51 protein-coding genes (2 of these 51 running past the window's edge) are annotated in these 57,671 nt (G+C 69.2%); 21 read left to right on the forward strand and 30 right to left on the reverse strand.

The annotated features are described in order from the left end of the window. Window positions 1-504, reverse strand: the 5' portion of a protein-coding gene (locus QJS31_RS09550; protein ID WP_306356455.1) for an ATP-binding protein. 849 nt of this gene lie to the left of the window's left edge; the window shows 504 of its 1,353 coding nt (coding positions 1-504); the start codon lies at window positions 502-504; its stop codon lies beyond the left edge, outside the window. 245 nt (window positions 505-749) lie between these two features. Between QJS31_RS09550 and QJS31_RS09555 the strand changes: the two genes are divergently transcribed. The 4 genes from QJS31_RS09555 (at window position 750) to QJS31_RS09570 (ending at window position 5,586) form a co-directional block, all read left to right on the forward strand. Beyond that, window positions 750-2,048, forward strand: coding sequence for a lipase family protein (locus QJS31_RS09555; RefSeq protein ID WP_306356569.1), 1,299 nt, complete (start codon window positions 750-752; stop codon window positions 2,046-2,048). 81 nt (window positions 2,049-2,129) lie between these two features. Then, the gene (locus QJS31_RS09560; RefSeq protein WP_306356456.1) at window positions 2,130-3,962 is read left to right on the forward strand and encodes a PspC domain-containing protein; all 1,833 of its coding nucleotides are present in this window, start codon (window positions 2,130-2,132) and stop codon (window positions 3,960-3,962) included. After that, window positions 3,955-4,149, forward strand: coding sequence for a hypothetical protein (locus tag QJS31_RS09565; RefSeq protein WP_282784868.1), 195 nt, complete (start codon window positions 3,955-3,957; stop codon window positions 4,147-4,149). The genes QJS31_RS09560 and QJS31_RS09565 overlap by 8 nt, the downstream gene beginning before the upstream one ends. 135 nt (window positions 4,150-4,284) lie before the next feature. After that, window positions 4,285-5,586: a hypothetical protein gene (locus tag QJS31_RS09570; RefSeq protein WP_306356457.1), complete on the forward strand. Its 1,302-nt coding sequence runs from the start codon at window positions 4,285-4,287 to the stop codon at window positions 5,584-5,586. 59 nt (window positions 5,587-5,645) lie between these two features. On the opposite strand, the gene guaA is transcribed toward QJS31_RS09570, so the two are convergent. Continuing rightward, window positions 5,646-7,229, reverse strand: coding sequence for a glutamine-hydrolyzing GMP synthase (gene guaA / locus QJS31_RS09575; protein WP_306356458.1), 1,584 nt, complete (start codon window positions 7,227-7,229; stop codon window positions 5,646-5,648). A 175-nt stretch (window positions 7,230-7,404) separates the two neighbouring features. Between guaA and QJS31_RS09580 the strand changes: the two genes are divergently transcribed. Further along, a complete protein-coding gene (locus tag QJS31_RS09580) occupies window positions 7,405-8,220 on the forward strand; it encodes an alpha/beta fold hydrolase (protein ID WP_282784863.1) in 816 nt (271 codons plus the stop codon). Window positions 8,221-8,678: 458 nt separating this feature from the next. Here the strand turns inward: QJS31_RS09580 and QJS31_RS09585 are convergent, their stop codons facing one another. Further along, window positions 8,679-9,812 (reverse strand): GuaB3 family IMP dehydrogenase-related protein, encoded by a 1,134-nt coding sequence (locus QJS31_RS09585; protein WP_282784861.1) that lies wholly within the window; start codon window positions 9,810-9,812, stop codon window positions 8,679-8,681. Window positions 9,813-10,145: 333 nt separating this feature from the next. Further along, entirely contained in the window at window positions 10,146-11,660 is a 1,515-nt protein-coding gene (guaB, locus tag QJS31_RS09590; RefSeq protein ID WP_282784859.1) for an IMP dehydrogenase, read from the reverse strand. Window positions 11,661-11,931: 271 nt separating this feature from the next. Here guaB and QJS31_RS09595 point away from each other — a divergent pair, with 271 nt between their 5' ends. Continuing rightward, a complete protein-coding gene (locus QJS31_RS09595) occupies window positions 11,932-12,345 on the forward strand; it encodes a DUF5319 domain-containing protein (RefSeq protein WP_029923780.1) in 414 nt (137 codons plus the stop codon). Window positions 12,346-12,714: 369 nt separating this feature from the next. Here the strand turns inward: QJS31_RS09595 and QJS31_RS09600 are convergent, their stop codons facing one another. The 3 genes from QJS31_RS09600 to QJS31_RS09610 form a co-directional block, all read right to left on the reverse strand. Further along, the gene (locus tag QJS31_RS09600) at window positions 12,715-13,863 is read right to left on the reverse strand and encodes an anti-sigma-D factor RsdA (protein ID WP_306356459.1); all 1,149 of its coding nucleotides are present in this window, start codon (window positions 13,861-13,863) and stop codon (window positions 12,715-12,717) included. Next, window positions 13,856-14,437: a sigma-70 family RNA polymerase sigma factor gene (locus QJS31_RS09605; RefSeq protein ID WP_143982713.1), complete on the reverse strand. Its 582-nt coding sequence runs from the start codon at window positions 14,435-14,437 to the stop codon at window positions 13,856-13,858. The genes QJS31_RS09600 and QJS31_RS09605 overlap by 8 nt, the downstream gene beginning before the upstream one ends. Before the next feature lie 129 nt (window positions 14,438-14,566). Beyond that, window positions 14,567-15,850, reverse strand: a complete 1,284-nt coding sequence (locus QJS31_RS09610; RefSeq protein ID WP_306356460.1) for a hypothetical protein — start codon at window positions 15,848-15,850, stop codon at window positions 14,567-14,569. Between the two features lie 578 nt (window positions 15,851-16,428). Here QJS31_RS09610 and QJS31_RS09615 point away from each other — a divergent pair. The 3 genes from QJS31_RS09615 (at window position 16,429) to QJS31_RS09625 (ending at window position 17,949) form a co-directional block, all read left to right on the forward strand. Further along, entirely contained in the window at window positions 16,429-16,722 is a 294-nt protein-coding gene (locus tag QJS31_RS09615) for a WhiB family transcriptional regulator (RefSeq protein WP_029923776.1), read from the forward strand. 338 nt (window positions 16,723-17,060) lie between these two features. Continuing rightward, window positions 17,061-17,636, forward strand: coding sequence for a sigma-70 family RNA polymerase sigma factor (locus tag QJS31_RS09620; RefSeq protein ID WP_029923775.1), 576 nt, complete (start codon window positions 17,061-17,063; stop codon window positions 17,634-17,636). 1 nt (window position 17,637) lies between these two features. Beyond that, entirely contained in the window at window positions 17,638-17,949 is a 312-nt protein-coding gene (locus tag QJS31_RS09625; RefSeq protein ID WP_228808581.1) for a hypothetical protein, read from the forward strand. A 347-nt stretch (window positions 17,950-18,296) separates the two neighbouring features. On the opposite strand, the gene groL is transcribed toward QJS31_RS09625, so the two are convergent. Next, window positions 18,297-19,907: a chaperonin GroEL gene (gene groL / locus QJS31_RS09630; protein WP_306356461.1), complete on the reverse strand. Its 1,611-nt coding sequence runs from the start codon at window positions 19,905-19,907 to the stop codon at window positions 18,297-18,299. A gap of 266 nt (window positions 19,908-20,173) precedes the next feature. Continuing rightward, a complete protein-coding gene (gene groES / locus QJS31_RS09635; protein ID WP_029923772.1) occupies window positions 20,174-20,476 on the reverse strand; it encodes a co-chaperone GroES in 303 nt (100 codons plus the stop codon). 643 nt (window positions 20,477-21,119) lie between these two features. On the opposite strand from groES, the gene QJS31_RS09640 reads away from it, so the two are divergent. Further along, window positions 21,120-22,694: an Hsp70 family protein gene (locus QJS31_RS09640; protein ID WP_282785243.1), complete on the forward strand. Its 1,575-nt coding sequence runs from the start codon at window positions 21,120-21,122 to the stop codon at window positions 22,692-22,694. A 53-nt stretch (window positions 22,695-22,747) separates the two neighbouring features. On the opposite strand, the gene QJS31_RS09645 is transcribed toward QJS31_RS09640, so the two are convergent. The 7 genes from QJS31_RS09645 to QJS31_RS09675 all read right to left on the reverse strand — a co-directional run bounded on the left by QJS31_RS09645 (window position 22,748) and on the right by QJS31_RS09675 (window position 28,955). Continuing rightward, the gene (locus QJS31_RS09645; RefSeq protein WP_282785242.1) at window positions 22,748-22,879 is read right to left on the reverse strand and encodes a hypothetical protein; all 132 of its coding nucleotides are present in this window, start codon (window positions 22,877-22,879) and stop codon (window positions 22,748-22,750) included. A 108-nt stretch (window positions 22,880-22,987) separates the two neighbouring features. Next, a complete protein-coding gene (tsaD, locus tag QJS31_RS09650; RefSeq protein ID WP_143982717.1) occupies window positions 22,988-24,019 on the reverse strand; it encodes a tRNA (adenosine(37)-N6)-threonylcarbamoyltransferase complex transferase subunit TsaD in 1,032 nt (343 codons plus the stop codon). Then, entirely contained in the window at window positions 24,016-24,513 is a 498-nt protein-coding gene (gene rimI, locus QJS31_RS09655) for a ribosomal protein S18-alanine N-acetyltransferase (RefSeq protein WP_282785241.1), read from the reverse strand. Before rimI ends, tsaD begins: the two co-directional genes overlap by 4 nt. After that, window positions 24,510-25,217: a tRNA (adenosine(37)-N6)-threonylcarbamoyltransferase complex dimerization subunit type 1 TsaB gene (gene tsaB / locus QJS31_RS09660; RefSeq protein WP_039810066.1), complete on the reverse strand. Its 708-nt coding sequence runs from the start codon at window positions 25,215-25,217 to the stop codon at window positions 24,510-24,512. Before tsaB ends, rimI begins: the two co-directional genes overlap by 4 nt. A 224-nt stretch (window positions 25,218-25,441) precedes the next feature. Then, window positions 25,442-25,891 (reverse strand): tRNA (adenosine(37)-N6)-threonylcarbamoyltransferase complex ATPase subunit type 1 TsaE, encoded by a 450-nt coding sequence (tsaE, locus tag QJS31_RS09665; protein WP_282785240.1) that lies wholly within the window; start codon window positions 25,889-25,891, stop codon window positions 25,442-25,444. Continuing rightward, window positions 25,884-27,026 (reverse strand): alanine racemase, encoded by a 1,143-nt coding sequence (alr, locus tag QJS31_RS09670; protein WP_306356462.1) that lies wholly within the window; start codon window positions 27,024-27,026, stop codon window positions 25,884-25,886. Before alr ends, tsaE begins: the two co-directional genes overlap by 8 nt. 495 nt (window positions 27,027-27,521) lie before the next feature. Then, entirely contained in the window at window positions 27,522-28,955 is a 1,434-nt protein-coding gene (locus QJS31_RS09675) for an NAD(P)H-hydrate dehydratase (protein ID WP_306356463.1), read from the reverse strand. A 258-nt stretch (window positions 28,956-29,213) separates the two neighbouring features. On the opposite strand from QJS31_RS09675, the gene QJS31_RS09680 reads away from it, so the two are divergent. Continuing rightward, window positions 29,214-29,639 carry a plastocyanin/azurin family copper-binding protein gene (locus QJS31_RS09680; protein ID WP_143982720.1) on the forward strand — a complete coding sequence of 142 codons (426 nt, stop codon included), beginning with the start codon at window positions 29,214-29,216 and terminating at the stop codon, window positions 29,637-29,639. A 15-nt stretch (window positions 29,640-29,654) separates the two neighbouring features. Here QJS31_RS09680 and glmS read toward each other — a convergent pair whose 3' ends face one another. Continuing rightward, entirely contained in the window at window positions 29,655-31,523 is a 1,869-nt protein-coding gene (gene glmS, locus QJS31_RS09685; RefSeq protein WP_282783620.1) for a glutamine--fructose-6-phosphate transaminase (isomerizing), read from the reverse strand. A gap of 513 nt (window positions 31,524-32,036) precedes the next feature. Here glmS and QJS31_RS09690 point away from each other — a divergent pair. After that, window positions 32,037-32,903 carry a dienelactone hydrolase family protein gene (locus QJS31_RS09690; protein WP_306356464.1) on the forward strand — a complete coding sequence of 289 codons (867 nt, stop codon included), beginning with the start codon at window positions 32,037-32,039 and terminating at the stop codon, window positions 32,901-32,903. Window positions 32,904-32,970: 67 nt separating this feature from the next. Here the strand turns inward: QJS31_RS09690 and QJS31_RS09695 are convergent, their stop codons facing one another. Together QJS31_RS09695 and QJS31_RS09700 are read right to left on the reverse strand one after the other, a co-directional pair. Beyond that, window positions 32,971-33,273: an SDR family oxidoreductase gene (locus QJS31_RS09695; RefSeq protein WP_306356465.1), complete on the reverse strand. Its 303-nt coding sequence runs from the start codon at window positions 33,271-33,273 to the stop codon at window positions 32,971-32,973. Window positions 33,274-33,342: 69 nt separating this feature from the next. Then, window positions 33,343-33,846 carry a hypothetical protein gene (locus QJS31_RS09700; protein WP_306356466.1) on the reverse strand — a complete coding sequence of 168 codons (504 nt, stop codon included), beginning with the start codon at window positions 33,844-33,846 and terminating at the stop codon, window positions 33,343-33,345. Between the two features lie 226 nt (window positions 33,847-34,072). Here QJS31_RS09700 and QJS31_RS09705 point away from each other — a divergent pair, with 226 nt between their 5' ends. From QJS31_RS09705 to QJS31_RS09715, 3 genes are read left to right on the forward strand one after another with little or no spacing between them, the layout of a single operon-like run. Further along, the gene (locus tag QJS31_RS09705) at window positions 34,073-34,405 is read left to right on the forward strand and encodes a hypothetical protein (RefSeq protein WP_306356467.1); all 333 of its coding nucleotides are present in this window, start codon (window positions 34,073-34,075) and stop codon (window positions 34,403-34,405) included. Further along, window positions 34,386-34,916, forward strand: a complete 531-nt coding sequence (locus tag QJS31_RS09710) for a DUF6879 family protein (RefSeq protein ID WP_282783611.1) — start codon at window positions 34,386-34,388, stop codon at window positions 34,914-34,916. Before QJS31_RS09705 ends, QJS31_RS09710 begins: the two co-directional genes overlap by 20 nt. Continuing rightward, window positions 34,913-35,749 (forward strand): helix-turn-helix transcriptional regulator, encoded by an 837-nt coding sequence (locus QJS31_RS09715; protein WP_306356468.1) that lies wholly within the window; start codon window positions 34,913-34,915, stop codon window positions 35,747-35,749. The genes QJS31_RS09710 and QJS31_RS09715 overlap by 4 nt, the downstream gene beginning before the upstream one ends. Before the next feature lie 71 nt (window positions 35,750-35,820). Here the strand turns inward: QJS31_RS09715 and QJS31_RS09720 are convergent, their stop codons facing one another. From QJS31_RS09720 to QJS31_RS09735, 4 genes are all read right to left on the reverse strand, one after another. Next, on the reverse strand, window positions 35,821-38,124 hold the full coding sequence (locus QJS31_RS09720) for a hypothetical protein (protein ID WP_306356469.1): 2,304 nt from the start codon (window positions 38,122-38,124) through the stop codon (window positions 35,821-35,823). 255 nt (window positions 38,125-38,379) lie between these two features. After that, window positions 38,380-38,694, reverse strand: coding sequence for a hypothetical protein (locus QJS31_RS09725; protein ID WP_306356470.1), 315 nt, complete (start codon window positions 38,692-38,694; stop codon window positions 38,380-38,382). A 471-nt stretch (window positions 38,695-39,165) separates the two neighbouring features. Further along, window positions 39,166-39,474, reverse strand: coding sequence for a DUF6802 family protein (locus QJS31_RS09730; RefSeq protein WP_306356471.1), 309 nt, complete (start codon window positions 39,472-39,474; stop codon window positions 39,166-39,168). Window positions 39,475-39,585: 111 nt separating this feature from the next. After that, window positions 39,586-39,807, reverse strand: a complete 222-nt coding sequence (locus QJS31_RS09735) for a PspC domain-containing protein (RefSeq protein WP_143982728.1) — start codon at window positions 39,805-39,807, stop codon at window positions 39,586-39,588. 187 nt (window positions 39,808-39,994) lie between these two features. Here QJS31_RS09735 and QJS31_RS09740 point away from each other — a divergent pair, with 187 nt between their 5' ends. Further along, entirely contained in the window at window positions 39,995-41,650 is a 1,656-nt protein-coding gene (locus QJS31_RS09740; protein WP_306356472.1) for an ABC-F family ATP-binding cassette domain-containing protein, read from the forward strand. A 14-nt stretch (window positions 41,651-41,664) separates the two neighbouring features. Here the strand turns inward: QJS31_RS09740 and glmM are convergent, their stop codons facing one another. The 6 genes from glmM to QJS31_RS09770 all read right to left on the reverse strand — a co-directional run bounded on the left by glmM (window position 41,665) and on the right by QJS31_RS09770 (window position 50,016). Continuing rightward, window positions 41,665-43,041, reverse strand: coding sequence for a phosphoglucosamine mutase (gene glmM / locus QJS31_RS09745; protein WP_306356473.1), 1,377 nt, complete (start codon window positions 43,039-43,041; stop codon window positions 41,665-41,667). 212 nt (window positions 43,042-43,253) lie between these two features. Further along, window positions 43,254-43,763, reverse strand: coding sequence for a 30S ribosomal protein S9 (gene rpsI, locus QJS31_RS09750; RefSeq protein WP_282784391.1), 510 nt, complete (start codon window positions 43,761-43,763; stop codon window positions 43,254-43,256). Next, on the reverse strand, window positions 43,760-44,203 hold the full coding sequence (gene rplM / locus QJS31_RS09755) for a 50S ribosomal protein L13 (protein ID WP_029923748.1): 444 nt from the start codon (window positions 44,201-44,203) through the stop codon (window positions 43,760-43,762). The genes rpsI and rplM overlap by 4 nt, the downstream gene beginning before the upstream one ends. Before the next feature lie 311 nt (window positions 44,204-44,514). Further along, window positions 44,515-45,030 (reverse strand): hypothetical protein, encoded by a 516-nt coding sequence (locus QJS31_RS09760; protein WP_306356474.1) that lies wholly within the window; start codon window positions 45,028-45,030, stop codon window positions 44,515-44,517. Continuing rightward, window positions 45,030-47,192 (reverse strand): hypothetical protein, encoded by a 2,163-nt coding sequence (locus tag QJS31_RS09765; RefSeq protein ID WP_306356475.1) that lies wholly within the window; start codon window positions 47,190-47,192, stop codon window positions 45,030-45,032. Before QJS31_RS09765 ends, QJS31_RS09760 begins: the two co-directional genes overlap by 1 nt. A 46-nt stretch (window positions 47,193-47,238) precedes the next feature. Continuing rightward, window positions 47,239-50,016, reverse strand: a complete 2,778-nt coding sequence (locus tag QJS31_RS09770; protein WP_306356476.1) for an FHA domain-containing protein — start codon at window positions 50,014-50,016, stop codon at window positions 47,239-47,241. A gap of 104 nt (window positions 50,017-50,120) precedes the next feature. Between QJS31_RS09770 and QJS31_RS09775 the strand changes: the two genes are divergently transcribed. Next, window positions 50,121-51,599, forward strand: coding sequence for a metallopeptidase (locus tag QJS31_RS09775; protein ID WP_306356477.1), 1,479 nt, complete (start codon window positions 50,121-50,123; stop codon window positions 51,597-51,599). 33 nt (window positions 51,600-51,632) lie between these two features. Here the strand turns inward: QJS31_RS09775 and QJS31_RS09780 are convergent, their stop codons facing one another. Continuing rightward, window positions 51,633-53,126: an FHA domain-containing protein gene (locus tag QJS31_RS09780; protein WP_306356478.1), complete on the reverse strand. Its 1,494-nt coding sequence runs from the start codon at window positions 53,124-53,126 to the stop codon at window positions 51,633-51,635. Between the two features lie 176 nt (window positions 53,127-53,302). On the opposite strand from QJS31_RS09780, the gene QJS31_RS09785 reads away from it, so the two are divergent. From QJS31_RS09785 to QJS31_RS09800, 4 genes are all read left to right on the forward strand, one after another. Further along, window positions 53,303-54,877, forward strand: a complete 1,575-nt coding sequence (locus tag QJS31_RS09785) for a serine/threonine-protein kinase (protein ID WP_306356479.1) — start codon at window positions 53,303-53,305, stop codon at window positions 54,875-54,877. A 67-nt stretch (window positions 54,878-54,944) separates the two neighbouring features. Then, the gene (locus QJS31_RS09790) at window positions 54,945-56,174 is read left to right on the forward strand and encodes a hypothetical protein (RefSeq protein WP_282785653.1); all 1,230 of its coding nucleotides are present in this window, start codon (window positions 54,945-54,947) and stop codon (window positions 56,172-56,174) included. A gap of 35 nt (window positions 56,175-56,209) precedes the next feature. Continuing rightward, window positions 56,210-57,418, forward strand: coding sequence for a hypothetical protein (locus tag QJS31_RS09795; RefSeq protein WP_306356480.1), 1,209 nt, complete (start codon window positions 56,210-56,212; stop codon window positions 57,416-57,418). Between the two features lie 213 nt (window positions 57,419-57,631). Continuing rightward, window positions 57,632-57,671: the beginning of a WXG100 family type VII secretion target gene (locus QJS31_RS09800; protein WP_186000594.1), read on the forward strand. The gene runs 290 nt beyond the window's last position; 40 of the gene's 330 nt are visible here — the first part of the coding sequence; it begins with the start codon at window positions 57,632-57,634; its stop codon lies off the right edge, out of view.

Consider the following 57,671-nt stretch of genomic DNA (forward strand, 5'->3'; position numbering starts at 1 on the left):
GAGACCGACCACGATGAGGGTGGCCCCGCCGACGATGCGCGCCCAGGTCACCACCGACGCCTTGGCGGGCAGGCCGAGGACCGAGCGCGGCCCGTCCTCGTCGAACTCGCGCCACACCAGCGCCGCGCCGACGGCGACCACGATGATCGGCCCGATCACCTGGGCGGCGGTCCCGCTGAACACCCACGCCATGGCCACCGACAGCGCCAACCCGAGCAGCGCCAACCCGATGCCCTGCCGCCGCTCCCGCGCCGACGGCGGGGTGTCGTCCCCACCGCCCGGGGTGAAGATCCACAGCAGTCCGTACGCCAGGATCCCGGCCCCGGCCAGGGCGGACAACAGCACGAACGCCATCCGCACCTTGAACACGTCCACACCGAGGTGATCGGCGAGCCCACCGGCCACACCGCCGACGATCCGCCCACCGGAGCGCCGCATCAGCCGCGGCACATGCGCGACGGGCGGTCCCTGGGCAGGGTCGAAGAAGGGCACCGGTGGGTACATGCCTTCGATAGTGGCACGCACACCCGACACCGCGGCATCCGGAAACACCCGGATTCACACCCTGAGGCCGGGGGACTTGTGCATATGCACAGCCGGATCCGTCCACTCTCGGCGGTCTGCCGATAGCGCATTGCTGTCATGTGCTGTGAGCTGGCAACTGACCGCCGAGTAAGTGTGATCGGCGATACGAGCAACGACGCTGGAGGATCCAAGTGAGCAAGGCGCGCCTGCGCCGACTCGCCGTGATGGCGATGTCGGGGCTAGTGGCGGTGAGTGCGGCGGGGACGGCGGTCGCCGAACCCGGATATCCGACCTTCCCGCCCGACCAGAATCAGCTGCCGCGGCTGCCGTCCGAACCGGAGCTGTACGACCTGCTGCCGATTCCGGTGCCGGAGGAGGACCCCTGGTACGACGATCCGGCGGATATCGCCTCCTACCAGCCCGGACAGATCGTGCGCTCGCGCGAGGTGCAGACCCGGATCCTGGGGATTCCGTTCCCGGTCTACACCAAGCAGCTGCTGTACCGGTCCAACGACGTGCACGACAATCCGATCGTCACCGCCACCACCGTGATCGTCCCCGGCATTCCGTGGGTGGGCAGCCCGCGCCCGGTGGTGTCCTTCCAGGAGGCGATCGACTCCACCGACTCCTCCTGCAATCCGTCCTACACGCTGCGGACCGGGACCATGAAGGAAGCCGCGCTCGCCCAGTACTGGCTGGCGCAGGGCTTCGCCATCAACGTGCCCGACTTCGACGGCAAGTTCAACACCTTCAACACCTATGCCGAGGGCAAGATGGTGCTGGACAGCCTGCGTGCCATGAAGAACGATCCGGGCCTGGGCCTGACCGATTCCGGCATCGCGCTCTACGGCTACTCCGGTGGCGGTTCCGGTTCCATCCGCGCGGCGGAACTGCGCGCCACCTACGCACCGGATGTGCGGATTCTCGGCACCAGCATCGGCGGCACCCCGGGCGACCTGGTGGGCATCGCGCGCTACGCCACCCAGCCGCAGCCGGGCCTGACCGGCACCAGCAACTTCACCATGTGGCTCGGAATGGCGGCGCTGGCCCGCGAATACCCGGACGTCTTCGATCCGAAGGAACTGCTCACCGAGGAGGGGCAGCGGCTGCTCGCGGACTTCCAGGACCGCTGCTACGCCACCATCGCGCTGACCGGGTCGTACCGTCCGATCAGCGCCTACTACCAACCGGGCAAGTCGCTGGAGAATTCACCCGAGGTACTGAAGGTGCTGCGGGACAACAGCCTCGGCAAATACATCCCCGATACGCCGGTGCTGTGGTGGCACGGCCTGTGGGATGAGCTGATCCCGCCGTCGGTGGTGATCCCCACCGTGAACTCGTACTGGGAGCGCGGCGCGGACCTGCGCTTCTACACCGTGCCGGTGCCCGAGCACATCACCAACGCCGTGACCGGATGGATTCCCGCGGTCGCCTGGACCAGCGCACTGCTGCGCGGCCTGCCGCCGGGCCCGAAGTTCAAGGCCGACTTCCAGCCGCTGCCACCCGGCTTCCCCGGCAGCTGAGCGCGCTGCTCCGGGAGTTCAGGCCCTTTTTCAGGGTGAACCCCGATGCGGCTGAGCGGCGGGCGGCGCGACGATGGGACCATGAACTCAGCGAGCGACTGGTCCAGTGGCGCCGGACGGGGCAGCTTCAGCGATCAGCTTCATCATCTCTGGCAGACCCGGCCGGTGCGAATGCCGCGGCAGGGGCCGATCGCGGGCGTGGCCGCCGGATTCGGGCGGCGGTACAACGTCGATCCGGTACTGGTGCGGGTCGCCTTCGTGATCTCGGCCTTCTTCGGCGGCGCGGGCATCGTGCTGTACCTCGCGAGCTGGGTGCTCATGCGCCAGGAGGGGGACGAGGCGTCGGCCGCCGAATCGCTGTTCGGGAAGGGACGCAGTTCGCAGTCGCACACCAAGACCATCGTGTTGATGGTGGCGCTGGGTATCGCGATCATGACCGCCGGACCGGTCGGTACCGGGCTCGGCGGCTCCGGACTGATCAGCTTCGCGCTCATGCTGGGCGGTTGGTGGCTGCTCTACCAGCGGCAACCGGAACCACCGGTGGGGAGCCTGGATTCGGGATTCGCCGCTATGGGGTACCCGACGACCACCGGATACCCGGGGACCGCCTTCCCCGGCTCACCGCAGTGGACCGGCTACCCCGGCACCACCTCGCCGTACGGGCCGTACACCACCCTGCCCGACCACTACGAGCCCGATCCGGCGCGGCAGGCCGCCACCAGCGAGCTACGCGCGGAACCGCCGGTGCGCGAGGGCGATTCGAACGCCACCGCCCGCACCGAAGTGCTGCCGAAACCCGACGGGAGCACGGGGACCGGAGAGTCCGGGGACGGCACGGCCGCGGCATCCGACGACGCCCCGGCCCCGACCGTCGAACTGTCCAAGGGCGACCCCACCACCGCGAAACCACTCGCCTCGGATTCGACTGCCCCCGAGGGCGATCCGACGCCAACCGAGCAGTCACCCGAGAGAAGGACGCGTACCGAGGTGCTACGAGTCAAAGGCGATATCGTGAGAGGCGATATCGTGGAATCGGTCACCCTGCGCAAAGACCCGTCGGCGTCTACGGACGAACTCCCGAACGACGATGATGCGTCGTACGGCTCCGGAGCGGACGACACGCCGCCCTACTCGCCCGAACCCGGACGACACCCGGGCGAATCTCCCGACCCGCACCGGATTCCCTCCGCCTCGGAACCCGAGCGCCGCTCCTACGGCCCCGCCCCCATCTCACCGGACTTCCGCCCCACCCCGCCGGGCTGGGATCCGCTCGGCGTGGCCCCGCTCGCCTGGGATCTGCCGGAGCCCAGCGCATCCCACGTGATGCCGGTGCAGGCCCCGCCCAAGCGCCCCCGCTCCCGACTGACCCCCACCGTCATCGGACTGGCCATTCTCGCGGCGGCCGGCGCGGGTGCCGCCGCCGCGGCCGGGGTGGACTGGATGACCCCGGGCCGGATCGGCGCGGCCGCCCTGGCGGTGGTGGCGCTGGGCCTCATCGTCGGCGCGTTCGTCCGGCGCGGCTACGGACTCATGGTGGTGCTCGCCCCGCTGGCCGGATTCGTGCTGCTGGCCTCGCTGATCGGCCCGATCGAGTTCGACCGCGGCGGGATGGGCGATCGGGTCTGGGTGGTGCAGGACGCCGCCGAGTTGGCCCCGGAGTACTCGTGGGCGTTCGGCTCCGCCACCCTGGACCTGAACAATCTACGCCTCACCGAGGACCGCACGACCAAGATCGAGGGGGCGATGGGTGAGGTCCGTATCCTCGTCCCGAACGATCTGCGAGTGCGTTTCGACTGCTCGGTGGATATGGGTGAGCAGAACTGCCCCAGCGGCATCATCGGCCCCGCCGAGGGACCGATTCTCGACCTGGCCGTTGACATGAGCATGGGATCCGTGGAGGTGCAGCGTGGCTGACAACAAGACCCGCCGACCGTCGTTCTCACTCCTCGTCGCCGGAGTACTCGGCCTGCTGGTGAGCATCTGGGCCTTCATCGGCCCGCACTCCTGGCCCGAGGGACTGTCCTTCGGCTGGATCGTGGTGATCACCGCCATCGTGGTCGGCGTGCTGCTGGTGATCTCACCACGCAAACGCAAGGAGTAGTCGACCAGCGAGTACGGCCCCTGACCCGAATGGTTCAGGGGCCGTTCGCATTCCAGGCGACCACGGATGCGACACTGGGGCGGTCGACGCGGTACGGCCGGTCAACCGGCACTCGGGAAGATCGAGGACAGAACAATGGTGAGCGGCGAGACCACGACCGAGTACGAGGCCCCCACCCGGACCGCCGACTATGCCGACGAATCCGACTGTCCGTACCTCGGGCTCGCCCCCTACCAGCGCCGCGACCGCGATCTGTTCTTCGGACGCACCCACGCCACAGCGGAATTCGCCGATCTGGTGCGCGAGGCGGCCGGGGACGCGAGCGGGATGGTGATCCTCATCGGGGCCTCCGGAGCGGGGAAATCGTCGCTGCTGGCGGCCGGGCTGGTCCCCGCGGTAGGCGACTGGGACGTCACCACCATCACCCCCGGCGCCGACCCGATCGCCACCCTGGCCGCCGCCTACGGCATCGAGGGCGACACCGACCTCACCGCCGACGACATCATCACCGCCCTCACCGCCCAGCGGCTCGACCGGCAGCGCCTGCTCATCGTCGACCAGTTCGAGGAGTTCTTCACCGCCTGCGAAAGCGAAACCGCCCGTGCGGAATTCCTCGCGGCCCTGCACCGCTGCGCGACCGAGCACACCGCCGCCGTGGTGCTGGCCCTGCGCGCCGACTGCTACGCCCACTGCCTCGCCTATTCCAGTCTGCAAGGCGCGCTGGAGAAACGCAGCTACATACTCGGCCCGATGCGCCCCGACGAACTGGCCCAGGCCATCACCGGCCCTGCCCGCCTCGCCGGACTCGAGCTGGAACCCGGGCTCGACGAACTGATCATCACCGACCTGTGCGGCGTCCGCGACCACCACGACCGCCACGGCTACGACCCGGGCACGCTCCCGCTGCTCTCCCACGCCTTGGCCGCGACCTGGCGGCACCGCTCGGGCCACCGCCTCACCACCGCCGGATACCGCAGCACCGGCGGCATTTCGGGCGCGGTGGCCGCGACCGCCGAACACGCCTGGGACGCGCTCACCGCCGAGCAGCAGGCCGCCGCCACGGCGATGCTGCCGGAACTCGTGGCGGTCCACCGCGACGCCCACGCCACCCGCCGCCGCATCGCACGCCCGGACCTGTTGCGCCGCACCACCGATCCGGAGGCGGCCGCCGCCGCACTCGAGCTGCTCACCCGCGCCCGCCTGATCAGCCGGGACGGGGATACGGTCGGCTTCATCCACGAGATCGTGCTCGGCGCGTGGCCCCGGCTGCGCGGCTGGGTGGACGCGGCCCGCGTCGACCTGCTGACCCGCGACCTGTCGGAAACCCGCACCACACAACGGCATCCGACCGTGCCACGCGACCACCGGCACACCACCACGGCACTGCTGGTGCTGTTCGTCGTCCTGGTGGTCGTCGGCGTCGCCGCATACACGTAGCGGGCCCGCCGACCCTTCCGGATCGAGGGCCCGCCCACACCGCGCTCAGCGCCCGGCGCTCACTCCCATTCGATGGTCCCCGGCGGCTTCGAGGTCACATCCAGCACCACCCGGTTGACCTCCGCCACCTCATTGGTGATCCGGGTCGAAATGCGTTCCAGCACTTCATAGGGCAGGCGGGTCCAGTCGGCGGTCATGGCGTCCTCCGAGGACACCGGACGCAGCACGATCGGATGGCCGTAGGTGCGGCCGTCACCCTGCACGCCGACACTGCGCACATCGGCCAGCAGCACCACCGGGCACTGCCAGATCTGACCGTCCAGACCGGCGGCGGTCAACTCCTCGCGGGCGATGGCGTCGGCCTGGCGCAGCAGCTCCAGACGGTCCGCGGTCACCTCGCCGACAATGCGGATGGCCAGGCCGGGGCCCGGGAAGGGCTGGCGCGCGACGATGTCCTCGGGCAGGCCCAGTTCGCGGCCGACGGCGCGGACCTCATCCTTGAACAGCAGCCGCAACGGCTCCACCAGGGAGAACTCCAGGTCGTCGGGCAAGCCGCCGACATTGTGGTGGCTCTTGATATTCGCGGTGCCGGTACCGCCGCCGGACTCGACCACATCCGGGTAGAGCGTGCCCTGCACCAGGTACTCGACCGCGGGAGCGGAGCTCCCCGAGGACGCTGCCTCGCCTTCGGACTTCACCACCTCGGCGACGGCGTCCTCGAAGGAGCGGATGAACTCCCGGCCGATGATCTTGCGCTTCTCCTCCGGATCGGTGACGCCCTTCAGCTCGCCGAGGAACTTCTCCACCGCGTCCACGGTCACCAGCTTGGCGCCGGTCGCGGCGACGAAATCGCGCTGCACCTGCTCGCGCTCACCCGCGCGCAGCAGCCCGTGGTCGACGAACACACAGGTCAGCCGGTCGCCGATGGCACGCTGCACCAGGGCGGCGGCGACGGCCGAGTCCACGCCGCCGGACAGGCCGCAGATGGCGTGGCCGTCGCCGATCCGCTCACGCACATCCGCGATGAGCGCCTCGGCGATACTGGCGGGCGTCCACGCGGCCGGAATCCCGGCGATCTCGTGCAGGAAGCGGCTCAGCACCTGCTGACCGTGCGGCGAATGCAGCACCTCGGGGTGGTACTGCACACCGGCCAGCTTGCGGGCACGGTCCTCGAACGCGGCGACCGGCGCGCCCGGCGTGGTGCCGGTGACCTCGAAGCCCGCGGGGGCGTCGGTGACGGCGTCGCCGTGGCTCATCCACACCGGATGATGGGTCGGCAGGCCGCCGTGCAGCACACCACCGTCGATATTGATCTCGGTGCGGCCGTACTCACGGGTACCGGTGTGCGCGACCGTACCGCCCAGCGCCTGTGCCATGGCCTGGAAGCCGTAGCAGATACCGAAGACCGGCACGTCCAGGTCGAACAGCCGCGGATCCAGCTGCGGCGCGCCCTCGGCGTACACGCTCGACGGGCCGCCGGAAAGAATCACGGCGGCGGGCCGCTTCTCGGCGATCTCCTCGACGGTCGCGGTGTGCGGAACCACCTCGGAGTAGACACTGCACTCGCGCACCCGGCGCGCGATCAACTGCGCGTACTGCGCGCCGAAGTCGACGACAAGGACTGGTCGCTGGGTTTCTGCCACCGGCTCAGTCTAGTGAGCGATGCAGGACACACGTCCGTCGGGCGCACCGGTCCGGACCAAGATCGACGCATTCATCCCGAGACACACAAATCGGGTGGCGCGGCACGCCGTACGCGCACCCGGCACGGGGCAAAACTGTCGATCTCTGTCACCGGCCGTGACTATCCTCTTCCTCGTGCCATTCGCCCATGCGATCGATGCCGAAATCCATTACGAGGACAGCGGGGGCGATGGACCGGTAGTGCTGCTGGGGCACGAATTCCTCATGGACCGAACGATGTTCGCGTCGCAGCAGGCGGCGCTCACACCGGAGTACCGGATCGTCACCTGGGACGCGCGCGGACACGGACGCACACGCGACAAGGGCCTGCCCTTCACCTACTGGACCAGCGCCCGCGACGTGCTGACCGTACTGGACCAACTCGGCGTACGGCGATCCGTCATCGGCGGCACCTCACAGGGCGGATTCACCGCACTGCGCACCGCGCTGCTGGCCCCCGACCGCGTGGCGGCACTCATCCTCATCAGCACCGAGGCACACGAACCCTCCACGCTGGAACTCACCAATGCCCGTCGCTTCCTGGACAAATGGTATGAGAACGGCCCCCGCCGCGCCCTCGCCGAACACCTCGCGGAATGGCTCATCGGTGACGACGCCTGGTATCGCGCCGTCTGGGTGAAACGCTGGCTCGCCCGCGACCACCACGCCACCGAGGTCGCCGCCGGTTGCCTGCTCGGACGCGACTCGGTACTCGACCGACTATCCGAAATCACCTGTCCCGCATTGGTTATCCACCCCACCAACAGCGGGATCTCCCGCGCCAACGCCCGCGAACTCGCCGCCCGCCTGCCCGCCGCCCACTACCTGGAAATCGAAGGTGCCCGCCAAACCGTCAACATGACCCACCCCGGCGAGGTGAACACCGCCATCCTGAACTTCCTCCGCGCACTGCCGCTAGCCCGCCTCTCCGGGACTTCAGCGCGCGGCTGAGAGCCGTTGAGGCACATGCACGCGTGCCTGCGGTCGAGTGCCAATCCGATTCTGGACGTACCCGATGAGTTACCCCAATCGGTGCGAGATCAGTTGTTGGGTCCCCGGTCGAGGGTTCCGGAGTGAACACCGTTCGCGAGGGATGCCGCTGGGCGCTGGTCGAGAGTTCCGGTGAGTGCCCCGGCCGGAACGGGGACGACATCCGCTCGGCCGAACCGACTGCGCAGGCGGGCGTCCCGGCCGAAATCAGGACAGCATCCGCTCGGCCGAACCAACTGCGCAGGCGGGCGTCCCGACAGGAGCAAGGGCAGTTGTCACGAGCCGGTCAGTCCGCGCGGGTGGACGTTCCGGTCAGGGCGAGGGCAGTAGCGGACCAGCGGGTTGCGGGTTGCGGCGAAGATTCCGCCGGGGCGCAACGGGTGTTGCGCTCCCGGCGGTGCTGTGTGCGGGCGGCTGGGTCAGGCTCGGACGTTCAGGCCGACCTTCTGGAATTCCTTCAGGTCGCAGTAGCCGGTCTTGGCCATGGAGCGGCGGAGGCCGCCGACCAGGTTGAGGGAGCCGAAGGGGTCGTTGGAGGGGCCCTCCAGAACCTGGGCGAGCGGAACGCGTTCCTCGTCGATGGCGTAGGGCAGCAGGGCGCCGCGCGGGACCGACGGGTGGGCGGCGGCCGAGGGCCAGAACCAGCCCTTGCCGGGAGACTCCGCGGCCAGAGTGAGCGGCACACCGAGCATGACCGCGTCCGCCCCACAGGCGATGGCCTTGGCCACGTGCCCCGAGGTGAGAATGTCGCCGTCGGCGATGACATGCACGTAGCGGCCGCCGGTCTCGTCCAGGTAATCGCGGCGCGCGGCAGCGGCATCGGCGATGGCCGTGGCCATGGGCACGCCGATACCGAGCACCTCACCGGTCGACGTCGCGCCCTGCATGGAGCCGTAACCGACGATGACACCCGCCGCGCCGGTGCGCATCAGATGCAGCGCGGTGCGGTGATCGCTCACACCGCCCGCCACCACCGGCACATCCAGTTCGGCGATGAACGTCTTGAGATTCAGCGGCTCACCGTCGCCCACATGCTCGGCCGAGATGATGGTGCCGTGCACCACCAGCAGGTCGATGCCGGCCTGCACCAGGGCGGGGGTCAGCGTGCGCGCGTTCTGCGGGCTCACCCGCACCGCGGTCGTCACACCCGCGGCCCGCACCTGCGCCACCGCGGCCGCCAGCAGATCCGGCTGCATCGGGGCCGCGTGCAACTCCTGCAGCAACGCGACCGCGGCCTCCGTCCCCTCCTTCTCGGCCACCTCGGTGAGCTGCTGGATCTTGGCCTCCACATCGGCGTGCCGCGCCCACAGGCCCTCACCGTTGATGACGCCGAGACCACCGTGACGGCCGAGCTCGATGGCGAACTCCGGCGAGACCAACGCATCGGTCGGATGCGTCAGGAACGGGATCTCGAAACGGTAGGCATCGAGCTGCCACGCCAGCGACACCTGCTTCGACGAGCGGGTCCGCCGCGAGGGAACGATGTCGACATCGTCCAGTTCGTAAGTGCGCCGGGCAGTCCGGCCCATGCCGATCTCGACCATATCGCGCATCGGTTCCTCCTGTGCTTGATTGCCTCCGCTTCGCTCCGGCGGATGCTGTGTCTTATTTGCCCTCCGCTTCGCTCCGGGCGGATTCGCGGCTGTGTTTGTTTTGCCTCCGCTTCGCTCCGGCGGATTCGCGGCGCGTTCGGCTGGGGGCCGGGAGTGGAGTACTGCGGGGGTGGGAACTGGGGGGTGAAGTACCGAGGGTTGTCGATCTTTGAGTACTGCGGGGTGGAGCGCCGCGTGGTTGGTGTGCATCGCGAGGTCGTGCACCGCGGGTTGGAGCACGGGGGTTGCTGCACCGGGGGGTTGGAGCATTGCGGCGGGTGGGGTGGTTCCGCGTCAGGCGCGGGTGGTGTAGTTGGGGGCTTCGACGGTCATGGTGATGTCGTGCGGGTGCGATTCCTTGAGGCCGGCGGCGGTGATCTGCACGAACTGGGCGGCCTGCAGGTCCGGGATGGACTGCGAGCCGGTGTAGCCCATGGCGGCGCGCAGACCGCCCACCAGCTGGTGGATCACGGTGTCGAGCGGGCCCCGGAACGGCACCCGGCCCTCGATGCCCTCGGGCACCAGCTTCTTCTCCGACAGCACATCGTCCTGGAAGTAGCGGTCCTTGGAGTACGACTTGGCCTCGCCACGGCCCTGCATGGCGCCCAGCGAACCCATGCCGCGGTAGCTCTTGAACTGCTTGCCGCCCACCAGGATCAGATCACCCGGCGACTCGGCCGTACCGGCCAGCAGCGAGCCCAGCATCACCGTCGACGCGCCGGCCGCGATGGCCTTGGCGATATCACCGGAGTACTGCACGCCGCCGTCGGCGATGACCGGCACACCGTGCGGCTTGCACGCGGCGGTCGCCTCCAGAATGGCGGTGATCTGCGGCGCGCCGACACCGGCGACCACGCGGGTGGTGCAGATGGAACCGGGGCCCACGCCCACCTTCACCGCGTCCACACCGGCTTCGACCAGGGCCTTGGCACCGGCGCGGGTGGCGATATTGCCGCCGATGATCTGCACCCGGTCGCCGACCTCGGCCTTGACCTTCTGCACCATCTGCAGCACGCCCGACTGGTGGCCGTGCGCGGTGTCCACGACCAGCACGTCCACGCCCACGTCGGCCAGCGTCATGGCGCGCGACCAAGCGTCCTCGCCCACGCCCACCGCCGCGCCGACGAGCAGTCGCCCGTCGCGGTCCTTGGTGGCGTTCGGGTACTGCTCGGTCTTGACGAAGTCCTTGACGGTGATGAGTCCGCGCAGCTTGCCGTTGCCGTCCACGATCGGCAGCTTCTCCACCTTGTGGCGGCGCAGCAGACCCAGCGCGGCCTCCGCGGTCACGCCCTCCTGGGCGGTGATCAGCGGGGCCTTGGTCATCACCTCGGCGACCTCGCGGTTCTGGTCGACCTCGAAGCGCATATCCCGATTGGTGATAATGCCCACCAGGATTCCGGCGTCGTCGACCACCGGCAAACCGGAGATGCGGAACCGCGCGCACATGGCGTCCACGTCGGCGAGGGTGTCGGAGGGCCGACAGGTGACCGGATCGGTCACCATGCCCGCCTCGGACCGCTTCACGGTCTCGGCCTGGGCGGCCTGCGCCTCGACGGAGAGATTGCGGTGCAGCACGCCCATACCGCCCGCCCGCGCCATGGCGATGGCCATGCGCGCCTCGGTGACGGTGTCCATGGCCGAACTCACCAGCGGCGTGCGCAGCGAGATCTCCCGGGTCAACCGGCTGGAGGTATCGACGGAACTCGGAATGAGGTCGGACGCGGCAGGCAGCAGCAGCACATCGTCGAACGTCAGCCCGAGCATGGCGATCTTGTTCGGATCGTCGCCGCCTGTCACGGGACTGCTCATCGGATCGACCCCTCCTGGACCTCGGCAATGCCCACCGGAGCAGGACCCGGCGGACGAATGGATTGATTTCGATACCGAAGATCGCTACCCGGCATCTGCCCGTCCATGGTATCGGTCGCGCAAAGTTGTGTTCGATGTGCCCTCCGCCGCGCCGCGGGCGGCGGAGACGGGTACGTCGGTAGCGCCGGATTTGCGCTAAGGAACCAGTTATGTCAGGGCAAATGGGTGTCAGCGCTGGCGCGGAAGGGCCATCTCTGCGTACCGTGGACCTGTGCGTGACCATCTACCACCTGGCCTGCCGCCGGATCCATTCGCCGGAGATCCCTCCGACCCGTCGGCCGCGCTCGATGCCATCGAGCCGGGGGAACCGCTGGATCCTCACGAGCGCCTAGCGGTCGAGGAGGATCTCGCCGACCTCGCAGTGTACGAGGCGCTGCTGGCGCACCGCGGCATCCGCGGACTCGTGGTCAGCTGCGAGGACTGTCGGCAGGATCATTACCACGATTGGGATATGTTGCGCGCCAACCTGCTCCAGCTACTGGTGGACGGTACGGTGCGCCCGCACGAACCCGCGTACGACCCGACCCCGGAGGCCTACGTCACGTGGGACTACTGCCGCGGTTACGCCGATGCCTCGATGAACGAGGCGCTGCACGGCGACGGGTTCGACGGGTTCGACGTCTGACTCGGGGGTCGCCCCGGGTGACCCTCCCGATCGACGCGGGCACTCCGGCCGTATACGCGGGCACTCCGGCCGTACACCGGAACGACTGATACAGGTGTGGGCTCGCGCCTCCCACTCGGGAATGGCGCGGGCCCACATCGCTTCGTTCGAGCGGCGAGGCGCGGATACGAAAAGCCGACCGCCGGTCGGCGATCGGATGGTGCGTGATCGAACCGCCGGACGGGCGACCCGGCGTTATGAACCCCTGTGGATCCTCACCGCGAACGGCTCGGATTCCCCTATCGGCTCGGATCCCCTATCGGATTGTCAGCGGCCGGATCAGCAGCGGCCGGGTTGTCCAGCGGCCATCGCAGTGTCGGCAGCCACCACTCAGCGGATGCCGCCCGGGGCGGTGGGCAGCTGGGCGGGCGGGACGAGCCCGCCGCCCGTCGGCACCACCTCCGTGCCCGGCACCGACGGAAGCCCCGAGATCCCGCCACCGGTGGGCGGCAGTGTCGGCTGCTGCGGCAGGCCGGTGGGCACCACCACCGTGGTGGTGGGCTGTACGGTCGGGACCGTCGTCGGCGGCACCGTCGGCTCCGTCGCCGGGTCCGACGGCTCCGTGCTCGGCACCGTCGGATCGGTGGTCGGCTCGTCCGGAGTCGTCGCGGAATCGCTCGGCTCCGTCGTACCGCCGGTATTCGGCTGGGTGGACAGGATCCGGGGGTCCACCGACGGTTCGGTGGTCACCGAGGCATCCGGCGCGACCGGTGCCGTGGTGGCATTGCCACCCGGCTTGGTCGTCGGCTGCGATCCGCCGGGTTCGGCCGCCTTGGTGGTGCTGGGCAGCAGCGAGGCCGCGATTTCCGGGGCCCGCTCCTGCAGCTGCGCCACCAGCCGCTCCCACTGCTGCCGCAGATCGTCCTTCTTGCCGCTGTCGTCGACCTGGCTGACATTGCCCTCGGCGCGCTCGAGCAGTACCTTGGCCGCCTCGGGCTTGCCCTCGTCGATCAACTGCTGTGCCTGCGCCATATCGTTGCCGGCCCGGTTCACCACGGTGGTCTGCGCCTGTTCGGAGAACACGACCTCCTTGAAAGGCCACAGCGCGTCGCCCGGCTCGGCGCCGTAGGAGAACGCCGTCAGACCGCCCATGATCAGGGATACGGCGGCCGCCGCACCGGCGATGGGACGAACCAGCCGTAGTCGCCTGCTACCCGAGGCCCCGATCCGCGCCCCGCGGGCGCCGACCTCCTGGTTCACCGCGGCGACGATGGCATCCAGGTCCGGTCCGGCCGGCATCGGCTCGTTGACGATCTCGGCCCGCCAGTTGGCCAGCAACGCTGCGAGCTGATACTCGTCCGCGCTGCTGGTCTGGACCGCGCCGTCACCGGCAATGGCCTCGATCAGCTCGTCATCACGGCGTACCGCCGCGATATCCACCGGCCCGGTGTCACCGGACGCCTCGGCGTAGGGACCGCTGTTGTGCGATCCAGATCGCGCCTTCCAGTCGCCCCGACCGCGCTCGCCATCCCTAGCCATACATTTCACCTGCCCTCGCCACTTGTGACTTGAGTTTCGCGAGTGCCCGATGCTGGGCGACTCGTATAGCGCCCGCCGTACTGCCCACGGCGGTTGCGGTTTCTTCAGCTGACAAACCCATGACCAAGCGCAGGATCAGAATCTCTCGATGCTTCTCCGGAAGCGTCGCCAGCAGCTTGTTCATCTGGCGACTGGTTTCGGAATCGAGAGCTCGCTGCTCCGGCCCCTGGTCGGTGGATATGACATCCGGTACTTCGGCCATGGCGTCCGCCTTGTTACGGGCGGCGTTGCGATGGGCGTCGGCGACTTTGTGGGAGGCGATGCCGTACACGAACGCCATGAACGGTCTGCCCTGATCCTGATACCTGGGCAGGGCGGTCATGACGGCCAGACATACCTCCTGAGCCACGTCGTCCGCGGAAAGCTGACCGCGTTCGGCGGCTCCGATTCGCGCACGGCAGTACTTGACCACCAGTGGGCGGATGCTCTCCAGTACCTGGGAAAGGGCAGACCGGTCGCCCTGCGCTGCGGCAGCGACGACGGCGGGGTCCAACTCCTCACCCGTGTTCTTCATCGTCAGAGCTGTTCCTGGCGTTACGAAGTGGCACGTCAGCCTTGGGCACGTGCTTCCGCGAGGGGGCGGAACGGTCCAACAATAGCGGGCGGTGCGAGATCGGGGTCACTCGCGGGCGAGGTTCAGATGTCAGGCGGCCGTTCGCAATCGTCCGCCCCGGGCGGCCAGCAACACCGCGCACGCCGCCGCCTCATCCGCCCCGCCACCGGCCGAATCCAGCCCCGACAGCAGCATGGCGCAGGCCCATCGCAGCGGCAGCAACCCGAAAATCCGACTCTGCCCAGCGACATTTTCGGCCAACTCCCGAGCGCGATCGACATCACCCCCGGCGGCCGTCGCGGCGGCCACGAGCAGACCTGACTTCACCCGGTGCCGAACCGACGGCGACCGCTGCGCCCACGCCAGGGCCGCCTCCGCGTGTGCCAGCGCGGGATCGCCATGCACCAGCGCGGGGGCGGCGTGCGCAAGAACGGGGTCGGTATGCACCGACGAGGGATCGGTGTGTGCCGGGTGGACATGCTCGCCGCGCACATCCCCGCCGCGCACATCCCCGCCGCGCGCATCCCCGCCGCGCGCATCGGTGTACGGCACGCCGACCTCGGCCCGGTGGCCGGATCGCGTCGGGCTGGGGTGCGCATGCTCGGCGGCGGACTCGTATCCCGGACCACCGTGTGCCGCTCCCGAACCACCGTGAGCCGCGTCCATGCGGGATGCCATCACCGGCGGTCCAGCGGCGGCGCCCGACCGGGCCGCCGGGGTGCCGGCAACCGGTTCGGGAGGCACGACGAGACCCGCCCCGGGGGCGTACAGGGCGGTTTCCGCGCTGACCCAGTGCAGGCGGATCCGGGGCCGCCAGGCGGCCTCGTAGTCGACGGGCAGGGCGTCGAGGTGGCGGCGGCTACGTCGCAGCAGCCGGGCAGCGAGCTCGGGGCGGCCGGTGCCGAGGGCATCCGCGGCCAAACCGGTCAACGCGTCGCAAACCGCCTCGTGGCGGGCGGCGCCCGACAGCGCGCGGTCGCCGCCGCCCTCCGAGTGGCCCGGGCCGCGGTCGACCGGGGCACGGTCGGCCGAGTCACAGTCAGCGGAAACACGGTCGGCCGGGTCCGCATCGGGCAGGACGAGGTTGGCGGCGTGGCCGTCCAGTGCGGCGGCCAGGGCGTGCCAGCCGAGCTGGCGTAGGAACGAGGCTTCGGTACTGAGGCTGAGCGAACGCAGGATCGGGTCCGGGGTGAGCCGCCGGGTGCGGGCCAGTTCGGCGCGGGCGGCCGCGTAGTGCCCGACGCCGGAGAGCGCCACCGCACGCAACCAGGATTCGGTCGCGTTCGCGGGAACCGGCAACCCGGTGGCAGCGCGTTCCGGAGTACCGCCGAAAGCGGATTCGGCGAGTACGGAGTTCACTTCGAGCACAGGCACGGCCGCACTCTATCGATGCAGCCGAGCGGGTCCGCCGATGCCTGGCATAGCACATTCCTACAGCTAACTCTCAGCATTCGAAGCACCCGCTCTGTTTCCGTTGGGTAAATCTGTGCTCGCAATCCTCCAGCACGTTCGTATGGAATTCGTATGCGTATCGCATTATTAACCTGGCAGCCGCGAAGCGGCCATCTCGCCCCCACCCATAATGCGGCCCGCAATGGCTGAGATCACCCATAGCCACATGTGCACATGACACCGCAACGTTGCTCACCGTATCGAAAAACGGTCCGTGAGCTGCTGTTTTATTGCCCTCGGCATCATGTCGACACCCCATCCGACACCTGGGCAACCGATCAGTATCGCCGGAGACCGGCTCTTTGTAAATAGCAAGCACGTTAATTCTCGAATGTGCTGGTATTCCCAATAGAGCGAGTGAGGCTATTGACGCCATTTCATTGTTCGTCCTAACGTACGACATCGCCGCCATCGGCGCCGCGCGAAGAATTGTGATGCGGCCCTATGCCACACCAGCACCCGCTCGACAATGCCGACGAGCTCGCACCTGAGGAGTTCACATGCCTATGCCGACCCACCTCCCTGGTCCGAACGCGGACGTCTGGGACTGGCAGATGCGGGGATCCTGCCGCGGGCAGGATTCGTCGGTGTTCTTCCATCCCGACGGCGAGCGCGGCCGCGCCCGCGCCCAGCGCGAGATGCGGGCCAAGGAGATCTGCCGCGCCTGCCCGGTCCTCATGCAGTGCCGCTCGCACGCGCTGAAGGTCAGCGAGCCCTACGGCATCTGGGGCGGAATGTCGGAAACGGAACGAGAGATGCACGCGCGCCGCAATCGGCGACGTGTTGTCGCGTGAGGCGAACGCAGCGCCCTGTGACGGCTGTGCACACCGTGTGACTTCGGATTCTTTCCCATCCGCGCGCCGCGGTGCCTCGAATTCCTAGCAAACAACCGGCCACTGCCGAGCGCGGACGGGTTGGGCTCAACGCTCACGGCGTGTCATCGAAAGTCGAAGTGCGAGTTGGGCGAATTGTCCGAAAAACGCTGGGCGACAGCCATTTTGCCTCCACCCCCACCGAGAGGAGGTCATAGCGGCACGCTACGGTAGTGGCCGATGACACAGAACGGAGCGTTGTGACAACGCGGCCGCCGGCCGCAGAGGGCGACTCCTTCCAGAGCGCCATCCCACCCCGCGTGGACTCTGCGGTGACGGCTCGCGCAGCCGAAAGCCTTGAACTCGCCGCACTTCTCGAACGCTGCGGGCAGTCGGATCAGCAGGCGTTCGCCGAGCTGTACGACCGCACCAGCGCGCGGGTATTCGGACTCGTCCTACGGGTGCTGCACGATCCCGGCTACGCCGAGGAGACCACACAGGAGGTCTACCTCCAGATCTGGCGCACGGCGGCGAATTTCGATCCGGCGAAGGGTTCGGCCGTTACCTGGCTCATGACCCTCGCCCATCGTCGCGCGGTCGATCGCGTCCGCGCCGAGCAGGCCCACGCCCAGCGCGAGGTCGCCTATGGAACCAGCACCCTCGGTAACGAATTCGATGAGGTAACCGAAGAAGTAGGCCGACGGCTGGAACAGCAGGCGGTTCTGCAGGGGCTGGCCACACTGACGGAGACCCAGCGGGAGGCGATCTCCCTCGCCTACTTCGGCGGACGGACGTATGCCGAGGTAGCGGCCTATCTGGGCGTAGGGTTACCTACCGTTAAGTCCCGTATTCGGGACGGACTGACGAGACTCAAGAAAAGTTTGGGAGTGACGTGAGATGAACGAAAGCCAGATCGATCTCGCGCACACTGTCGCGCTCGGATCGATCGGCGACGAAGATCAGCGCGCAGTGCAGCGGCTATTGGATGCCGGTGACCCGGCGCTGCGCGCGGACTTCACCCTCGAAGTGCAGCAGACACGCGAGGCCCTGGCGCTGTTCGCAGCCGCCTCGGCCACCGCACCACCCGCCGCTCTCCGTGACCGCGTCCTGAACGCGATCGCCGCCGACCAGGCCCCCGCGACCGTCATCTCCCTCGCCCGCACCGCCGCCCGCAACGGCAACGGCCGCAACCACGCCGTCAACGACTGATCCGGCTGCCCGCCAACCAGGTCGCCCGCCCGGTCCGATCTCTGTGATTCGGTCGCGCTCCGGCGCCGGCAAGCGCTCCGGGGCGGCTCGGTTCCACAGCGCGACCGGTCTCGATCACCCGGCCGAATCGAATCGAGGCGATGTACCGGGCGGCCCGCTCGCCACGCACGCTCGCGCCCGTACGCTACCGACCTCTGCGCGGAACAATGCCTGCGGCCCGCACGGCCCACCACCGCGCGAGAACGGCCCTGTGCGACCCGCACGGCCCACGACGACGAGGCCCCCGAGACGGATATCCGTCTCGGGGGCCTCGGTCTGTCAGCGCACGCTCAGCGCGCGGGTCACGCTCAGTGCGCGTGGCCGTGGTGGCCGTTCGCGGACTCTTCCTCGGCCGGCTTGTCGACAACGGCGCTCTCGGTGGTGAGCACCATGCGCGCCACGGAGGTGGCGTTCTCGACGGCGGAACGGGTCACCTTGACCGGATCCACGACGCCCTCGGTCACCAGATCGCCGTAGGTCAGGGTGGCGGCGTTGAAGCCCTCCTTGCCCTCGGAGACCTTGGCGACCACGACCGCGCCGTCCACGCCCGCGTTGCTGGCGATCCAGTACAGCGGGGACAGCAGCGCCTGGCGCACGACCTCGACGCCGACCGCCTCGTCACCGGAGAGCGAGTCCTTCAGCTCGACCAGCTTGGTGGACGCCTGCACCAGCGCCGAACCGCCGCCGGAGACGATGCCCTCGGCGACCGCGGCCTTGGCGGAGGAGACCGCGTCCTCGACGCGGTACTTGCGCTCCTTGAGCTCGGTCTCGGTGGCCGCGCCGACCCGGATCACCGCGACGCCGCCGGCCAGCTTGGCCAGCCGCTCCTCGAGCTTCTCGCGGTCCCAGTCGGAGTCGGTGTGCTCGATCTCCTTGCGCAGCTGGGCGACGCGCGCGTCCACGGCGTCCTGGGTGCCCGCACCCTCGACGATGGTGGTGTCGTCCTTGGTGACGACCACGCGACGGGCCTTGCCCAGCACCTCGAGCCCGGCCTCACGCAGGTTGATGCCCAGCTCGGGGTTGACCACGGTGCCGCCGGTGACGATGGCCAGGTCGTCCAGGAACGCCTTGCGGCGGTCGCCGAAGAACGGCGCCTTGACCGCGACGGCCTTGAGGGTCTTGCGGATCGCGTTGACCACCAGGGTGGACAGCGCCTCGCCCTCGACGTCCTCGGCGATGATGACGAGCGGCTTGCCGGATTCGGCGATCTTCTCCAGCAGCGGCAGCAGATCCGGCAGCGAGCTGATCTTCTCGCGGTTCAGCAGGATCCAGGCGTCCTCGAAGACGGCCTGCTGGGTCTCCGGATCGGTGGCGAAGTACGGCGACAGGTAGCCCTTGTCGAACTGCACGCCCTCGGTGATGACGACCTCGGTCTGCAGCGAGGAGGACTCCTCGATGGTGACCACGCCGTCCTTGCCGACGGTGGTGAGCGCCTTGCCGACCAGCTCGCCGATCTCCTCGTCGCGCGAGGACACGGTGGCGACCTGCGCGATGGACTTCTCGTCGGTGACGGGGGTGGCGGCGGCCAGCAGCGCCTCGGAGACGACCGCGGCGGCCTTCTCCATGCCCTTGCCGAGCACCATCGGGTTCGCGCCCGCGGCGATGTTCTTCAGGCCGCCCTTGATGAGGGCCTGGGCCAGCACGGTGGCGGTGGTGGTGCCGTCGCCGGCGACATCGTTGGTCTTGGTGGCGACGCTCTTGACCAGCTGCGCGCCCAGATTCTCGAACGGGTCCTCGAGGTCGATGTCGCGGGCGATGGTCACGCCGTCGTTGGTGACGGTCGGGCCGCCGAACGCCTTGGCCAGCACCACGTGCCGGCCGCGCGGGCCCAGGGTGACCTTGACGGCGTCGGCCAGCTTGTCGACGCCGCGCTCCATAGCCCGACGAGCCTTCTCGTCGAACTCGATCTGCTTTGCCATGTGTTCCTACTCCTGTGGGTCCGGGGGAATCGGGGGCCGTGCCCCCGCGCCCCCGAAGGGAAGTCGGGTCTCTCGGGAGCCTGGCCCCCGAAGCCTCGGGACGAAAGTCGGTGGGGTCGAATCCGATCCGCGCCCGCACCGGATTCCGCATCGAGGGGCGAACGCACTCCGCCCCGGGTCGGTGGCTGGTGACCAGCCGCGACACCGGGGCGGCAACGCTCAGGGATCAGGGGTCGAGCCCCTGCGGGGCCCCGGAGAGTTGGGCGTTACTTGGTGACGACGGCCAGCAGATCGCGCGCCGACAGGATCAGGTACTCCTCGCCGTTGTACTTGATCTCGGTGCCGCCGTACTTGCTGTAGATGACGACGTCGCCTTCCTTGACGTCCAGCGGAATCCGCTTCTCACCCTCGTCGTCCCACCGACCCGGGCCGACGGCGATGACGGTGCCCTCCTGGGGCTTCTCCTTCGCCGTGTCGGGGATGACCAGGCCGGAGGCGGTCGTCGTCTCGGCCTCGTTGGCCTGGACGAGGATCTTGTCCTCGAGCGGCTTGATGTTCACGCTCGCCACGTTGAGCCCTCCACTTTCAGGGGATTCTTCTTCGCCCGGGGCGGTTCCCCGGACTCACGGTTTCGGTCACGTTGTTGACCGCCGAGCACGGCGCCGTCGTCGCGGGTGCCGGAGCCCCTGCTCAGTAGTCAAAGCCGACACTCGAAGCACAAGCGCGAGTGCCAACTAGCACTCTATACACGCGAGTGCCAGCGCTCAAGGCTGGGCTCTGCTACCGGTCGCCAACCGCCGGGAAGCCGACTGGACGCCAGCCCAGCGGAAACGCGACACACCGAGCCACGGGCCGAGGAATCTGAGGTCTTCCAAAGAAAAACGAAAATCTGTAACGTTCGGATAACGGATCGTGACATTATTGACGACGGTCGCGAGACAAGGGCACCGCACGGCCTCGAGAGGGGCACGGTACGGCCCTCATCCCGCGTTCCGGCGAGATCTACAGAGTGCTTCACCCCCTGCGCGGCGACGCGCAGAAACCTGAGACGAGAGCAAGACCGCAAGTGATCGACGGCTGGATCCGATGCCCCATCGGACACGGGCTCGGCCGGATCCGTAGCTCGGGGTCGCTCGCCATCCACGCGACGGCTCCGCAGTCCGTTCGAGATGGTCGGCGACACCAGGACCATCCGCTCGAAGGGAGGTGAACATGCGAACATCCCTCGGCATCTCGGCCGGGAGTGAAGTGGTGTGCTCGGCGACGGTCGCCACCGCTCCCAACGGCGTCCTGCACTTCGACTACCGGGTCGTCACCGCGGATACGGCGCACTCCGATCTCGGCGATCTCGTAGCGTCCTCGATCGAGTTGATGACGACGCATCAGCTGTCCCGCGACATCGTCCATCCCGTGGGCACGCACTCCTCGGCACTCTCGGCCACCCGGCACGGCGACCACACCCCGCCCGGCGATATCGCGGTGGCCTACCGCGACCGGGAGCAGGCGCAGACCATCCGCTCGGCCATCGGGCGGCAGCGTCGCGACGTTCGACTCATCCCGGAATCCGGTGCGGCGCTCGCCTATCTGCGGCACACCGGCATGCTGGAGCGCTACGAGACCATCGCCATCATCGATCTCGGCGCGTCCGGGGCCACGGTCACGGTGGCCGATCAGGCGGACGACACCGTGCTCCGCTCCGAACGCACCACCGCCATCAGCGGCAACGCCATCGACGAGCTGATCCTGCAACATCTGCTGGACTGCCATCTGGCGCGCCGCGGCACGCGCCCCAATCGCGGCATGCTGCTCAACCGCAGCCGGGCCGCCAAGGAGCACCTGGCCATCGCCCAGGCCGTGACCATCGACCATGTTGCCGGGCAGCCGCTCAAGCTCACCCGCAAGGATTTCGACGAACTCATCGCCGATCTGCTGCGCGAACTCGCGGTGTTCGCGCGCGGCGTCTTCGCGCGGGCCCCGAAGTTCCCGCAGTGCGTGGCGGTGATCGGCGGCGGCGCGAACGTCCCGGCCGTGGTGCGGGAACTCGAGGAACAGCTCGACGTGCCGGTGTGCACCGTGCCGGAGCCGGAGGCGGCCATCGCGAAAGGTGCCGCGCTGGTGGCGGATTCGGCGCAGCCGACGGCGCTCACCGTGATCGGCCGCGGCACCGACGCGCCGGTCGGCACCTTCACCAAGCTGGTGGGCACGCTGGCCGGGGCGATCGTGGTGGTCGGCCTGGTCATCGGTTACGGCGTGAAGGAACTCGTCCCCGAGGACCGCGACTACTCCCCGGTCGGCACCACCAGCGGCGAACAGCTGGACACCACGACGCCGACGACCACCGCGCCGGGCACCGCCCCCATGACGCAGAACCGCGACAGCACCGGACCCACCCCGGGCACACCGACGACCGCGCCGGACACGGACGACCCCACCACCTCCACCGGACCGCGGCCGACGCCCACCACGCCCGCGCAGTCGCCCCTACCGCTGCGCCCGGATCCGGGTCTGCCGCAGATTCCCTTCCCGGCCGACCTCCCCCGCATTCTCGGCCCGTTCCTCGGCACCCCCGTCAGCCCGACGGAGGAACCCGATCCGAGCGAGACGAGCCCGAACCCGACCGGCCCGAGCACCAACAGCCCGAGCACGACGGCTCCCACCACGCCCGCCGTGCCGCGGATCCCGCGGTCCAACTCGGGCTCCGCGGGCGGAGGCAGCGTCACCGCTCCGCTCGAATCCAGTCCTGAGCGCGCCGATTCCAATTCTGCGCGCGTCGAATCCAGCCACTGAGCGCGGTAGTCCGCAGCGGTGATCACCTGGTCGCCGGAATCCGCGCGGCCGCCTCACCGCCCGACGTGAATCTCCACCGCCCGCTCGCCCGGCATGTCGCCGGGCGCGGTCGGCGACCCCAACAGTCCCGGCAGCGCCAGCGCCCCACCCGCCAGCACGGCCGCCACCACACGTTTGAACCACATCCCGAACTCCCGACGCCTCGACACCCACGTAGATCGCACGGTATCGGTGCCGGAATCACGCTCCCAGACAGCAGATCCCCTGCCCAGACGACTGGGGGCAGGCGGGCGTCAGAGTTGGCTGGTCGCCACCGACAGGCCCGGGTCGGTCGCCACGGTGAGCTCGGAGGGCCGCGCGCCCCCGGCGATCACGTGCGCGCCCAGAGTGGCGATCATGACGCCGTTGTCGGTGCACAACCGCGGTTTCGGCACGCGGAGCGTGAGACCGGCTGCGGCGCAACGCTCTTCGGCCAGTGAACGGATACGGGAGTTGGCGGTCGCGCCGCCGCCGAGCACGATGGTGTCGACGCCGACGTCCTGGGCGGCACGCACGGCCTTCATGGTGAGCACATCCGCCACGGCCTCCTGGAAGGACGCGGCGATATCGGGAATCGGCAGTTCGCGGTTCTCCCGTTGCGCCGCTTCGACATAGCGCGCGACAGCGGTCTTCAGTCCGGAGAACGAGAAGTCGTAGCGCGGATCTCGCGGCCCCGTCATGCCGCGCGGAAACGCGATGGCGTGCGGATCACCCTCCGCCGCAATCCGATCCAGCACCGGACCGCCCGGATAGCCGAGTCCGAGCAGTCGCGCCACCTTGTCGAAGGCTTCCCCGGCGGCATCGTCGACGGTGCTGCCCAGTTCCGCGATGGGGTCGGCCAGATCGGTGACGTGCAGCAGGTGGGTGTGCCCGCCGGAGACGAGCAGCGCCACACACGCCGGCATGGGTCCGTGTTCCAGGGTGTCCACCGCGACGTGGCCACCCAGATGGTTGAGCGCGTAGAAGGGGATATCCCACGCCGCCGCATAGGCTTTCGCGGCCGCCACCCCGACCAGCAGGGCACCGGCGAGGCCGGGGCCGATGGTCACCGCGAGGGCGTCCGGCCGGTCCACCCCGGCCGCCGCCAACGCCCGGCGCATAGCGGGCACGATGGCCTCGAGATGCGCGCGCGACGCGATCTCCGGCACCACGCCGCCGAAACGCGCGTGCTGATCGACACTGGAGGCCACCTCGTCGGCGAGCAGTTCGCAACTCCCATCGGGCAGCCAGCGGACGATGCCGACTCCCGTTTCGTCACAGGAGCTTTCGATACCCATCACGATCATGAGAAGACCTCTGTGTCCTGCGGCCGCGGGAAGCCGGTCATGGCGGGGCGGCGCATGGTGTACGCGTCCGCGCCACTGGGCTGGTAGTAGTTCTTGCGCAGGCCGATGATGTGAAATCCGTGCTTCTCGTACAGCGCGATGGCGGCGGCGTTGTCGGTGCGCACCTCCAGGAAGACCGGTCCGCCGCGCCGCCCGGCCTCACCGAGCAGGGCTTCCAGCAGGGCGGTGCCGACGCCGAGCCCCTGCTGTCCGGGGTCGACGCCGATGGTGTGCACCTCGGCCTCCGGGTACTCCCGATTGCCGAGCAGCGCGATACCCGCGTAGCCGACCATACGGCCGTCGCCGTCGCGGGCGACGATGTAGCGGTTGTGCGGTCCGGCGAGCTCGGAGCGGAAGGCGACCTCGTGCCAGGGGTCGTCCTCGGGGAACAGCAGCTTCTCCAGTTCGACGCAGCGAGGAATATCGGAAGGCCGCATCGGTTCGACGCGGATCATCGACTCACCTGCGCGTAGCTGCGTTCCACGGCATCGGGCCGACGCAGGTAGAGCGGGGTGAGCGGGTCCGGCGTCGCACCGGAGAGCAGGTCGCGGGCGGCGCAGCGCACCAGCCCCGCCGGGGAGGGCGTCTCCACCGGCAGCACCGGCAGATCGAAGTAGTCCACATGCGAGGCCGAGCCCGCGATCACGGTGGCGCTGCTGGTGTCCAGGTCGGCGGGTTTGCACACCTCCGGACCGGCGACCCGGCCGCGCGGGTTCTCCGCCGACAGGGCGCGATAGCGGGCCCAGTACACCTCGCGGCGACGGGCATCGGTGACGACCAGCAGTTCGACCGGATCCTGCGCCTCGGCGAGGTAGCTCTCGGTATCGGCGGCGATGGCGTCCAGGCTGCACACACCGTGCACCGGAATACCGAGCGCGTCCCCGAAGGCGGCGGCGGTGGCCATGCCGACCCGCAGCCCGGTGAACGGTCCGGGACCGACCCCGACCACGACCGCGTCGATCTCGCCGCGGGCCCGCCCGGATTCGGCGAGGCAGGCGAGAATCTGCGGGGTCAGCACCTCATTGTGCGCACGGGCGTCCACGGTCACCCGAGTGGCGATCGTGGTTGTTCGAGGTGTGCTACCGGCCTCCGCCGGATCCAGTTCCACCAGTCCCGCCGTGACGGCAGGGGTCGCGGTGTCGACAGCCAGTACCAACATGATTGATCCAACTGTACTGTGCCTAATTGCCCCCGCTTCGCTCCCCCGCTCCACTCAGTCCAGAACCGGGACGCGCCGCAGACCAGCGGAGCTGGTGCTGCGGGCGCAGGCCCGACCAGCGAGGTGCGGCAGGGCTGGGGCGGCGCACGCAGGCTGGGGCGGCGCAGGTGCAGGGTGGACGAGTTGGTCCAACAGCTCTGGCGAGGCAGGGCGCGGGGCGGTGTCTACCCCACCCATTCCCATTCCGCGGTGCGGGTGTCGGATTCGGCTTCACGGCGCAGCAGCACGCGTAGGTGGCGTTCGGTCAGGTGCTCGACCACGCCGAGACCCCACTCCACCACCACGACGGCGTCGTCGAGTTCGGTATCGAGGTCGAGCGCATCCAGTTCGTCGAGGTCGCCGCCGAGCCGGTAGGCGTCCACGTGCACGAGTCCGACCGCGCCCGGTGCGGTGCCGGCGCGATGTTGGCGGGCGATGATGAACGTCGGAGAACTCACGCGGCCCTGCACTCCGAGCCCGGCGGCGATGCCGCGGGTGAGGGCGGTTTTGCCCGCGCCCAGCGGACCGTCGAGCACGACCAGGTCACCGGCGTGCAGCTGCGCGGCGAGTTCGCGGCCCAGGGCCTCGGTGTCCTCCACCGTGGGCAGGGCGCGGTGTCCACGGGCCTCATGCATGCGCGGTCCCTCCGATGTAGCGGCGTGCGACGCGGCCGCGCGGTGAGCACACCACCTCGTAGTGGATGGTGCCGAGCGCGTCCGCCCATTCCTGGGCGTGCGGTTCGCCGGGGCCGCCGCCGAAGAGCACCGCGATATCGCCTTCGCGGACGCCTTCGGCATTGTCGCCGAGGTCGACCACGAACTGGTCCATGCAGATGCGGCCGATATTGGGTCGGCGACGACCGCCGAGCAGCACGTCGAACCGGCCGCTGAGCGGTCTCAGGATGCCGTCGGCGTATCCGGCGGGGATCAGCGCGACGGTGGTGTCACGGTCGGCGATCCATTCGTGCCCGTACGAAACGCCTTCTCCGGCAGCGACTTTCTTCACCAGAATGACGCGGGCGCGCAGGGTCATGGCGGGCCGCAGCCCGAAGTCGCCGAGTTCGGGAATCGGGGAGAGTCCGTAGATGGCGATGCCGGGCCGCACCATGTCGAAGGCGAGATCGGGTCGGGTGAGGGTGGCGGCGGCATTGGCGATGTGCACCAGTTCCGGTTGCAGCCCTTGCTCTTTCGCCGCCGCGATGTACTCCAGGAAGCGTTCGCGCTGGCTGTCGTTGGCCGGGTGGTCGGGCTGATCGGCGAGGGCCAGATGGGAGAAGATGGCCCGGAACCGCACCACGCCCGCATCGACCAGCTCACGCAGTCGCCGCAGTACCGCGGGGTACTCCGACACCGACACGCCGTTGCGGTTGAGCCCCGTATCCACCTTCAGGGTGACGGTCGCGGTCTTACCGAGCCGCCGCGCGGCGTCGGCGACGGCGTCGAGATGCCGCACCGACGACACCCCGATCTCGATATCGGCGGCCACCGCGGGCGCGAAATCGGTATCGGAGGTATTGAGCCAGCACAGGATCGGCGCGGTGATCCCCGCCTCCCGCAATGCCACCGCCTCGGCGACCGTGGTCACCCCGAGTTCCCGCGCCCCCGCCGCCAGCGCGGTGCGCGCCACCTCGACGGCGCCGTGGTTGTACCCGTCGGCCTTGACCACCGCCATGACGGCGGCGTCCCCGGCACGTTCGATCAGGATCCGCACATTGTGTGCGATGGCATCCAGATCGATGACGGTCTCCACCTGCGGTTCGGGCGTACTCACGGCCTAGATCCTGCCATCCCGCCCGCTGCGTTTCCGCTCACACCCGGCGGCCACCGATCGACCGGCGCGCCCCAGCGCCCCCTCCCACCTGTTCCGGCGCTCCGTGCGCGTCACCAGGATGACGACTCCGGCGGCCTGCAGGCCCTTACCGAGCAGGCGGCGAATCAACCGGACGCCGACATGGTCGTGGCGAGCGCACGGCCGGATCACACGGGATCTCCGCCGGACTCATACCGAATGCCCGTCTGTCGGCGATAGTTTCGCGGGCACCGGTGACCGCGAGGGGGCAGCACGACTCTGGGAGGACTGCCTTGCGTGACACGACCCGTACCGCACTGTGCTGCATGGTGATCGCGCCGGGAGCGCTGTGGGCGGCGGTGCGACTGGGTGGGTGTCGGCGAGGTCTCGACCCACGCCCTGCCCCGGACGGACCACCGCGCGCTCGCGGCGGAACTGTTCGTCCCGGCGATCCAGCGTTGACCCCGGCGGCGGGCGTCAGCGGGCGGCCAGGTCGCGCAGGGTGCCGATGGCGGGGCGGAGGTGGGTGAGCAGGGGGGAGGCCGAGATGGGGGCTCCGGCGGCGGACGGCGCGTGGGCGGCGAGGTTGGCGGCGAGGGAGTGGGCGCGGGCCGCCGCGGCGGCGGACCAGAACGGGTCGCGGCCGGCGGCGAGCAGTGCGCCGATGATGCCGGAGAGCACGTCGCCGGAACCGGCGGTGGCGGCCCAGGATCCGCCCGCCTCGTTGACCAGGACCGGGCGGCCGGGGGCGGCGACCAGGGTGGCGCGGCCCTTGAGCAGGACGGTGACCTGCCAGGAGTCCGCGAGTTCCCGGACGGCGGCGACCCGGTCGGGCGACGGGTCCGCGCCGGTGAGGCGGGCGAACTCGCCCGCGTGCGGGGTCAGCACCGTGGGGGCGGTGCGGCCGGTGACCAGGCTCGGATCCTGGGCGAGCAGGGTGAGGCCGTCGGCGTCGACCACCACCGGGAGATCGGTGGCGAGGATTTCGGCGAGCCGGTCGCGCGCGGCGGCGTCGGTGCCCGCGCCGGGACCGAACACCCAGGACTGCACCCGTCCGGTCTCCTTCACCGAGGGCGCCGCGATCACCTCCGGACAGTGCGCGAGCACCTGCTCGGATCCGGTTCCGGCGTAGCGCACCATGCCCGAGGTGGCGGCGACCGCGGCCCCGGTACACAGCACGGCCGCACCCGGATAGGTCGCGCTGCCCGCGCAGACACCGGTCACGCCCTGTGTGTACTTGTCGTCGGCTGCCCCCGGCACCGGCCAGTCCGCTCCCACGGATTCCGGTTCCAGCGCCGCGAGATTCGGTTTCGGCAACCGTAATCCGATGGGCACCAGCACGATTCGACCGCAATGGGCTGCCGCGAGCGCATGCACCGGCTTGTACGCGCCGAAGGTCACCGTCACATCGGCGCGGACCGCCGGGCCGGAGATCGCCCCGGTGTCGGCGTCCACTCCACTGGGCAGATCGGCGGCGATGATCGGAACCTGGACGGCGGCAACGAGTTCCGCCGCCCGCGGCCGCAGCGCGCCCTTACCGGAAATGCCGACGATGCCGTCGACCACCAGATCCGGCGTACCCAGCTCTTCACGGACCCCGCCGCCGGTGCGCCGCAGCGCGGCAAGACCCTCCCGGTGCACCCGCTCCGGTGACAGCAGTACCGCGTGCACCGCCACGCCGCGCCGCCGCAGCATGGATCCGGCCCACAGCGCATCGCCGCCATTGTCCCCGGATCCGACGAGCAGCGTCACGGTCCGCCCCGCGACCCCACCGGTCCGCTCCCGCAATTCCCGCGCGACCACGTCGGCGAGCCCGAACGCGGCCCGCCGCATCGGCATTCCGGCGGGCACCCGGGTGAACAGCTCCGCCTCCGCCGCCCGCACCTCGTCGGCCGTGAAATATCCGCGCACAGGTCGCCTCCAATCCCCACTCGAGCCGCCGTCGGGACCAACGATATCCGCCCTCTCCCGCATCGCCGGCCCCGCATCGGCCCGGAATCCGGCGAGGGGGAATCCATGGTGTGGACTACTCGCACGATGCCGCCACCAGTTCCCCTTGATCATGAACAGCAGGCGAGCGCGCCGACCGCGGGTCCGGTGGGGGCGGAGGCGTCGCCGGTCGGTACGGCCGCGAATGGTCGGCTACCGGCGGAGACTAGGCTGGCGAGCATGTCGACTGGTTCCCGAGGTAGGTCCGTACGTGTCCTGATCAGCGTGTTCGCCGTGGCGGGTGTACTGGTCGCCACCGGGTGCGGTTCGAACGGCGAGAATGCCGACGGCACGCCGACTTCCACCGCGTCGAACTCCGCGACCCCGACCACCTCCGGACCGCGGACGCCCGCCAGCACCATCGTGACCGTCACGGATATGACGTTCTCCCCCGCCGATATCACCATCGCGGCGGGCGACACCGTCACCTGGAAATTCTCCGACCGCGTACCGCATTCGGTGCAGGGCATCGGCGACGCCGCCATGGGCATCAACAGCCCGATCCTCACCAAGGGCGAGTGGAGCTACACCTTCACCGTGCCCGGCACGTACCGCTATCTGTGCCCGCTGCATCCGGAGATGAAGGGCACCGTGACCGTCGAGTAGACGGGCCGCGCCGATCTATTCGACGGTGACGGACTTGGCGAGGTTGCGGGGCTTGTCGACGTCGTAGCCGCGTGCCATGGCGATCTCGGCGGCGAACACCTGAAGCGGGACGGTCGCCAGCAGGGGCTGGTACAGCGTTGGCGCGGAAGGGATTTCGATGAGGTGATCGGCGAACGGCCGCACCGTGTCGTCACCCTCCTCGGCGATCACGATGGTGCGGGCGCCACGCGCCTGGATCTCACGAATATTGCTGAGCAGCTTGGCGTGCAGCACCGCCCGGCCCTTGGGTGAGGGCATGATGACGATCACCGGCAGCCCCTCTTCGATCAGGGCGATCGGGCCGTGCTTGAGCTCGCCCGCGGCGAAACCCTCGGCGTGGATGTACGCCAATTCCTTGAGTTTCAAGGCACCTTCGAGTGCCACGGGATATCCGACGTGGCGGCCGAGGAACAGTACCGTCGACTCCCCGGCCAGCTGGCGGGCGATGGCGCGCACCTGCGGCGCGGTCTCCAGGACCCGCTCGACGAGCTTCGGCATGGCCTCGAGTTCTTCGAACTCCCGCGCCACCTCGTCCGGATATTTGGTGCCGCGCGCCTGCGCCAGCGCCAGGCCCACCAGGTAGTTGGCGGTGATCTGCGCCAGGAACGCCTTGGTGGAGGCGACGCCGATCTCCGGCCCGGTGCGGGTGTAGAGCACGGCGTCGGATTCGCGGGGGATCTGCGCGCCATTGGTATTGCAGATGGCGAGCACGCGCGCCTTCTGATCCTTGGCGTGCCGCACCGCCTCCAAGGTGTCGGCGGTCTCCCCGGACTGGGAGATGGCGACCACGAGGGTGGAGCGGTCCAGAACCGGGTCGCGGTAACGGAATTCGCTGGCCAGCTCCACTTCCACCGGCAGCCGGGTCCAGTGTTCGATGGCGTACTTGGCGAGCAGCCCGGCGTGATACGAGCTGCCGCAGGCGACTACGAATACCTTGTCGACCTCGCGCAACTCCTGGTCGACGAGGCGCTGTTCGTCGAGCACGATCCGCCCGTCGGCGAAGTGGCCGATGAGGGTGTCGGCCACGCCCGCGGGCTGCTCCTCGATCTCCTTGAGCATGAAGTAGTCGTGCCCGCCCTTCTCGGCGGCGGCGAGATCCCAGTCGATGGTGAAGGGCCGGGTGCGCACCCCATCGACGGCACCGTGGAAGTCGGTGACGGTGTAGCTGTCGGCGGTGATGACGACGGCCTGGTCCTGGCCGAGCTCGACCGCCTCGCGGGTGTGTTCGATGAAGGCGGTGACATCGGAGGCGATGAACATCTCCCCCTGCCCGACCCCGACCACCAGCGGGGTCGAGCGGCGCGCGGCCACGATCGTGCCCGGATGGTCGGCGTGCGTGAAGACCAGGGTGAACGCACCTTCGAGGCGGCGCACCACGGCCAGCGCGCTGGCGACGAAGTCCCCCGCGGTCTCGCCGACGGCATAGGCGCGGGACACCAGATGCACCGCGACCTCGGTGTCGGTGTCGCTGCGCAGTTCCACTCCGGCGTCCTCGAGTTCGCGGCGCAGCGGCGCGAAGTTCTCGATGATGCCGTTGTGCACGACGGCCACCCGACCGTCGTGGTCGCGGTGCGGGTGGGCGTTGCGGTCGGTCGGCGCGCCGTGCGTGGCCCAGCGGGTGTGCCCCATACCGGTGGTTCCGCTGAATCGTTCCGGCCCGGCCGCGGCCAGTTCCGCCTCCAGGTTGGCGAGCCGCCCGGCCTTGCGCTCCACCGCGAGGCCGCCCATTCCGTCCAGGATGGCGACCCCCGCGGAGTCGTAGCCGCGATACTCCATGCGGCGCAATGCGTCCACCACCACAGCGAGGGCGTCCCGGTACCCCACGTACCCCACGATTCCGCACATGGGGCCTCAGAGTACTGGGTTGGGGCGGGGCACTTCGCCCGGTGGTTCGCCCCTTCGACACCCCTGCGAGCGCCCGCCTCGGCGGTTCGTCCGATTCCTCCGTGCATGTCGCGGCGAGTCGCGGTTCACACCGGCGAGAACGATGAACGGTCCTCCGAAGATCGCGGCTCGACCGGGCGGGCCATGACTTTTCCGCGGCGTCGGGCGGTCCCCCCTGCGACGCGACCCGCGGCTCCACGGCGCCAGGCAGTCCGCACCAGGAGACGCGACCCGCGGCTCCACGGCGTCGGACAATCCGCACCCGGCAACGCGGCCTGCCGCGAGCAGGTACGGCGGGCGCGGAGACAATGTCGCGCCGACCGCAGCGCCGGTGGGTCCGGGCCGTGAGCGCGGCATCCGCGAGCTGCGCTCCGGCATTCGTCATACCGTGTTTTCGCACGTAGGCGTCGCGGCCGGAGGTGCGACACGCGTGGGCGGCAGCGTGCGGATCGAGAAAGCGCTAAGTTCGTCTGCGTGTCGGCGTCAGTGAAATCGCTTATGAGCACCTTGACCGCGAAGGGTCCGCACACGGTGCTGCGCGGCAATCTCGGTATCGCCGGGCAGCCCGGGGTGGTGTTCACCCCGGAGAAGGGGTTGAACCTACCCGCGGTGGCCTTCGGGCACGGGTGGTTGACCGGAGCCGGGAACTACCGACGCCTGCTCGAGCATCTGGCGTCGTGGGGATACGTCGCGGCCGCACCAGACACCGAACGCGGACCGATCCCCTCGCATCTGAACCTGGCCACCGATCTGCTCACCACCCTCGACATCTGCACCGGTGTGCGTCTGGGTGGCGGGGACATCAGCGTGCATCCCGACAAACTGGCCCTGGCCGGGCACGGAATGGGTGCCGGAGCGGCCACCATCGCCGCCTCCCAACGCGCGGTCGCCGCCGTGGCCGCCCTCTACCCCGCGCCGACCGCCCCGTCGGGTGAGGCGCTGGCCCCGAGTATCGACACCCCCGCACTGATTCTGGCCGGAGCCGCCGACATCGACTCGGTCAGCTCCAACGCCGTCCCGCTGGCCGCCGCCTGGGGTGGCCCCGCCATCCTGCGCTCGGTGGAGAAGGCCACACACAACGGCATTGTCGAGGGCCGCCGCGCCCTCGCCGCCCTCGGCGCGGGCAAGCACGAACCGAAAACCGAACGCCTCACCCGCGCCCTACTGGTCGGCTACCTCAACTACACCCTGCTCGGCGACAAGACCTACAAACTCTTCGCCGACCCCGAAGCGATCATCCCGCACACCGAACTGGTGGACCCGCACGCGGTCGAGGAGGAACCGGAGCCGGAACCGCAGAAGCTCCCCCTCCTGCAACTGGTGCAGGCGCTGCGAAAGTAACTCCACCGCAACCGCTCTCGCGGATACTCAGCCCTGCGGGTGGGCACGACGATCATCTCGGCAATGTTCACCCGAGCAACCCATTGATATTGGTGCCGACCATCCGATCCCATTCGTCGGCATGGCCCGCCTCGAACGGCACGCCCAGCATGACGCCGGCATTCGCGACCACCAGATCGACCGGCCCGAGGGCCGCCCGCACCGTCCGCGCGGCATCGCGCAGTGACCGCTGATCGGTGACATCCGCGGGCACGGCCAATGCCGACGCTCCGATCTTCCCCGCCAGTTCCGCGAGCCGGTCCTCGCGGCTGCCGAGCAGCGCCACCCGCGCGCCGCCATCCGCCAGTCGCCGTGCGGTGGCGGCCAGCATGAACGCTCCCGCCCCGAAAGCCCGGACACCCACCTCGGAGCGCGGCTAGCCCGGTCATCGCGGCGGACTTCAGGATGCCGCGCCGCTCTGCCCCTGGACGCCCTGCCTCGGCAGATCCGGCGACATGGCGCGGCGCGCGCAGACTTCTTCCGGCGTCACGGTGATGACATCCAGCTGTCCGATCAGCGACTCAGGGATGTGTCCGCCCTCGAAGTGCTGAGGCCCGGGGACGATGACGGCTGCGGCGTCCAGCCGGGTGGCCTGCGCCTTCAGCCGCGCCAGCGGTGGCCGCCCGAATTTCGGGTCGTAGACGATCATGTCGGCGAAGTCGTAACCGAGGCGAGCCGCCAACTCGCGGATCCGGCTCTCGTCCCGGAACTGCGCCGCACCGGACACATCGGTCCGCAGATACCCGATAGCCGTTGCCCGATAACGCATCTCGGTGCCTTCCTCTGCGTCGTCGGCGGCGTGGTAGATCTCCAGATGCACCCCTGGATGCCCATCGACGGGGTCATCATCGTAGGCATTGACCTCCAGCACGCCGCCGGGGAACTCTCCGAGCCTGGTCCGCATGGCCATCCCGCTCCCCTTGGTTCGATGGTGGTCGGCGACCGGGGGCGGGATGACCGCACCGCCTCCGAGCGCCTGAGAAAGACGCTATGTGGGCGACAATCGACGACTCCAGAAGTTTTCTCGGGTTTTCTAGCTGAATGTCGTTCAGCTCCGGAATCGGTCCCTGACCGGGACCATTGGTGAGGCGTGACAAACCCGCCACACGCTCGAGCGGGAGGACTGGATCATGAGCAAGCGGTTACGGTTTCTGGGTAGGAACGGCTCGCCGGGCAATACCTGTCCGACGCTGTACGAGACCGAAGACAGCTTTGTAGCGCAGGGGTGGCGCACAAACACTTCCGGAACTGTCGAAATCCCCCATGTGCTACTGGGTTACACCGATCCGGAGACCTATCTCGGCTCTCCGCTCGTCGACAGCGGAAGAGGCACCTTCCTGTTGAGCGGCACGCCGGTCACGGACCCGAACATACTGGCGCAGCTGGAAATAGCACCGAATGAGGCGGCAGTAGAAGTGCCCAGGAGGGAGAGGAGATTCTACGGTGAAGCTGTTACAGGGTGACGCATTCGACGACCTGATCCGGAGCAGTCGGCGCGAAGCCTTCCACCTCGAGCTACAGGACGACTATGAGTCGCCAGATGGGGATGAGCCGTACCGCAACTGGCTGACCGGTGGCCCGGCGGACGATTTCGCCTGGTTCCAGGATTGGCTGAACCTGGTGCGGGACTTCACCGCCCGGGGGGCGGTAATGCGTCGGGCACGAGTAGTCACGGTTCCGATGACGGACTACCAGCGGTGGATGCTGGAGATCACAGTGAACAACGTCGCTGCTGGCGAGGACGTTCGGTACCTGGCGAGACATCTGGCCGACTCACGCCGATTGTCAACCGACGACTGGTGGCTACTGGACGACGAGACCGTGATCTTCACAACGTTCGAGGCGAGTGGCCGGTTCGCTGGCGCGGCGGTTACGCACGACCCGCGGATCATTGCTCACTGTCAGGAGGTTCGAGACTACGTCTGGTCGGCGGCTGTGCCGTATGCCGATTACGCCGCTCTCCAGACACAATGACCAGCGCTGTACACGAACAACGGCAAGCTCTCGGGCTACGGCTCCGGGAGCTTCGCCGTGATGCCGGATTGACCGGCCGCGCGCTGGCGAGATCGGCGAATTGGCCGGAGTCGAAGATCAGCAAGCTGGAGTACGGTCGGCAGACTCCCACGGAGGAAGATCTTCGAACCTGGTGTGACCACACGGGCAGCTGTGATCAGCTACCCGATTTGATCGCGACGTTGCGGAACATCGAAGCCGCCTATATGGAGTGGCGACGAGCGCTCGGGATCGGCACGCGTCGGCACCAGCGCAGGTTGGACCGGGTCGCACAGGCAGCCACTCGATTGTATTGGTACGAGCCACTTCTCATTCCGGGCCTGTTGCAGACTCCCGGATACATCGAGGCGGTGCTCCGTAAAATGATCAAGTTCTACGGAATTCCCGACGATCTGGACGATGGAGTCGAGGCCCGTGTCGAACGCCAGAAGATTCTGCACCACGGCAATCGCAGGTTTTCGTTCGTCATCGCCGAACAAGCTCTTCAGACCACGGTCGGAAGCGAATCGATCATGCTGGGGCAGCTGGAATACCTCCTCGCGACGATGTCCTTACCACGACTGGTGCTCGGGATCGTGCCCGAACAGGCGGCCCTGGATGGTCCAGCCATCAATGGCTTCGTCATGTACGACAACCGGTTGGTGCTGGTTGAGACGGTGAGCGCGGAGCTGAGAATCAACCAGCCGCGCGAGATAGCGCTCTATGCCAAGCTGTTCGCGTTGCTGTCCGAACAGGCCCTCTACGGCGAACCTGGTCGGGCGCTGATCCGGAAAGCGATTGAAACCCGGACCTAACTCCGTTGCCCAACACCGCACGCGCCGAACTCGACGAATCCGGCACGCGTGCGCCGGAGTGGTGTGGCAGATCAAGGCGTGGGCGTATCCGGGAGCGGTGGGATCGGTTGCACCGGGACACCGGTCGCCCCGATGTCCGGGGACGATTGCCGGTCCAGGGGTGGTATGCCCGGGTAGGTGGGCGGCAAGTCGGTTCCGGGCAGGTCTGGGATCGGCAAGTCGGGGGAAGGGGCATCCGGAGGTCCCGGAGGTATCGGGGAGTCTTGCTGTGGGGGAACGTGTTCGGGGTTGTCCTGATGCGGGACGTCCTGGCCCGGCGCACTCTCATCCGGGGCATCTCGATCCGGCGCACCCACATCCGGAGCACCCGCAGCCGGAGCACCTTGGTCCGGGGCGTCCCGGTCCGGAGTGCGGCAAACCGATGGGCTTTCCGAGGCCGGGGTGGGCGGCTCGGTGCATTCGGGAGCGGGGGGCGGGCAGTCGGGTGGTGTGGAGTTGTCGGGTGGATTGCTCGGTGCGTTCGACGTCTCGCCGGGATTCGGTGCGGATGGAGCGTACGGCGACGGCTGGGGTGAGCTGTCGGGTGCGGTGGGATCAGAGCCAGGCGAATCAGGCTGTGGGGTATCGGGTTTCGGGGGCGCGGCGGGGGTTTCGGTTTCGGCGGTGAGGATCGGTATGCCGTGTTCGTTCAGGTGGAGAGTGAAAGTGGTCGTGGCTCCGGACGGGTCGGTGAGGGCGACGCTCAGGGTGCCGTTTGTGGTCTGCTCGATGGTGAGGTCGTGCTCGCCCAGCTCGAAATCGGCTCTTCCGGCTGGTTGGTCGGTGCCGGGGGTGGAATCGCGGTCACCCTGGTCGGTGCCTTCGTCGGTGCCGGGTTCCGTTGCCGGATCGTCGGAACGGTTCGGATTCGTCAGGTCGCTCAGACTGCCGAGGGCGGATTCGACGCCGGTTTGGAGGCCCGCTGTGAGGTGGCCGAGGAGTTCGGTGAGTGCGGAACCCGCGCCCGCGAGCAGGGAACCGAGCGGCAGCGGATCCGAGTGTGCGCCGGTGCCTTCGCCCGGAAGAATATCGGACCAGGTGCCCGATGGCGGGTGGTCGGTGGTGTCCGTGCCGAGCGGCTGCGCGTGCCCGCCCAGCGCGGGCTGCCCGAGTGTGGGAGCGGTGCGGCCGGCGCCGACCGAGGCGGACGGAGGTTCCGTCGGAGTGCCCGCCCAGGCGGACGGTGCGGCACCGGCGGGTGTAAAGGTTGACGGGTTCGGCGAGGCACCGGGAGCGGCTGCGGTTGCCGGATGCGGTTGGCCACCGGAAACAGGAGCGGTCGCCGGGTTCGGCTGGGCACCGGAAGTCGTGACTGTCGCAGGGCTCGAGAGCGCACCGGGAGACGAGACGTTCGGTGTGCTCGAGGGCGCACCTGGAGGTGCGGTGCTCGGCGAAATCGGCGGGGCACCAGCAGATGCACCGGTCGACGGGCTCGACCACCCACCAGAAGACGCATCGGTCGCCGAACTCGAGGAGGCACCCGGAGGTGCGGCCCCTGCCGGTGGCGTACCGGGTGGACTCGCGGACGAGCCAGCCGTGGCGGGAGTCGTTCCCTCTTCGGCCCCCGGGGCGACCGCGTCCGCGGGTTGCGTTGGTGCTGTTGCGGTTTCGTTCGCGGGCAGCGGCGGATCGAAAGGTGCGACGGGGCGGGGGTAGGGGCTGTCCAGGAGTGCCGCCATGGCGGTGGTGACGGTGCGATAGTTGTCGACGACGATGTGGTCGGTATCCGCGCACATGGCCGTGAACTCGGCGTGTTTGCGCTCCACGTCCGGTTTGAAGGTGGTACGCAGCCAGTCGGTGGCGGCATCGTCCGCGGCGTCGAGCATGGCCTCGATATCGCCGGGCGACTTGCCGCCGATGGCGACGGCGGTGCTGTCGTCCCCGCGCCGTTCGAGCAGCCCGACCGTCCGAACGGCTTTCGTGAACACCGCCTGCCGCAGCGGATCGAGTACGCCGTCGATGGCCGCCACCACGGCCCGCGCGATATCGAGATCACGGCGCGCTCTCCGCTGCTGACCGTCGACCACCTCGCGGGCGGCCGCGCCACCTCGTCCCGCCCAGATATCCGGTAGCCGCCGCGCGACGCCCAGCTGGGCCATCCACTGCCGCTCGGCCCCGATGACCGCATCGGCAAGCGCATTCCGTGCCGCATCGAGTTTCCCGAGATCGAGCCCACGCTGTTCGTCGTACCGAGCTTGCAGTTCCCGCGTCCCGATACCGGGCAGCGCACCGAAGGCCCGCTCGTACAGCGGAAGGAACCGCTCCCAGTACTCCAGCCCGACCGCCCCGTAATCCAGGATCTCGTCGACGGACCTCCCAGCCGGATCGAACGTCACAGTTCCCCCTGATATCCCGCCATGTCACTCCGGTCCATCCACTACAGCCAGCCACGGGCGATCTGATTCCAGCGCAGCCCCACCGACACGACGCCGACCCGCGCGCTATTCGTTCGACACGCGCACCGGCCCGACGCAGGTAGCACGCCGACCACCCCATGCCGTTCGCCATGCCAAACGATTTCGCCGATGCGGCACGCATACCAACTTCACGCGAGCGGCATGTGAGCCAACCGGTGGCATCGATTCCGACCACTACCGCGGGGTGTGTTCGGCCCGTTCCCGGTCGGTGCGCTCGTACTCCGCGACCGCCGTATCCAGGCCCGATGCGGTGGTGGCGGTGGCCGTGGCCCAGTCACGTAGCCAGCCCGCGAGGTGTTCGAGCCCTCGATGCACCGCCATGCCGTGTTCCGCGTAGTTCCTTCCGGCCTGGTCGCTGCCGATGCCGAACATGTGCTCGTCAATGCGACGCGCCTGTAGGCGTAGTGATTCCGCGGAGTCGCGCAACGTTGCTGCGGCAATGCGCAGCTCGGCGATATCCACCGCGAAACCATCGGTCCCGCCACCCATATAGCCCCCTTTCGCGTTCGGTCGCCGAAGCGCCCGGGTTCGGCCACTGTCGCGGCGATCATCCAATCGTCGCCCGCACATTCGACACCGCGACCGGCACTCCACGACATTCGTCACGCTCGGACCACCGTGTGGTCCGCTCGCACAGCCGCGCGGTCTACCTCCGAGCGGCCAGATCGTGCACGGTCACACGGCCGCACAGGCCAATTCGTTCAGCGGTCGGCGAGTTCCGTGGTGGCTCGCACGACCCCGACGCCATCTGCGCGCCCGGCCCGATCAGGTCACGGCCCAGGCGCGAACGCCGCCGCGATCGACCCGAGATCGGTCGCGGCGGGTCCGGTAGACGAGTCCCGCACGCCCGGTCGGTCCGTATGCCCAATCGGACGAGTTCCGTGAGTCCGGTCGGACAAGTTCCGGGTATCGGGTCGGACGACTACTGCGCGTCGGGTCGGGCGAGGTCCGCCGACGGGTTCATCCGCCCAGGCGGCCGCCGTCGGTGCGCACCCATTCGCTGGTGCCGTCCGTGTTGTGGCGGAATTCCCAGGCCGCGTAGTCGCCGCCCTCGTCGACGACCGTGACGTGGTCGGCGTAGCCGTCGTGGTCGAGGTCGGTCCATACGTGCATGGCGCGGTCGCCATTGGTGGTGAGGGTGTCGAGGCGACCGTCGCCGTCGATGTCCTGAACGGGATGGGTTAGCTCCACCGCGCCCAGAGCACCCAGCTCCGAGTGGGTGTCGAGATTCGGCAAGTCCAGACCGGGCAGATCACCGGATGCGACCATGTGCACTCCTTCACTGCGACGTGCCCATCATCCTCGCACCCAGGACGGTGGCTCGGGGTGACTTACTCTCGAGTTGTGGATTACTCGCCGGGTGTGGACAACCCGGATCGGTTACACCTGGGCGACGTACGGCCCCTTGTTCTTCGGAATCACCAGCCAGAGCACCAGATAGATGATGAACTGCGGTCCCGGCAGCAGACAGGACAGCACGAACAGCGCCCGGATGAGATTGGCGTTCCAGCCGAAGTACTCGGCAAGTCCACCGCAGACTCCGGCGATCCACTTATCGCTGGTCGAGCGGGTGAGGCGGCGGGTGGGAGTCGGTGTTGTCATACCTCCACTCTCCCCGCGCGGCCTCGTGCGCGCATCGGTCCAACGCCCGATTCGGACCCTGACTTTCCACCGCCCCCATCTCAGGGTCCAACCCTGAACAGGGCAGACTGCACCCAATGAGCGGGCAGGCGCGGCGGCGGCAACCGGTGTCCACGCCGCGCCCCGACGATGCGCGAAAGGACACAGCGTGAGCGCGACCCTGCACGCCCGCGGACTATCGGCCGGCCACGGTGAACGAACCCTGTTCGCCGATCTGGATCTCGTCCTCGCACCGGGCGACGTGATCGGCCTGGTCGGGGTGAACGGGGCCGGGAAATCGACCCTGCTGCGCATGCTCGCCGCCGGTCGGGCGGCGGACGGCAGCATCGCGCTCAGCCCACCCGACGCGACCGTCGGCTACCTCGCGCAGGAACCCGAGCGGCTGGCGGGCGAGACGGTCATGGCCTTCCTGGCCCGCCGCACCGGTGTCGCGGACGCACAGCGGCGCATGGACGCGGCGGCCGAACGGCTCGCCGACGGCGGCGCGGACGAGTATTCCCCCGCCCTGGAGCGTTGGCTGGCCCTCGGCGGCGCGGATCTGGAGCAGCGCGCCGCCGAGGTAGCCGCCGAACTCGGCCTCGCCGACAGTCTGCCACACGGCCTGGACACCCCCATGACCGTGCTCTCCGGCGGCCAGGCGGCCCGCGCCGGATTGGCCTCGGTGCTGTTGTCGCGCTTCGACATTCTGCTGCTCGACGAGCCCACCAACGACCTGGATCTGGACGGCCTGGAACGCCTGGAGCAGTTCGTGGCGGGTGTGCGCGCACCCCTCATGGTCGTCAGTCACGACCGGGAGTTCCTGGCGCGCACCGTGAATCGCATCGTCGAACTGGATCTCGCCCAGCAGCGGGTGGACGTCTACGACGGCTCCTACGATTCGTATCTGACCGAACGCGAGATCGCCCGCCGCCACGCCCGCGAGGCCTACGAGGAGTTCGCCGACACCAAGGCCGGACTCGAGGCCCGCGCCACCATGCAGCGCAACTGGATGGAACACGGCGTGCGCACCGCCCGCCGCAAGGCCAAGGATCCGCGCAAGCTGGACTCCGACAAGGCTGGTCGCAAGATGCGCGCGGAGTCCACCGAGAAGCAGGCATCCAAGATCAAGCAAACACTCAAGCGCATCGAGCGCCTGGACGCGGTGGAGGAACCGCGCAAGGAGTGGGAGCTGCGCATGTCCATCGCGGCCGCACCGCGCAGCGGCACGGTGGTCGCCACACTCTCCAGCGCCACCGTGGCGCGTGGCGACTTCACGCTCGGGCCGGTCACCGTGCGCATCGACTTCGGCGACCGCATCGTGCTCACCGGCGACAACGGTTCGGGCAAGTCCACACTGCTGTCGCTGCTGCTCGGAAAGACCGTGCCGGACAGCGGTTCCGCCGCCCTGGGCTCCGGCGTCGCCATCGGCGAGGTGGATCAGGCCCGCGGCTTGTTCCGCGGAACCGCCACGCTCGCCGATACGTTCAGCGCCGAGGTGCCCGACTGGCCGGAGTCCGAGGTCCGTACCCTGCTGGCGAAGTTCGGTCTGCGCGGCTCACATGCGCTGCGCCCCAACGACACCCTGTCACCCGGCGAGCGGACCCGCGCCGCACTTGCTCTGCTCCAAGCGCGCGGGGTCAACCTTCTCGTGCTGGACGAGCCCACCAACCACCTCGACCTGCCCGCCATCGAACAGCTGGAGCAGGCGGTCGAATCCTTCGACGGCACCCTGCTGCTGGTCACCCACGACCGCCGCATGCTCGATACCGTGCGCGCCACCCGCCGATGGCGCATGGAGCGCGGCCGATTGACCGAGGACCGCTGACGCGCGGCGGAGTCCTACACCGCCGCTACCAGTTTCGCGAGGTCACCGGCCAGCCGCTGGGCCTGGTCCAGATCGGTGGCCTCCACCATGACGCGGACCAGCTGTTCGGTTCCGCTGGGGCGCAGCAGAACTCGACCCGAATCGCCGAGCACACGTTCGGCTTCGGACACCGCCTCCAGCACCGAGGGAGCCGCCGCGACAGCGGACTTGTCGCTGACGGGAACGTTCACCAGCACCTGCGGCACCGTCCGCACCACGGATGCCAGATCCGCCAGGCCGCGGCCGGTTTCGGCCATCCGCGCCATGAGCTTCAAGCCGGTGAGAATGCCGTCGCCGGTGGTGCCGAAGCGCGGGAACACCACGTGTCCGGACTGCTCGCCGCCGAGTGAATAGCCGCCGCGCCGCAGCTCTTCCAGGACGTACCGATCACCGACCGCCGTGGTGAGCACCGTGATTCCGACCTCACGCAGGGCGATGTGCAGACCCAGGTTGCTCATGACCGTCGCCACCAGCGTGTCGTCGACCAACTGGCCGCTGTCGCGCATGGCCAGTGCCAGGATCGCCATGATGGCGTCGCCGTCCACGACCGCGCCGGTGGCGTCCACGGCCAGGCAGCGGTCGGCATCACCGTCGTGCGCCAGACCCAGATCCGCGCCGTGTTCGAGGACCGCGCGCCGCACCTGCTCCAGGTGCGTCGAACCACAGTCGTCGTTGATGTTCAACCCGTCCGGGTCGGCGTGAATGGCGATGACGGTCGCACCCGCCTCGCGGTACGCGGTCGGCCCCACCTCGGAGGCCGCGCCGTTGGCGCAGTCCACCACGACCTTCAGTCCACTGAGATCACGGCCGGTGGCCTCCACGAGGTGTTCCACATAGCGTTCGTGCGTGCCCTCCAGGGTGTAGGCGGCATCGGCGTGGAAGACCTGTCCGCCGAGGCCGGGACGGCCCAGCACACGTCCGATGGCCGCCCCCGTGGGCCGGGCGAAGGAGCCCTCGGCGACCAGCGCCTCGATGCGGTCTTCCACGGCGTCGTCGAGCTTGTGCCCACCCGCGGCGAAAATCTTGATTCCGTTGTCCGGCATGGGATTGTGCGATGCCGAGATCATGGCGCCCAGGCACGCGTCGTACACGCCGGTCAGGTATGCGACCGCCGGAGTCGGCAGCACGCCGACCGACAGCACGTCCACTCCGGCCGACGTCAGGCCCGCGGTGACCGCGGCCTCCAGCATCTCGCCACTGGCCCGGGGATCGCGCCCCACCACCGCCAGCGCGCGCTTCTTGCCCCGGCTCAGAACCTGCGCCGCCGCGGCCGAAACCCGCAGCGCCAGTTCCGGACTCAGTGACTCGTTGGCAAGCCCGCGGACTCCGTCGGTGCCGAACAAACGTCCCATACCTCACCCCTGGTCGATTGACATAGCAAAAAAGCAGGCACCCGGCCGGTCCGAAAACCATTGCCGGAAGCCTGCTCTCGTACCGGGGATCGTCCCCGCCCCGCGGGGAGCACGCGGTCTCGCCGCGCCATGCCCGTACGAATCGCCGCATCTGACAATACCGTGCCCGGCCCTGCGCGGGGCCGGGCACGGTAGAGCCGTACGGCGCGATATCAGCGCTTCGAGTACTGAGGCGCCTTGCGGGCCTTCTTGAGGCCGTACTTCTTGCGCTCGGTGGCACGCGGGTCACGGGTCAGGAAGCCGGCGCGCTTGAGGGCCGGACGATCCTCGGGGGTGACCTCGATCAGCGCACGAGCGATGGCGAGACGCAGCGCGCCGGCCTGACCGGACGGGCCGCCGCCGACCAGGCGGGCGTGCACGTCGAAGGTCTCGGTGCGCTCGACGGTGACCAGCGGGGACTTCACCAGCTGCTGGTGCACCTTGTTCGGGAAGTAGTCCTCGATGGTGCGGCCGTTGAGCACGAAGTTGCCGGAGCCGGGCACCAGGCGGACGCGGACGACGGCCTCCTTGCGGCGGCCGACGGTCTGCACCGGGCGGTCGATGACGACCGGGGCGTAGGTCTCGGCGGTGTACTCGGCGTCGTAGCCGGCACCCTCGTCGACGACCTCGACGCTGGTGTCCTCGACGACGAAGTCGTCGTTGAATTCCTCAGGAGCGGTCACTGGGCCACCTGCTTGATCTCGAACGGAATGGGCTGCTGAGCGGCATGCGGATGGGTCGGGCCCGCGTACACCTTCAGCTTGCCGGCGATGCGGTTGCCCAGCTTGTTCTTCGGGATCATGCCCTTGATGGCACGCTCGACCAGCCGGTCGGGGCGGGTCTCGAGCACCTGGCGGACAGACCGGGTCTTCAGACCGCCCGGGTGGCCCGAGTGGGTGTGGATGAAGGTGCGGTCGGCCTTGTTGCCGGCAATGGAGATCTTGTCGGCGTTGATGATGATGACGAAGTCGCCACCATCCACGTTCGGGGCGTAGGTCGGCTTGTTCTTGCCGCGCAGCAGATTCGCTGCCTGCACGGCAAGGCGGCCGAGCCGTACGTCAGTGGCGTCGATGACGTACCACTTGCGGGTCACGTCACCAGCCTTGGGGCTGTACGTAGGCACAGTGCTTCCCTGTCTGTCGTCGGTGTTGCCAGCCAAGCATGCGATCGAGCCGATCCCGGCGGCCGGTGGAGACCCGGGGACTCGTGGGACACACCGGTTGCCCGGCGGTACCGCACGCCAACGGGCCACGATACCAGGGGTGGGCCGGGCACCAGAAACCGGTCTCCGGCGGGCGGGCAGTGGACCTCACCGGCCGAGTGGGGCAACGCACCCGGTCACGGGCCACGCGGGTCAGCGCACCGGCCACGGGCCCCGCTCGGACCGCGAACCGGTCACGAGCGGAGTGAACAGGTCAGGAGTCGACGTGCGGGTCAGATCTGGACGGGCGGGCCCGGGTCCGCGCCTCGGATGGGGCCGGGGATGGAGTAGCGCAGGGTGTCGATGCCGCTGGGGGTGCACTCGACCACCCCGGGACCGTTGATGGCGGCGATGCCGGGGGCAGGCGGGAGGGTGGCGAAGGGGGTTACGGCGCACGAGCCCCCGGCCGGTTCGGCGATGCGGTCCACGGCGGGCCAGGAGCCGAAGTCACCCACGGGCCGGACGCCGGGCGCGGGGATGTCGTATTCGACAGATCGGATGTCGAAGTCGCTGGCCACCGCGGTCGAGTCGACCGTGGTGGCGGGTGTTTCGGCGGCAGCCGGAGGCATATGTGCACCGGAGAGCGCATCGCCGGCGCCGAACCCGGATGATGCGGCGTCGGAGTCCCCCACGGTTTCGGTCCCCCCCGTGGTCACCGCGACGTCGTCGGCGGGATGCCCGGAGTGCAGGGTGACCGCGGCGAAAGCGGCCGCACCCAGGACGGCGGGGGTTCCGAAGCGCCTTCGCATCAGCGCTTGCCCTTCATCTTTCGCCACAAGCCCTTGCGCTTGCGATCGCCCTCGGCCGCATCGCGATCCGAACTGTCGGCATCGCGGTCCGGTGATAGCGGATAGGGGGGCTGCGGCCCGCTGGACGGCATCGGTCCACCGTACATCGCTCCGCCCTGACCCGCCCCGGTTCCCGCGGACGTTCCACCGGGTCCGTGCGGCCCATATCCCCCGCCACCGGGCCCGTACTGCCCCGGCTGGCCGTAACCACCCGAAGCGCCACCGGCACCGGAGCCGTATCCCTGCCCCGGCACTACCTGGCCATGCGGTCCCGTGCTCTGCCCCGGCGCTACCTGGCCATGCGGACCGGTGCTCTGGCCCGCCGTGGCCTGTCCGTGCGCTCCCGTGCTCTGACCGGGTCCGACCTGCCCATGCGGGCCGGTGCCCTGGCCCGGCGCACCTTGGCCGTACGGAGCGTTCGGCCCCGGCGCGCCGGACGCCAGTCCGTACGGACCGGCACCCGATCCGGGTGCGGCAGGGGTCTGCCCGTGCGGGCCGGTGCTCTGCCCCGGCGCGGTGTGGCCCGGCGGGTATGGGCCCGCACCTTGCCCCGCGTACCCCTGTCCGGCGTGGCCCTGCCCCGAGTAGTCCTGTCCCGAATAGTCCTGTCCCGCAGGAGTATTGCCAGCTCCCACCTGCTGCTGTCCTGGGGACTGTCCCGAATAGCCCTGCCCGGCAGCACCACTCGCACCACCTGGCTGCACACCACTACCGGTGGGCGAATTCCCCTGCCCCGCTGCCTGACCGGGCTGCCGCCCGACCACGGCGGTCGTCTGATCGTCGGCCGGCGTCCCCGGTGGCCGCGTGAACCGACCGCCCACGGTGGCGAGCCCCGGCGGCAGTCCCCGCGTCGACGGCGACGCGATCGGCACCTCCCCGCTGGATGGATTCGAGGGCGTTCCGCCCGGCCCCTGGGCGGCCGCCGCATGCCCCTGCGCCGCGAGCTGCGCGGCCTCGGCCTGGGTCATCCGGCGAGTCTGCCCCTCGGCGGGATCGATCGCACCGGATGCCGAGTGCGTGCCTCCGCCGCCAGCAACCTGCGCCCCGTCCGCCACACCATCGTGGGCCGCGGGCTTCGCCGCCGTGCCACGCGCGACCTGTCCAGCGACGGCCGCCCCGGCCTGTTGATCAGCGGCGGCGACAGCCTGCTGGCCGACCGCCATTGCGCCCGAACCGGATTCGCTCGCCTCCCGCTGCCCGGAAGCTCCTGCCGCAGCGCCGCCCGGTTGCGCGTATCCGGGCTGTCCGGGCGCGGGCTGGGTGAGGCGGGGGTCCGGTGCGTACTCGTCGGCCTCGATGTCATTGGCCAGCAGGTGGGTCGCGCCCAGGACCAGCGCGTGCATGGGGTGGTCGGCGACCTGGAGGCGGTGGCCGAGGTGGTTCTGGAAGGCCAGGCGCAGGGCGTCGTTGAAGGCGATATTGCCGGTGAGCAGGACCGTGGAGGTGTCCGCGCCGATGGTGCGGGCGGCGGCCATGACCTCGATCACCACATTGTCGGCGGCGCGGGCGTCGTGCAGGGCCTCCGGATGGATGGTCAGGCCCATGGATTCGGTGGGCTCCTCGTCGTCACCGTGTACGGCCACGACCAGGCACCCGCGACCGTCGGAGTAGACGCCGGTCGCGCCGACCACCGGGCCGGGTTCGGGGCCGCGCACCAGGTTCAACGCGCGCACGTATCCCGACAGCGCCACCGATTCCGGCAGCGGCTCCACGATCACGCCGAGCTGTTCCACCAGGCGCGCGTATTCGTCGACCTTGGGGTCGGGCCAGTCGTCCGGGAACGGCAGCGCCACCACCGCGGGCGCCCCGCCCAGATGCTTGCCGATACCCGCCAGCGGATTGAACAGCCGCGCCCGGAACACCAGTTCGGCGGGCCAGGTGGCCCCGGCCACCACGATCTGCGGGTGGCCGATGATGTCGCGCACATCCGAGATGGCGATACCGACGTCGGGACGCCGGTCCACCCCGGCGGTGTGCAGCCGACCGGATGAATCCGCCAATAGGTACGCGGGCGGTGTATATGTGCCTTCGACCTGCACCGGGCGGATCGGTGTGCCACCGCCGCCGGCGGCCGCCGTCACCACATCCCACCCGAGATGCACTGCCCCAACTCGAGCCGTCACAGCCACCAGTCTGCCTGTTCACCCGTCGGCACGCGCGGCGCGCCCGTCACGCGGCCGATTTCTTGAGCCGCAGCCGAGACCAGGTGAGCAGCGCGAAGACCAGCGCCAGCACGCCCAGCATGCCCACGTTCAGCGCCCAGATCCGTGGTTCGTGCTGCCACAGCTCATCGGGCTGCGCGGCGGCGAACAGTTCACGGATGTTCACCGTGGACGCACCGGCGGCATAGCCCCAGCGCGCCGGGAACAGCCAGGACACCTGCTCCAGAACCACCCGGTCGGTCACCTGGATCATGCCGCCCGCCATCACCAGCTGACACATGATGATGACGACCAGCAGCGGCATCACCTGCTCGTTGGAGCGAGCCAGCGTGGACAGCAGCAGGCCGAGCACCACACAGGTCACCGTGGTCAACGCGATATCGACATACAGCTCGATACTGCCGTTGGGGATGACCGCGCCGGCACCGGGCGCCTTCTTGACCGCCAGCACGATGCCCAGCATGACCGCCGCCTGCAACAGCGCGGCAATGCTGAAGATGGCCACCTTCGACATGAGGTACGCACCCGAGCGCAGGCCGACCGCGCGCTCACGGAAGTAGATCGCGCGCTCCCCCACCAGATCTCGCACCGTCAGGGTGGATCCCATGAAACAGGCGCCGAGTACCAGCACCACCAGCAACTGCTGGGATTCGCTGCCGCCGACGACCATGAAGGAGCCGTCCGGCATCTGGGTGAGCGCACCCTTCTGGAAACCGTTCTTGCCCGGCACCACCAGCGACAACCCGCCGAGCACGAACGGCATGACCGCCAGGAAGATGAGATAGCCGCGGTCGGCCAGGATCAACCGCACCTGTCGGCGCGCCAATGTCGAGAACTGTTTGAAACCACTGGATTTCGGCGGCTTCACCGGTTCGAGCTGTTTCACCGCCGGTGGTGGCGGTGCGAAGGCTTGGCGCGACCGGTAATTCGCGAAGGCGCGATCGGGATCGGCGGCCACCCGGGCGAAGATCTCCGCCCAGTCGCTGGTGCCCAGGAAGTCCTGCACCCCGCCCGGATGCCCGCAGAACGCGGTCTTGCCGCCGGGCGCGAGCAACAGCACCTGATCGCACATGTCCAGGCAGGCAACGGAATGCGTCACCACGATGACGGTGCGGCCCGCGTCGGCGAGCTCCCGCAGCATGGTCATGACCTGACGGTCCAGCGCCGGATCCAGACCCGAGGTGGGTTCGTCGAGGATCAGCAGCGAGGGACCGGTCAGCAGCTCCATGGCCACCGAGGCACGCTTGCGCTGACCACCCGAGAGCCGGTCGACGCGGGTGTCGGCGTGCTGGGTGAGCGAAAGTTCCGCCAGCACGCCGTCGATCACGCGTTTGCGGTCTTCCTTGGTGGTATCCGGGGGCAGGCGCAGCTGGGCGGCGAAGCCCAATGCCTGCTTGACGGTGAGCTGGCGGTGCAGCACATCGTCCTGGGGCACCATGCCGATACGGGAGCGCAGCGCGTCGTATTCGGCGTGCAGATTGCGACCTTCGAAGGTGACCACACCGGCCGAGGGCTGGGTCGCGCCCGCGATGAGTTTGGACAGCGTGGACTTGCCCGCACCCGAGGGCCCGATGAGCGCGGTCAGCGATCCGCGCCCGGCCTGCATGTTCACATCGACGAGCAGCTGCTTGTTGCCCTCGACGGTGAACCCGATGCCGTGTACGTGCAGGCCCTGCTCGGCGACCGGCCGCTGCCGGTGGACGAGGGTGCCCTCCTTGACGACGAAGTCGACATTGCCGATGGTGACGATATCGCGTTCGCGCAGCTCGGCCTGCTGTTGCCGACGACCGTTGACGAAGGTGCCGTTGGCCGACCCGAGATCCTCGATGGTCAGCCCGCCCTGATTGCCCGCGATGAGGCGGGCGTGCTTGCGGGAGGCCAGCGGATCGTTGACGACGATCTGATTGTCCGGCGTACGACCGATGGTGAGCCCGCCCGCGGGCAGCCGATCCGCCCGCGCCACGGGACCTTCGGCGGCCCGGGCGCGCACCGGCGGCAGGGCCGAGACATCGGCCTTGGCCGTCATATTCATGACATCCGGAGCGCCCGCGTGCAGCGGCACTTCCGGCTGCGACGCCGACGGGGGTCGTACCTCCGGCTGCGGCATCGACGGCGGACGCACCTCCGGCTGCGGGGTGGAGGGCGGGCGGTGCATCTGCTGCGGCTGCGACGGCAGCCGGTGCTGCGGCTGCTGATGGGACGGCTGCTGATGCGCGGGTGGCTGGTGCTGCGCGGGTGGCTGCTGATGCGCGGGCGGCTGCTGATGCGCGGGCGGCTGATGCTGCGGTTGTGACGGCGGCCGATGCAGCGGCGGCTGATTCGTCGGCTGCCGGAAGGCGTGCGGCTGCGCGTAGGGCTGCGGCCGCTGCTGCGGTGGCGGCGGGGTGCGGCGCGGTTCCGGCGGGCGCTGCTGCGGCGGCCACTGCTGCGGCGGCGCGGCCGGGTTCGGCGTCGGCCCGCTCCCCCCGCGGGCGGCCTGCGGCAGCAGATGCAGCAGCGGCCCCGTGATGGCGTCGCCCAGGCGCACCTGGGTGGGCCGGTGGATGGCCAGCGGCATGGTCAGCCTGCGAGCGTCCACGAAGACGCCATTGGTGCTGCCGTTGTCGGTGAGCACCCAGGCGCCACCCTGAAACGACAGGGTGGCGTGTACGCGCGACACGAGAGGGCTGTCCACGAACAGCGCCACCTCGGGTGCCCGTCCCATGGTGACCTGTTGACTCGCGTCGAAGACCCGATCGGTTCCTTCATGACGCACGGTGATCTGCTGCGCCCCCGGTAAAGACATGCTGCGGATACTATTCGATTGCCCGGACTTCGGCGGAGCCCCGAGCGGCAAGCTGTCTACCCTCGGGCGGGAACTGGTCGGCTGGCAAGGGAGTGGATGTGTCGATGCGCCGTACGACCGGCCGATCCTCGCGACGGATCGAACCGGGCGGCCGGACAGCGGCGGCCCTGGCCGTGTTCACTCTGGTGGCCGCGCTGCTGGCCGGATGCACATTCACCGTCGAGGGTCGGGCCGTATCCATCTACGACGATCCGTTCCAAGTGGCCGGTCTGCCCACCACCAGCGGACCCAACGGCCCCCGCGCGGGCGTGCCCGACTCGGCCTTCACCGCCACCAACTCCGACGGCGGCGCCATCGACACACTGGTCCTCAATGCCCTGGAAGATATCCAGACCTATTGGCAGCAGGAGTATCCGAAGGAGTTCGGCAACGAATTCACGCCGGTGAACACCTTCGTGTCGTGGAGCGCGCGCACCCCGCGCGCCCAGGCGGTGCGCTTCTGCGACGAGACCACCTACCGCCTGGTCAATGCCGCGTACTGCCGCCTCGACAATTCCATCGGCTGGGACCGCGCGGTGCTGCTGCCGACCATGCAGGACACCTTCGGACAGATGTCGGTGGTGATGGTGATGGCCCACGAGTACGGCCACGCCATCCAGACCATGGCCAAGCTGATCGGCCGCAAGGATCCGGTGATCGTCAAGGAACAGCAGGCGGACTGCTTCGCGGGGGCGTTCATCCGGCATGTGGCCGAGGGCAAGTCGAAGCACTTCACCATCAACACCTCCGACGGGTTGAATTCGGTGCTGGCCGCCACCGTGGCCATCCGCGATTCCGATCCGGAGGATCCGGAGAGCGTGCACGGTTCGGCCTTCGAACGCGTGACGGCGGTGCAGATCGGCTTCACCGACGGGGCCAGGAGCTGCAAGGCCATCGATATGGCCGAGATCGAGAGCCGACGCGGAAAGCTGCCGCAGGACTTCGGCGATGACGCCAACCGCGGCGAATCCGAAGTCGGCCAGGGCACTCTCACCGAACTGGCGAAGGCCATGACGGCCATCATGCCGATCGCGGACGAGCCCAAGTACGACTACGACACCGCGAATCTCGACTGCCGCGACGGCGCCGACACCGTGCCGGTGACCTACTGCCCGGCCACCAACACCATCGGCACCGACCTGTCCGCGCTCGCCGATCGGGGCGCGGCCGATGCCGAAGAGCAGGACGGACTTCCGGTCAAGGTGACCGGCGACTACAACGCGTACGTGGTCTTCATCTCCCGCTACGCACTGGCCGTACAGCACGCCGCCGGTCAACGGCTCACCGGCGCGAAGACCGGCCTGCGGGCCGCCTGCCTGGCCGGGGTGATCACGGCGGAACTGGCCGATCCGGATACGCGAACCCAGGCGAGCATCACACTCTCCCCCGGCGATCTGGACGAGGCGGTCTCCGGTCTGCTCACCGACGGCCTGGCGGCCAGCGATACCGAGGGCAAGACCGTGCCGAGCGGATTCTCCCGGGTGGACGCGTTCCGCGCCGGAGTGCTCGGCAGCCGCAACACCTGCGACGCGCGCTACAGCTAGCGACGGTCGCGCTGTCGCGACGTATCACCCCGGCTACCCGAAGGGCGGCGGCGCGACGGGTTCCAGGCGCAGTACGCGGTTGCCGAGCAGCACCTCCGCTCCGTAGGTCAGCGCCATGGGCTGGTGGGGTTGCAGCCGCACCCAGTCGTGGTAGCCGGGCAGGCGGACGCGGGTGCCGTTGGTGGAGCCGCGGTCGACCACCGTGACATCCCAGTTCACCAAACGGATTTCGGCGTGCGCGCGGGACATTCCTCCCGAGGCGTCGTCGACGCGCAGCGGCACCAGGCCCGCCCGGGCCGCCTCGGACTGCTCCGGATCGCGTCCCACCACCGCGTCCGCCGTGAGCATGTAGGTCATGCCGTCGTCGAGCAGCAGCATGCCCAGCGGCGGGCGGATCACCTCGCCCAGCGGCTGGGTCTGGTTCACCGGCATCCCGCACACACTGCAGAACGCCGACCGTGGATCACTGGGATGCGCTCGCGCGCATCTGAATCCGAGCACCTTCACGGTGAGCGCCGTCGCCTTGGCGGTGGCATCCAGGCGGCGCTGCAGATCCGGGTCCGGTGTGGGCGCGGGATTGGTGCCGCCCAGCTCGGTCGGGGCGCGGTGCGGGTCGAAGTCACCGGTATCGGCCGAATCCGATTGCGCCCCAGCGGGACCGGTGCGCGGCACGGGCTGTGAGCCCGCGCCGAGGCTCGCATTCGAGCCGTGACCGCCGACCGCATCGGAATCCGGGTCGGTGTGCGCACCCGACTGCGGCGACACACCCTCGGCGACCTCGAACTCGGCGGGCAGTCGGGTCGAGGTGCGGGTCGGCGTGAGATCCGGATCGTATTCCGGCACAGCACGATCGGTGATCGGATCGAAGGCGGCCGTCGGTGGCGGCGCGGCATGCCGACCCCGGGGCGACTCACCCGGCTCCGGGGCGCTGTGCCGCCCGCCGCCCCCGAATTCCACCCCGTGCGACGGGATCGCCCGCCGACGCACCGGCAGCGGTTCGCCCTCGAACCACACCACCGCGCCACCGGCCTGCGCGACACCCTCGACGAGTGAGCCGACACCTCGCTGCGGCAGTTCCGGCACCCGCCCTCGGCCGTCGTCGATGTAGAGCGCCGCGGCCAGCGCCGGATGCTCGGCGACCCGGTCCACGGTGAAGGCGGCGTCACTACCCCGGTAGTACTCGACCGACTGTCCGGCCAGCACCGCGGTCACCGCACCGTGCAGGAAGACGGCCACACCGCCGGTGTCGGCGGCCGACAGTATCCCGAAGTCCACGGACTGTCCCGGCGAAATCCGCTCGGCCTCCTTCATGAGCCACCGGGTGGCCTGCCGCGCGACCAGCCGTCCGGGACCGTCGGGAGCCTCCTCGGTGGCCTCCGCGACCAGATCACCCAGCGCCCGGGCGGCGACGGCGGCCCGGGATTCGGATGTGAGCCTGCCGCTCTCCCGATGCGCCACGAGAATGACGGCACCCGCCACGCGGGTGAGCACATGACTGCCCGCGACCACCTCGACCTGCCGATCCATCACAGGAATCGGCCCCGGAACGACGGGCGGCGGGCGAGGTTCAGCACAGCATCAGGTTACGTGGCCGCCCACTGTCGCGTTCGGACCGGATTTCTTCGCCGAGCCTCTCCGCGAAGCCGTCCAGTATGCTCGCCGAGAGCATCGAAGGCCCCCAGTCGACCAGGAGTTCGCAAGTTATGGCGATGAGCCCCGGCACCATCGTCGGCGGATACCGGATCGAACGGGTACTCGGCTCCGGCGGCATGGGCACCGTCTACCTGGCCAAACATCCGCAACTGCCGCGCATGGACGCGCTCAAGGTACTCAGCGCCGATCTGTCACGTGACCGCGAGTTCCGTGGCCGTTTCGAACGCGAGGCGAATATCGCCGCGGGACTGGACCATCCGAATATCGTGACGATCCACAATCGCGGCGAGGAGAACGGCCAGCTGTGGATCGCCATGCAGTACGTGGAGGGCACCGATGCCTCCGCGGAGCAGAAGCGCGATCCACACGGCATGACCCCGCTGCGGGCGCTCAATATCATCGCCCAGGTGGGGCGCGGCCTGGACTACGCGCATCGCAACAACCTGCTGCATCGCGACGTCAAACCCGCCAACTTCCTGCTCTCCACGGCCGGTGGGGACGAGGAGGAGCGCGCCCTGCTGGCCGATTTCGGAGTCGCCAAGTCCACCGAGGACACCATCGAACTCACCCAGACCGGCAGTTTCGTCGCCACCATCGCCTACGCGCCGCCGGAGCAGCTGGCCGGACAGCCGCTCGACCATCGCGCCGACATCTACAGTCTGGGCTGTTCCTTCTACAAGCTGCTCACGGGTCAGAACCCGTATCCGGCAACGCAACCCGCACTGGTCATGATGGGCCACCTGCACGAGCCGCCGCCGCGTGCCACGGCCGTGAACCCGCATCTGCCGGAGGCCATCGACCAGGTGATCGCCCGAGCGCTGGCCAAGAATCCGGCGCACCGCTTCGGCAGCTGCCGTGAACTCGCCGACGCGGCGGCCGAGGCCCTCACCCCCGGCTACCGACCGGTCCGCACCACCACCTCGCCCACGTATCCGGTGCAGGTCGCGTCGCCGGGCATGCTGGCGGGTCCGCAGGAGTCCGGGCCGCATATGGCCACCCAGGTCTCCCAGCCCGGGCGGGTGGTCGGCGCGCCCGGCAAGCGCCGCCGGGGTCTGCTCGTAGGGGCCGGTGCCGCGACGGTGGCGGTCGCGCTCGCCGCCGGGATCGGCGTCTGGTCGCTGCGCGACGACACCCCGACCGGGGACGGGACCACCACGGCGGCAGCGTCTTCCAGCACCACGGCGATCGCGCTGACCTCGCTGGAGCAGGCCCGCGAGGCGAATCCGGCCTTCCACGGCAAGACCATCACCATGGTGGACGTCACCGAGTCGCGGAAGTTCTCCATCTACCTCGGCGGCACCCCGCAGACCCAGTTCCTCGCCGATCTGGGCTTCGTCTACAGCCTCGACCTCACCCGGCAGGGCGATGAGCCCTCACCGCGCCCGGCGACCGAGTACGGTTCGCTGAAAGCGCCCGCCGACTCCTACATCATCGCCGTGCGCAGCGACGAGAAGGCCGGCGGCGGTGGACTTCTCGGCCTGCCCCACGAAATCACCGGCTCGCGGGCGGTGGTGATTCCGCTGGACACCCCGGCGGCGGTGGCGGCCGTGCGCAACTGGACGGCGGATTCCGAGCGCGTCCTGCTGGCCGAACTCGTACCGGTACTCCAGAGCCGCGTGAAGTAGGGTGGGGCGCGTTGTCAGCAGCCGAGTCGCCCGCGACACCCGCGACTCGGTGTAGGGAGGGGAGCCCATGCGTCTACTGGAGCGTGCGCTGTGCGCCGCCGGACTCGCGGCGGCCGTGGCGCTGACCAGCGCCTGCGGATCGGAGCCGGAGAGCCCGCCGATCCCGGAACCGGCCGTCGATCTGGCCACCCTCGATGTCGGCGGTTTCGACACCGAACCGAAGCCCTACGGCACCGCCGACGAGATCGAGCTGGCCAGACTCGTCGAAGCCGAACGGCTCGCCAACTACCTGCCGCTGCCGTGGGAGATCATGCCCGAGGTGAAATACGCGGCCTCCGCCATGGGCGGCGCCATCCGCCCGTTCATCGGCTTCGACACCTCCGCCATGGGGACGCGCACCACGGCCGACAAGGACGCCATGCGCGAGGCCGCGCCGGGATTCGTGGCGGGATTCGTGACGACCGGCCGGTCCGACAATATGCCGAGCCTGTCCTACGAGCTGGACAATCTGGTCATGATCTTCTCCGACGAGCAGGCAGCCACGGCCGCCGCCAGGGCGCTGGGCGAACTGGATATGGCCGCGTCGGAGGACAACACACCGGTGACGATCCCGCGTTATCCGGAGGCCGTCGCCTACACCACCGACAACATCTCCGGCCCGGGGCAGATTCGATCCTGGTACGCCACCGGGCAATTCGTCATCTTCACCTACGTCTTCGATTCGGTCATGGCCGAACTCGAGGAAGCGGATCACGCCAAGCTGATCGAACGCGTGGAACGCAGTATCGAGACCATCGCGCCGCGGGTCGCCGAATTCCCGGTCACCCCGGCCGATCAGCTGACCCAGCTGCCGGTCGACCCCGACGGCGTGCTGGCGCGCTCGCTGTTCACCGTGCTCGACGACGGCGCACAGCGCGGCATTCCCGGGGTGTACGAGCGACAGGGCGGGCTGCACATCTCCATCGCGCCCGAACTCGACGCACCGCTGTTCGAGCGGACCGGGGTGGATCGGGTGGCCTGGCGCGGCGCATACGTCTACCGCACCCGCGACGCGGCGGCCGCTCGCGAGTTCGTCGCCGACCGGGCCGAGACCACCCGGAAGTTCGTCCGTGTCGACGCACCGACCGGACTGCCCGACGCCCAGTGCCGCCACGCGGTCACCGCGAACGATTTCGAGATCGCCTACTACTGCTACGTCTCGCACGGCCGCTATGCCGCCGAGGTCGCGGCCAATCAGCTGCTCGACGCCCAGCAGCGGATATCCGCGCAGTACGCCCTGCTCGTCAACAGCGAATGACGACGCCGCAGTACGACACCACGCCGAGGATGACCATGTTTTCACGACGTATCCGGCTCATGGCCCTGGTGGCGGCGGTCTGCGCGGCGGCGGGTTGCGCCGCCGTCGACGGCACCCCGGCGGCGGGCGAAATCGATGTGCGCACACTGGATGTCGGCACGTATCCGACCGAACCGCTGGATATGCGCTACACCTACTACAACGATCTGAGCGCGGGCACCAAGCTGGCCGTCATGCGCTTGGCGGGACAGGTGGCGAACGGGCTCGAACTCGACGACCGCTTCACCTACGCCACCGGCACGCTGGCCATCACCGACGCCGAGTCCGCCACCAAACTGCTGGCCGATGTCACCCAGCCGATACTGGAAACCCATCGCCTGCTGTACGGCTACGCGGTCGGCCACGCCTCCCAGGACAAGGACGAGAACGACAAGACACCGAGGGACGCCGACGCCGTCACCATGACGGTGCTCCAGTTCCCGAGCGAGGCGGCGGCGGCCGCGGCCGCCCAGGAGATCGAGGCGGCCGACTTCGCGGTGGCGGCCGCCGAGAACGAGCCGGTGACGCTGTCGAAATATCCTGAGGCGCACGCGCATTGGCGTCCCGGGGTAGCCAGTCTCGGCACTGCGGTGGCGCGCTCGAATTACGTGGTGAATCTGCTGCTGCGCGTGCGCGATCCCGACCTCACCCAGCTGACCGCCCTGACCGAGAAGGTGCTCGACGCCCAGCTGCCGCTGCTGGACCAGCTGCCGCCGCTGAGCCGCGAGGACATCCTGCGCCTCGAGTACGACACCGACGGTATGCTGCGGCGCACCCTCAATCCCGACGGCTTCGGCAGCCCGGACACCAAGACGCAATTCGTGGTGGGAGCGCGCGGGTTCCTGCATCTCGCCGCGGACCAGCGGCACTGGTCGCCGATCATGGCCGCGGCCGGGGTGGACCGGTTCGCGGTGACCAGTGCCATGTCGAGCGCGTCGATGCTGTTCCGCACTCGAGACACCGAGGCCGCCGACGATCTCGTCGCGGTGATCCTGGACAAGGCGTATCCGGAACCGGCGGACGCTCCGGCCGGGATTCCGCACGCGGTGTGCGGGGAGAGCCCGATCCAGGACGACTACGACATCAAACGGTTCCGGTGCGCGGTGAGCTATCGCCGGTACGTGGCGACCGTGGAGAGCGATCAGCTCGCGGACGCGCATCAGCGAGCCGCCGCCCAGTACGCGACGCTGGCCAATAGCTGGTAGTCGCGCACCGCGATCAGGTGCTGGTCGGTCGGCTTCAATGTGGGATTAGTCTCGCGTCGAACTGCCTGAGATTCGCGCATCAGGGCTGGTCAGACACCCTGCACGTCGGCTAGGGTGCTGACAGATTGCTGAAACAGGGGTGGAACCGCAGGGCCGTGACCCGCGTCCAAGACTGTGTACGGGTCGTCCGCCCGCGAATCGAAAGGAGGCACCGTGGCAGGTGCATTCGAGGCCAGTAATGAGCTCATCCAGG

The organism is Nocardia sp. CC213A (assembly GCF_030766805.1).
In the GTDB taxonomy this organism is placed as follows: Bacteria; Actinomycetota; Actinomycetes; order Mycobacteriales; family Mycobacteriaceae; genus Nocardia; species Nocardia otitidiscaviarum.

Excerpts from the sequence above, each read along its gene's own strand:
- QJS31_RS09795 (WP_306356480.1), top strand. The coding sequence starts at position 56,210 with ATGTTTTCACGACGTATCCGGCTCATGGCCCTGGTGGCGGCGGTCTGC.
- QJS31_RS09725 (WP_306356470.1), bottom strand. The coding sequence starts at position 38,694 with ATGGGTGGCGGGACCGATGGTTTCGCGGTGGATATCGCCGAGCTGCGC.
- rimI (WP_282785241.1), bottom strand. The coding sequence starts at position 24,513 with ATGATCCGCGTCGAACCGATGCGGCCTTCCGATATTCCTCGCTGCGTC.
- QJS31_RS09600 (WP_306356459.1), bottom strand. The coding sequence starts at position 13,863 with ATGGCTAGGGATGGCGAGCGCGGTCGGGGCGACTGGAAGGCGCGATCT.
- tsaE (WP_282785240.1), bottom strand. The coding sequence starts at position 25,891 with ATGCATGAGGCCCGTGGACACCGCGCCCTGCCCACGGTGGAGGACACC.
- glmM (WP_306356473.1), bottom strand. The coding sequence starts at position 43,041 with ATGGGACGTTTGTTCGGCACCGACGGAGTCCGCGGGCTTGCCAACGAG.
- QJS31_RS09790 (WP_282785653.1), top strand. The coding sequence starts at position 54,945 with ATGCGTCTACTGGAGCGTGCGCTGTGCGCCGCCGGACTCGCGGCGGCC.
- QJS31_RS09780 (WP_306356478.1), bottom strand. The coding sequence starts at position 53,126 with ATGGATCGGCAGGTCGAGGTGGTCGCGGGCAGTCATGTGCTCACCCGC.
- QJS31_RS09560 (WP_306356456.1), top strand. The coding sequence starts at position 2,130 with ATGAACTCAGCGAGCGACTGGTCCAGTGGCGCCGGACGGGGCAGCTTC.
- groL (WP_306356461.1), bottom strand. The coding sequence starts at position 19,907 with ATGGCAAAGCAGATCGAGTTCGACGAGAAGGCTCGTCGGGCTATGGAG.
- QJS31_RS09775 (WP_306356477.1), top strand. The coding sequence starts at position 50,121 with ATGCGCCGTACGACCGGCCGATCCTCGCGACGGATCGAACCGGGCGGC.
- QJS31_RS09705 (WP_306356467.1), top strand. The coding sequence starts at position 34,073 with ATGAGCAAGCGGTTACGGTTTCTGGGTAGGAACGGCTCGCCGGGCAAT.
- QJS31_RS09785 (WP_306356479.1), top strand. The coding sequence starts at position 53,303 with ATGGCGATGAGCCCCGGCACCATCGTCGGCGGATACCGGATCGAACGG.
- QJS31_RS09770 (WP_306356476.1), bottom strand. The coding sequence starts at position 50,016 with ATGTCTTTACCGGGGGCGCAGCAGATCACCGTGCGTCATGAAGGAACC.
- tsaB (WP_039810066.1), bottom strand. The coding sequence starts at position 25,217 with ATGTTGGTACTGGCTGTCGACACCGCGACCCCTGCCGTCACGGCGGGA.
- tsaD (WP_143982717.1), bottom strand. The coding sequence starts at position 24,019 with ATGATCGTGATGGGTATCGAAAGCTCCTGTGACGAAACGGGAGTCGGC.
- glmS (WP_282783620.1), bottom strand. The coding sequence starts at position 31,523 with ATGTGCGGAATCGTGGGGTACGTGGGGTACCGGGACGCCCTCGCTGTG.
- QJS31_RS09645 (WP_282785242.1), bottom strand. The coding sequence starts at position 22,879 with ATGTGGTTCAAACGTGTGGTGGCGGCCGTGCTGGCGGGTGGGGCGCTG.
- QJS31_RS09760 (WP_306356474.1), bottom strand. The coding sequence starts at position 45,030 with ATGCGAAGGCGCTTCGGAACCCCCGCCGTCCTGGGTGCGGCCGCTTTC.
- QJS31_RS09605 (WP_143982713.1), bottom strand. The coding sequence starts at position 14,437 with ATGAAGAACACGGGTGAGGAGTTGGACCCCGCCGTCGTCGCTGCCGCA.
- QJS31_RS09570 (WP_306356457.1), top strand. The coding sequence starts at position 4,285 with ATGGTGAGCGGCGAGACCACGACCGAGTACGAGGCCCCCACCCGGACC.
- QJS31_RS09695 (WP_306356465.1), bottom strand. The coding sequence starts at position 33,273 with ATGCTGGCCGCCACCGCACGGCGACTGGCGGATGGCGGCGCGCGGGTG.
- QJS31_RS09555 (WP_306356569.1), top strand. The coding sequence starts at position 750 with ATGGCGATGTCGGGGCTAGTGGCGGTGAGTGCGGCGGGGACGGCGGTC.
- QJS31_RS09625 (WP_228808581.1), top strand. The coding sequence starts at position 17,638 with ATGAACGAAAGCCAGATCGATCTCGCGCACACTGTCGCGCTCGGATCG.
- QJS31_RS09615 (WP_029923776.1), top strand. The coding sequence starts at position 16,429 with ATGCCTATGCCGACCCACCTCCCTGGTCCGAACGCGGACGTCTGGGAC.
- QJS31_RS09735 (WP_143982728.1), bottom strand. The coding sequence starts at position 39,807 with ATGACAACACCGACTCCCACCCGCCGCCTCACCCGCTCGACCAGCGAT.
- guaB (WP_282784859.1), bottom strand. The coding sequence starts at position 11,660 with ATGAGCAGTCCCGTGACAGGCGGCGACGATCCGAACAAGATCGCCATG.
- QJS31_RS09700 (WP_306356466.1), bottom strand. The coding sequence starts at position 33,846 with ATGCGGACCAGGCTCGGAGAGTTCCCCGGCGGCGTGCTGGAGGTCAAT.
- QJS31_RS09730 (WP_306356471.1), bottom strand. The coding sequence starts at position 39,474 with ATGGTCGCATCCGGTGATCTGCCCGGTCTGGACTTGCCGAATCTCGAC.
- QJS31_RS09640 (WP_282785243.1), top strand. The coding sequence starts at position 21,120 with ATGCGAACATCCCTCGGCATCTCGGCCGGGAGTGAAGTGGTGTGCTCG.
- QJS31_RS09585 (WP_282784861.1), bottom strand. The coding sequence starts at position 9,812 with ATGCGCGATATGGTCGAGATCGGCATGGGCCGGACTGCCCGGCGCACT.
- QJS31_RS09680 (WP_143982720.1), top strand. The coding sequence starts at position 29,214 with ATGTCGACTGGTTCCCGAGGTAGGTCCGTACGTGTCCTGATCAGCGTG.
- QJS31_RS09715 (WP_306356468.1), top strand. The coding sequence starts at position 34,913 with ATGACCAGCGCTGTACACGAACAACGGCAAGCTCTCGGGCTACGGCTC.